This window comes from Staphylococcus sp. MSU001, assembly GCF_052976705.1.
In genome coordinates, this window is the sequence record NZ_JBRIKK010000010.1 from 1 (window position 1) to 57,671 (window position 57,671).

Below are 57,671 nucleotides of genomic sequence, written 5' to 3' on the forward strand. Positions count from 1 at the left end.
TTTATCAGTGCCCTTTTAGGGCTGGCCAGTAAGAAAGGCTTTTAGCCGTAGAACAAACCACCCGTTCATACGGGTGGTTTTGATTACAACGAGTAATAAATTTTAATTTTACTACTAAATACATATAAAATATTTTAGAGAGAAAGCCAACATCGAATATACAACACCGCATGGACATGTATATCGAACGGTTCACAGAAGTATATGCGTATGACCTATCACTTCAAGATGGCGGACGTAATTCATATGTGCAACGGACAGTAGGAAGAGAAGACCGATTGCCAGATGATGACATCTATCATTCAATTACTCAAACATTCGGAGGTTCTATATACTTTAACAGTCGTTTGCTATAAAGAAGTGTATTAATCGTATATTAATGGGAAGAGGAATATAAAAAAGGGAGATTGTATTTTCTCTCTTTCTTGCTTTATTATTAAAATATCATAATAGGTTATTATCATTTATTTTGGGAGGCATTGAAGAAAAGTTTATAAAATCAAAACAATATCGTAATTCTATAAACTGTTAGCCTTGTTAAATTAACCTCTTTCGCAATTTTACTAATTGCTTGGCCTTCTTCTAACATTTCTACAACACGATAATAAATAATACGTTTTTGAGAATCTTTACAATTCGGCGAATAAAGTAATGAACGGCCTTTATATAACCCTTTGTCTTTCGCGACTTTAATACATTGTGCTTGTCTACGTTTACTTCATTTCGTTCTTGTTCTGAAACCATTGCTCATATATGAATAAATAGATTTTTCATAAATTTATCTAATAATGAATTGCCAATCTCATCATTCATCGTAGGTATGCTAGTAATCATTAATTAAACTTATTTGTCTTTTAAATAATTAACTGTCTTGATCACTTCATCGTAATTAAGGCCTAAACGATCAAATGACTACACTGCTACCTCATCTGCCACTCTCACAAAACTAAGAAATTATTGAAATAACAATCTATTTTTAATAGATTCCCCAGACTGTTTTTCTGTAAATGTTTTTCGCACCAAACGTTTTCAAATTATCCAGTTGTCTTTTTAAATTTTGGTCCATGGATAATACCCTCGCATAGCCAACATTTATTTTCATACCATAATTAATATACACCCAAATCATACGTTTGAGTCATTATAAATTCAACTACTATATCAGTAGGATTAGGGTATATTATAAACACCATAAATTAGTAACTTGCAAAAATTTGCTTAATAATTTATAGTTAATACATCAAAAAAAGTTGATTTATTGTTTTTAGTGTTTTTATGAAGGAGTTCAATTTTATGAGAATAAATCATGCAGGTACATTATCTGTTAATTATTTTGTTGGTTATTTAAATCTCATTATGATATTAAGAGAAGTTTCTTTAAAAGAAGCTGTATCATATATGAAAAATGAATTCTTTAAAGGAAAAACTGACTTGTATGGTAAAGTAACTGAAACTCATTTTAATCAAGCAATACAAGAACTCAAATAAAAATAGAAATAACTATATATAAGAGAGGTGATTATTCAATGGAAGTTATTAAGTCCAGTCCTAATAGAACTGAGGAAGAACAATTAGAATTTTATGAACAGATGTTTAATGCGCTCGCTGATAAAATTAGACTTAAAATTCTACATTCAATACGTCAAAGCGATTCAAAAACTTTATGTGTTTGTGATCTAGAAGAATTATTAGCGTTAAAACAATCTAAACTTTCCTATCATTTAAAAAAATTAGTAGATGCCAATATACTTATTGCTGAAAAGCATGGCACATGGAATTATTATAAAATTAATGAGCAACAAATACAGGTGGTTTTAAATGAAGATACTTGCTGTAAGATACTTTAAGTATCTTCTTTTTAACATAGAATTAATCAAATTTTTTTGATTAATATATCAAAAAAAATTGATTAAATAAATTCGGAGGCGTTATACTAATGATAGATTCAATTATGGAATTTATAAAAACATTTCTAATGCTATTTTTTGAATTATTAATACTGTTTATAATCGTAAGCTTTATTGTAAGTCTAATCCAACAAGTAGTTTCGGAAGATAAAATCAAAAGCATGTTAAGTAAGCCTAACCAAGGAATCAATTATTTTTTTGGGATGATATTTGGTGCGATTACTCCCTTTTGTTCTTGTTCAACTATTCCAATACTTGCAGGACTATTAAATTCTAAAGTACCTTTTGGTCCAGCGATGAGTTTCTTAATTGCTTCACCATTAATGAATCCATTAATGGTGTTTATGCTATGGGTTTTATTGGGCTGGAAAGTTGCAATAGTTTATTTTGTTGTACTATCAATATTTAGTATCTTTACAGGTCTTGTGTTTTCAAAAATGAATTTGGCTGAAAGTTATAAAGGCGTAAATGTTAAAGGAGATGGATTTTTTGCCAATAAAGAAGGATCTCGTTTTAAGCAAGCATTAAATGATGCGTGGGCATTTTTATATCCAATGCTTCCTTACCTATTTATTGGTGTATTTATTGGAGCGTTCATATATGGATTTGTACCCGAAACATTTATTACAAAATACGCAAGTGGAGATGGCGTTATATCCGTATTCATTGCATCTGTTATAGGCGTTCCAATGTATATTAGACCTGAAACAATGTTACCTATAGCTGAGGCATTAGTATCAAAAGGGATGTCTTTAGGAACAGTGGTTGCGTTGATCATTGGTGGTGCCGGTGCAAGTATTCCTGAAGTTGTATTACTATCTAAATTATTTAAGAAAAAATTTGTAGTCTCATTTGTTATCGCAATTTTAGTTGTAGCTGTTGCTACTGGAATAATAATCAATTCGGTTGTTTAAGCTTAAGGAGGATAAATTAATTGAATCAAGAAACTTCAGTAATTAATAGATATGGAAATGCCGCTAAAAAATACGAAGAAAACTTATGTTGCCCAGTAGAATATGATACAAAGTATTTAAAGATTATACCTGAGGAAATCATAGAGAAAGATTATGGTTGCGGAGATCCTTTAGGTAAAATCAAAGAAGGTGATACAGTATTAGATTTAGGCTCCGGTGGCGGCAAAGTTCCTTATATAGTTTCTCAGATTGTTGGTGAAACAGGTAAAGTCATTGGCATAGACATGAATGATGATATGTTAGACCTTGCTAAAAAATATCAGAATCAAATGATTGAAAGAATTGGTTATGATAATGTTATTTTTCATAAAGGAAAAATTCAAAACTTAAAATTAAATTTAGAAGAACTCGATAAATATATACAAGAACATCCTGCTAATAATTTAGATACTTATCAATCTATTAATCAATATATTAATTACTTAGAAAATGAAATGACAATGATAAAAGATAATAGTATAGATGTTGTTATATCTAATTGTGTTTTAAATTTAGTTTCAACAGAGGAAAAAGAAGCATTATTCAAAGAAATCTACCGCGTTTTAAAAGAAGGTGGTAAAGCAGTTATCTCAGATATCGTTTCTAATGTAAAAGTACCAGAAAAACTGAGACAAGATGAAAATTTGTGGAGTGGTTGCTATTCAGGAGCAATTCAGGAAAAATCATTTATTGAGCATTTCGAAAATGTAGGTTTTTATGGTGTGAAAATTGATAAACGTGAAAAAACATGGACTACGATTGAAAATATTGATTTTAGGAGTATGACAATTATAGCTCATAAAGGGAAAGAAGGACCTTGTATTGATAAAGGGCAATCTGTTATATACAAAGGACCATTTAAACACATTGAAGATGATGATGATCATATTTTTGAGCGTGGAGAAAGAACCTTTGTATGTGAAAAGACCTTTAATATATTACAACAAAATCCTTATAAAGGTGTATTTGAATTTATCAATGAAAATGAAGAAGCAATTGATTTAGAAAAATGTTGCGATACATCATGTGGTTGCTAAATAACAATTAAAGGAGGTGTTATAATGGAAAAAAATGCATTTAAAAAAGCTATTTCTAAATTAAAACCTAAAGAACAAGCTTGTTGCTCTGTAGAAATTGAGGAAAAAGAAGAGAACAAAAAAGAAAATACAAATAAAGAGCAGAATAATAATAAAGGTTGCTGTTAATTCACTATTAAATACTAATTTTGCATTCCTCTACTAACCAGTGTTATAATATAGACAACAAGAATATCTGCATTTGATGCACCAAACCCCTCACTACTGAGAATAGTGAGGGGCTTTTTGGTGTGGCTTAGTCGCCTATTTTACTTATCATCACGTTTGCGAAGCCAATACGCAAAGAATGTGACAATGCAACCACTTGCTGCCGTGGTCATGATGTGAACAAGAATATCTGTCATTTTCTGCACCTCCTCTCTGCGTCTAAATATGACGCCTGAGAGATAGGCGACTCTAGTATTATACCATCTGTAAATATACAAGCATATCTACTTCCGATAAGTCATTTTGTGTAATGATAGTGAGGTTTATTTCTTTGATATTCAGAGACAAAAGAGATACTTTATAAGTATTCAAATCTCTGAGTCGCTATTTTTCTTAATATTAAGTACGCGTTAATAAAAACTCTATTTCCCTTTGACTTTACTTATAGCTCGAGCTGACACTCGAGTGAAACCCCAAATAGCCTTCATAATTTCCAAAATAGGTTCTACCCAATATTCTATGACTATAGTTTTTCATTTCTAGTTAAGAAAGGTTTTAATTAGTTTGAATTTTAAAGTATTCCTAATTATCATTTTTCATGATTTTCTTATTTGTTATGAACTCGGTTTTATGTATAGAGCTCTCAAAGAACATGCTGAACAATCATCACATTTTTTTATATTAAAATCACATTTAAAGCCATTTCTACCATTTCGATATACATATCATTAAAATCTATTCTTTTATTATTAAGATATATATTAGTTAAGATCACAATTGGGTTTCGTTCCAAAAATTTCATTAACATACCGCGAAATATTATTTTGAGCAGTTCTAACATAACTTCCCATTGATAGCGTAATTTTTAAGTTGAGGCTTGTTATAATTTTTATACGTAAGCACTCTGTTAATTTAATTTGGTGGTATTTATTAAATTATATGAAGGTGTCTTATTTTTTAAGTATTTAAAAGTGAAATTGCATGTTAATACGTAGTATTTATTCTAAGACTTCTAAGCAAGTAGTGCTAATTGTTGAAAGAGATTGAGATGGCACACTAGGAAAGTGAGTCATTCAATACGAAATATTTCATAAATAGAGAATGGTAGTAAGATAACGTTCAATTGAAAATATCTTATTGCTTTTCTAAGGATTTTTATCATAAACTCTTAGTTATTGTTTTAAAAAATTTCTTTAGTGAAAATATTTAGTAATATCAATATTTTAAAAATATTGATATGATAAAAAATATTCCGCAACTTAAAAAATATTGCTTTTTTGCACAAATAAGTTAGTATAATTTTTATATTAATAATTCATAAGGAGAATTGATATGAAAGTCAAAAGTATTTCACGGTTCTTTTCAATGAAGAAAGTGACGCTAAGTTTCGTTACCGTATTTATTGGAGTAGGGACAATAGGTTCATTTAATCAGTATGCTGATGCAAGTACGAAAACGCAACAAACACATGTAACTAAGACATCTCCAACTCAAAAGACGACGTCCAATTTTAAACGTTCAGTTAAAGATACGGCTGTTAAATCTAGAGCTACATCAACAAAAAGAGCTATATCACCCAAAACGTCATCAACTAAAAAAACTACAACAGCCAAAAAATCTACAACATTAAATAAAACGCGCACAACAACCAAGACTCAGCCTACCATTCGTAAGAGTTCAACAACTTCAACACGTTCAAAAACAATGCCTACTTCTGTGAAACGCACAACTTCTCATAAAGCAACTACTGTGTCGCCAACTTCTAAAGCTAAAATATCAACAAAAACACAACAATCAACTAAAAGTCATACAACTTCTGTTAAGAAAAACACTACACAACTAAGTAAAACAAAATCACCGTCAGTATCAACAAAATCTAAAACAGTTCAATCCTCTACGCCAAAGGCACAACCTACTTTAACGACTCAAGTTAGTACAACTACTAAAGCAAAGCAACTTTCAACGTCACCTACTTCTAAAATCAGTAGTAGTAAAGAATTAGTGGGAGTGGCACCTGCTGAACGTAAAACAGATAAATATCAATCGATGACACAGTTAGAAAAAGAAACAACTGAAGGTGTAGATTGGAGAAAAGATACAAAAAACACAGGGAATCAAGTACTCATTGTGGCTCCACATGGTGGAAGTATTGAATAAGGTACAACAGAATTAACTAAAGCATTAGCGGATAAAGGTAATTATGATTATTATTCATTTGAAGGCATTCGACCTAAAAATAACTCTGAATTACATGTTACGTCTACACATTATGATGATCCGACATTAAATCAAATGATAAAAAACCGTACTGCAACTGTTTCAATTCATGGCGCATCAGGTACTGAGGAGATTATCTATCTTGGCGGGCCTCGTTCAGATTTGAGAAATGCTATAGAGAAGCAACTTGTTGGACGTGGATTTACTGTTAAAGTTCCACCAGAGTATCTAGGCGGTCAAAATAATAAAAACTTCATTAATAGAGAAGACAATAACACTGGCGTTCAGTTAGAATTAACGACTGCTTTAAGAAAAGCATTCTTTAAAAATGGAGATACTAGTACAAAAAATCGTACCAACAAAGAAAATTGGACACCCACAATGCAAGAATTCGTTAATGCTTTATATGAAGCTATCAATCAAACTTATTCATAAAATATTTTTAATAAATGATAAACAACAATATCTTACTTAAAAAATCTTGATAAGAACGAGATGTTTTAAGATTATGTTATATTTTATAGTTCTTAATTTATGGTAAGAGTACAATTTGACTTAAAATAGTATTTTCTATGTTGATTACATTCAAATGATTATGCGGTATGTATTTACGATATATATAATTTGTAGTGAAATGGTATAAGCATAAATCGTAATTTAAGTTGTAAAATAAATCTATGTAGTTTCAAAATTAATAATGAATTTTAGAAAATAAGGGAAAAATTACGTTAATTTGAAATTCAAGTTTTTAAAAATAACTATAAAACGTGTATAATAGTAATTAACTATTGAACATTTTGTTTGTTCAAGAACCGCATCTTTGAAAGGAGTGTTATTAAGATGAAAAAATTAGCAGTTATTTTAGCATTAGCTGGTGTAGCGTTCTATGGTTTCAAAAAATACCAAAATCATGTAAACCAAGCTCCAAACATTGAATATTAAGATTCACTAATGATAATTATATGAAGACACGACTAGGTCGATTGCGACCATGTCGTGTCTTTTTTAATTTTAAAATTCAAAATTATTTTAATTATATATAAAGTAGATAAAATTCCAAATATTAAGTATAATATCTTTCGCGAGTTCTACATATTAAAGATGAAATAATTTAATGTATTTGGGAAGTGAGATATTAAATGAAGATTAACATATTTGGATATAATATCTTCGCTAAGGGTGGAACATCAAGAAGTAATATTAACTTAGTGAAAAGCTTATTAGAAATTGGACATGAGGTACACTACTTTAATTATAAGAACTATAATAAAAGTGATATCACAAAACTAATTATTTACGAAGGTTTGAGCACAAAGCATCTTCATATTCATCAATTTAATAGTGGAAAAGAACTTGCTCATGGAGACCTACTTATAATTACTAGAGAAACCTTTTTTAATCATGCATATCTAGTTAAAAAATTAAATAGCAAGATTAAGATTGTTGGTGAAATACATGGTCCATTGGAATATATTAATGAGAATATAGATTTAGCATTAGACTGTATTGATTGTGTTCGAGTGAGTACAGCTAGAATCAAAAATGAGTTTATAGCTAAATATGACTATCATCGGGTTTTTAATCAATACGTAAATGCACAACATATCGATTTAAAATCAGAGCCAATAAATACTAAAAGAAATTTTTTAATTAAAGCACGTTTTGAGGACGAAGTTAAAGATATTTCATATATTATTAAATTGTTTAATTACATCATTAAAAACCAAATTGTTGACGATGCTCAACTTTATTTAATAGGATATGGTCCTTCAGAAATGCTTTACAAAAATTTGATAAATTATTATCATCTTAATGATTATATTCATATTAATGAAAAAGAACCACAGAGTTATATTTATATATCTAGTTCACCATATGAAACGCTCGGCTATTCTATATTAGAAACGATTGCACAGGGGAATAAAGCGCTAGTTTACTATGGTGATGATAACGTGTTAAAGGATATCTATGCACCATATGAAGCGATACGTTTTTTAACCAAAGATATGATTAAAGATAGTAAAATAATTAAAGACTTTCTAGACTATAAATATAGTCACTGTGATCGACAAAAAGATTATCGACAGTTGGAAAGTACGTTTAAATGTATTAACTATGGACAGGAATTTTTAAATCATGTTGAAACTTTTTCTTCATCTCAACATGTAAAAGTGAAGAAAATTCATCAACATCTCTGTAGTGAAAAACAAATAGATATAGCAAGTCGTTTAAAAGAGAGTCGTTGGATGAATTTAATTAGAAAAAATAAATATTTATTTAATAAATGTAAAACGTACTATGAAAAAAGAAAGCATATGAGCTATATCAAAAATTTAAATCAAATACTTGTAGACGACGACTCAATATTTATAGAGTCTTTCCATGGTAAGAATTTCAGTGGAGATCCTAAATATATTGCTCTCGCTATTAAAAGACAGTATGCTCATAAAAAAATATATGTGAGTTCAACCAATTCACTTGTTGATATGGAAATCAAACGTTACGGTTTTACACCCGTTAGATTTGGAAGCGAGAAATATATTAAAACGTTTAGAAAGTGTAAGTATGTTTTTATCAATGGTAACTCATGGGATAAAGTGTACAAGTCTTCAGATCAGATATTTATTCAAACGTGGCACGGTTTTCCATTAAAGAAAATGGTTAATGATTTAAATGAACAACATGAAAGACAACAACAACTAGAGGCATTCATACCACGTATGAAAAAATGGGATTACATTTTGACATCATCAGATATTAATACGACATTGTTAGAATCAGCCTTTATGCTAAATAAAAATCCAAATCTTAAAGTTCTAGAATACGGTGCACCTAAGAATGAATATTTAATAAATAATAATAATTTACAAGAGCGCCAGCAGTTACAGCTTAAATATATGTATAAGATAGATGATGATAAAAAATATATATTATATTGTCCCACTTGGAGGGGAAATCAAAGAAAAGAAGTCACTCAGATTAATTTAAAAGATTTACTTAAATATTTACCAGAGAATTACGAGATTATTGTGAAACTTCATCCTAATGAAAGTCATTTAAGAACTAGATATAATCAAATAGATAATCGAATTCATTGTTATTTCAATGAACTTGTTGATATTCAAGAACTGTATATTCTGAGTGAATGTATGATTACAGATTACTCGTCGACCATTTTTGACTATATACATTTGAACAAGCCGGTGTTTATTCTTCAAGAAGACGAGCAACAATATAAACAAAGTGTTGGTTTTTATTTTGATTTGTTTGAAGTGGGTGATTTTCTTAAAGCCTCTTTAAATGAACGCATGTTAGCTAAACAAATTTGTAGCACTGATTATATAAATTATTCAAAAGTGGTTCATCGTTTGATGAGACAAGATAGTTCGAAAAGCAGTGAAAAGTTAATGACCAAAATTCTTGGGGAACCAGAATATCCAAGTTCATCAAACTGTAAACAACAGATTTCTTAAAGAAAGTTGTTATTTACTGGGAAATAATATAAGTATGGGTACTTTGAGACAAGAATCATGTGAATCTTGTCTCAGTTTCATATTTTTGAGTAAACATTTAACATATAGCAATGATAACCAATACAAATTTAATAAGTATACAATCTAACTATTTTTATAGAACATTAAAACACATTCTAGGGGGAGTATATGTCTAAAATTTTACTGACTGGTGCATCAGGTTATATTGGTAGCCATCTCAAGAATAAATTAAAAAAAGATCATGAAGTGATAGCTATATCCAGAAATACTCATAATAAAACGGATGAAGAAAATGTTACGTGGAAGTCAGCAGACTTATTTGATTTGGACGAAATTACAAAAGTAATGAAAGATGTAGATACAGCGATTTATTTAGTACACTCTATGATGCCATCAGCAAAATTAACGCAGGCTAGCTTTGAAGATATGGATGCATTGTTAGCGGATAATTTTGCGCGTGCGGCTCAAAAGCAGGGTGTTAAGCATATTGTCTACATGAGTGGTTTAATACCAGAAAATGATGAGCTGTCTGCGCATTTAAGAAATCGACTTGAATGTGAAAAAATTCTTGGTGATTACGGTATACCAGTTAGCACATTACGTGCAGGTTTAATTATTGGTGCAAAAGGAATTTCTTATCCAATTCTTAAAAGACTAGTTGAGAGATTACCAGCAATGGTTTTGCCTAGTTGGGCTTACAATAAAATTGCACCTGTTGCCATTGACGATGTGATAGATGGTTTAGCAGCATTGGTGAATCGAACACCCAAAGATAACGAAGCAATTGATATCACAGGTCCTGAAGTGATGAATTATAAAACGCTGATACAGCGCACAGCTAACGTACTTGATAAGCGACTACCTATGCTTGATTTACCTATTATACCCATTATCGTAAGTCGTTATTGGGTACAACTGATTTCAAATGTACCGAAAGAAATGGTATATCCATTAATGAATAGTTTGATTCACGATATGGTACCACATCGAAAACGCGTTGTGTCTAACTTGTCCGTAGGAAATATCACCTTTGAAGATAGTGTGAAAAGAGCACTAAGAGAAGAACAAAAGACTTCTCAGAAAAAGTCGGATTCGAAAAATTCTCAATCATTTGGACGTATGCATCAAGAAATTAAAGATGTACGAGCCATTACACGGTTTAAAATTCCGGAAGGTTATTCGATTAAAGATGTGACTAAAGAATATGCAAAATTCATTAATAATATCACACTACATCTCGTTAAAGGTACGATAAATGAACGAGAATTTAATATGAATTTGCCCTTCATTAATAAATTCATTTTAAAAATGGAACGTGATGAAGCTGACTCTACAGAAGATATGGTGGTATATAATATTGTGGGTGGCGATTTAGCACATTCAAATGATGGTGGAAATGCACGCTTTGAATTCCGAAGAATAAGAAACACCAATGAGGGTATTATTGCTTTACAAGAATATGAACCTACATTACCTTGGGTAGTATATAAACTAACTCAAGCTAAAGCACACAAGACTGTTATGAATATTTTTAAAAATAAGATGGCACGTTTAGCACAGCAAAAAAATGTGAAAGATGAAAAGAATATGTCTAATCGTGTAACTATTGGAGTAACAGTAGCATCAACGTTCGTTATTGGAAGCGCAGTAGGGTTCCAACTTTTTAAAAAGTATCAAATCAAAAAGAGCACAATGTCGAATGCAGAATTATAAGCGATTTATATTTAATAGTTATTACATCTTATGTGTATAAAATATATTATTTACTTGATAAAGGGACAGTGGTCATAACGACGACTGTCCCTTTCTTAATTATATTAAATTTAAACTTTATAACTAATTTTGATTTGATGTTACATTGTTTCCGAAAAAGTCAAATATGTTTTTAGCGCTTTGGGTATTTTCCATATTCCCTTTGAATTTATTAGAACCTGGCCCATATGCATATGTGTTAACATCTACACCTGTATGGCCATTGGTTGTCCAACCTGTGTGTGAAGCATCGTTAATTGGTTTTTGAATTGCATTTTGTAATTTTGTTGTTTGTTCTACAACTTTTTCGTCTTTATCATCTTTACCTTCTTTTTGTAGTTTGTGAAGGTCGTCTGCTGCTTTTTTGACTTTATCGAGTTGTTTGTTTGGAAAATCAATGCCGTATCCATCTTTAATTACTTTTTCAGGATCTTTTCCATCAGCAATTTGTTTTGTCATATACATTCCAGAATGTTTCATCTTGTGAATAGCCTCTGGATTCCATTTATAATCTTTACCTTTTGCGGTTGATAGACCACCAGTTGAGTGGTCTGCAGTTGCTACAACAAGTGTATCTTTATGTGTCTTTGCATAATTAATAGCATTATCAAAAGCTGTTTCGAAACCAGACATTTCAGACATCACACCAGTGATATCATTAGGGTGGGCAGCTTTATCAATTGAGGCACCCTCAACCATTAAAAAGAATCCCTTATTATTTTTACTTAATTTATTTAGTGCACTGTTTTGCATGTCTACTAGCAACGGATTAGATTGAGGTGCATCTATTTGTAATGGCATATCTTTTTCTGAGAAAGTACCTAAGACTTGCTTGCTTTGTGATTGATTTAATTCATCTTTATTAGAAACGATATCATAACCGTCTTTTTTGAATTTTTTCGCTAAATTTTTATTTTCTTTACCGAAGTATTTTGCTCCGCCACCTAACATCACATCGACTTTATGTTTGCCATTTATTTTATCATTATAAAATTGCTGTGCAATTTCATCTTTTTTGTCGCGTGAATCTATATGAGCAGCATATACAGCAGGTGTTGCATCAGTAAGTTCAGCAGTAGTTACTAAGCCAGTTGATTTTCCTTGTTCTTTAGCTTGTTCTAGCACAGATTTAATTGGTTTTTTATTTGTATCAACACTAATCGCACCGTTATATGTTTTGTGACCGGTACTAAAAGCTGTTCCTCCAGCAGCAGAGTCTGTAACATTTTCTTTAGGATCATTAGAATAAGTACGATTTGTTCCTTTTAGATATTTATCAAAAGCAGTTGGAGTCATTTTCTTAGCACCAGGTTTATTTTTATAATAACGATATGCAGTGTTAAAAGAAGGTCCCATACCATCGCCAACCATGAAGATGACATTTTTTGGATTTTTTGTGTTGCCGAAAGCAATGGCTTCGTTTTGTGTTTGCTTAGTTTGAGCACTTTGTTCTGAGCTACCTGAAGCATATGATACGTTCACTGTACTTAAAACGGATGCTGCTACGATTGATGAAGCAAGCGTCGTCTTGCCCATTTTATTCATAAATTTCATAAATAAATTGCCTCCCAATATGTATGATAATTTAAGTATAAAAGACAAACTTTGACTGAGAGTTAGTTTTTAGTAAATATAATGTAAAGTAATATTATTTTTACATATTATAAAATTTTATCACTTAAATAAAATGTATGGCTCTATATTTGATGCCCTTTTATATCTCTCAAAGTGATAATATTGTTAAAATAATACCATCATGTCAATGTATTTCTTAGTAATAAACATGTAAAATAATCTATAATAGGTATCATAATTATTAGGGGTTAGAGCCCCTAAGAGAAGGTGAGACAATGATATTTGTAATGTTATCTCCAATATTAATTATTTTGTTTATTGTACTAAGCGTATTAGAAGAAAAACGTAGAAAGAAAAATTCAAAAGAACAAAATTCGAATCATGTAGAACAGCAACAAGCTGATTATATCGACAAAGAACAACAGCAAAATAAAAATTTAGATGATGATAAATAAGAGTGAAAAGATAGTGAAAGGTGAACATATATGAAGATTTTCATTGTAGAAGACGATTTCGTGATTGCTGAAAGTTTAGCTAATGAGCTATCTAAATGGAATTATGAGGTGCATGTGGTTGATAATTTTGAAAGGATAATGGAAGATTTTCGCCGAGTAGAACCACAACTCGTATTATTAGATATCAATCTACCAACACTTAATGGCTTCCATTGGTGCCAAGAAATACGAAAAGTATCTCATGTGCCTATTATGTTTATTAGTTCAAGAACAGACAATATGGATCAAATTCTGGCTATCCAAATGGGTGGCGATGATTTTATCGAGAAACCATTTAACTTGTCTTTAACAGTAGCTAAAATTCAGGCACTATTGCGTCGCACTTATGATTTATCAATAGCTCGTGATGAAATAGCTGTTAAAGGTTGTAAACTAATTGTTGATGAGGCAAAGCTTAGCAAGGATAATGAACATGTTCAACTTTCCTTAACAGAGCTACAGATATTAAAGTTATTATTTCAAAATGAAAACAAATATGTAAGTCGTACAGCTTTAATTGAGAAATGTTGGGAATCTGAGAATTTTATTGATGACAATACACTCGCAGTAAATATGACGCGATTACGAAAAAAATTACTTTCTATCGGTGTCGATAATTTAATTGAGACAAAGAAAAATGTAGGATACAGGGTTTGAGACATATGAAGTTTGCATATATTCAATCGATTCGTAATGAGATTTCAATTATTTTAATAATTCTATTATTTTTTGCACTTATATTTTATGTATTTTCTTTACCATTTGATGCATACGTACTAGCAATCAGTATCATATTACTATTGATGTGTGTACGTTGGTGGATAAAGTATTTAAGTTTTAAAAAGAACGAACATCTTAAAGATAAAGTGGCATATTTAGAATATGAGTTAGCACATGTTAAGAATCAGCAAATTGAATATCGTAATGATGTTGAAAGTTATTTTTTAACATGGGTACATCAAATTAAAACACCTATCACTGCCTCACAATTACTTTTGGAGAGAAACGAGGAGAATGTAGTTAATCGTGTTAGACAAGAAATTGTGCACATTGATAATTATACAAGCCTCGCATTAAGTTATTTAAAATTATTAAATGAAGAGTCAGATATGACAATTACCAAAGTGACAGTTGATGATTTGATTCGGCCGTTGATTTTAAAATATAGAATTCAGTTTATTGAACAAAAGACGCAAATCCATTATGAAAAAAGTGAGGACATCATTTTAACCGATACACAATGGGCTTCTATAATGATAGAGCAACTTTTAAATAATGCTTTAAAATATGCTAAAGGTAAAGATATATGGATAGATTTTGATGTTGCCAATCAAACTCTACAGATTAAAGATAATGGTATTGGGATTAGTAAAGCAGATATTCCTAAAATTTTTGATAAAGGATACTCAGGATTTAACGGTAGATTGAATGAACAATCAACAGGTATAGGTTTATTTATAGTGCAACACATTGCAAATCATTTAAATATACAAGTAACTGTACAATCAGAGTTGAATCAGGGGACAGTATTTTTTATACATTTTACTAAAGAAAAATAATAAACTTTCAAAATTGTAAGTTTGCCAATGATATTTGTAAGATATTATGAATGTTATTGGCATTCTTTTTATTTTATGATGTAGTAGAAAGGGAGAAAGGAGTTTGCATAGTGTTATTAGAGGTTAAAAATGTAAAAAAAGTCTATGGCAGAGGTATGAACACGACAACGGCTTTAAATCAAATGAACCTTGAAATTGATGAAAATGAATTTGTAGCAATCATGGGCGAGTCAGGTTCAGGTAAATCTACATTACTCAATTTAATTGCTACTTTTGATCGTACAACTGAAGGATTAATAAAGTTAGACGGGTTGCCGCTTAATCAATTGAAGAATAAAGACATTGCACGCTTTCGCAGAGAAATGATGGGATTTGTGTTTCAAGATTTTAATGTGTTGAATACGATGTCGAACAAAGATAATATTTTGATGCCTCTTGTACTTGCAAATGAACGTCCGAAAATAATGCAAAAACGCTTAACGGAAATAAGTGAACAATTAGGAATTGAAGACTTGCTTGAAAAATATCCGTCTGAAATATCTGGGGGACAAAGACAACGGATAGCTATAGCCCGTGCGTTGATAGCACGACCTAAATTATTATTAGCTGATGAACCCACTGGTGCACTTGATTCAAAAACCTCTAAAAACCTTATGTGTTTATTTCGAAAAATTAATCAAAAGCATCAAACTATATTAATGGTCACACATTCAAATATTGACGCGTCATATGCGAACCGTGTCATCTTTATCAAAGATGGTCGTTTATATCATGAGATTTATCGTGGTGAAGAATCGCAAACAGATTATCAAAAGCGTATTGCTGATAATTTGGCCATATTGAATGGAGTAGGTGACTAATATGACTTTCAAGATTTTGTGGAAAATGATTAAACAAAATTTTGTTAATCAACGTCATATCATTGTTCCATTTATTAGCGTAATAAGTATTTTATTCGGTATTGAATACATATTGTTATCGTTAACAACTAACATTTACTTTAATGAGCATCATCCTGAATTGAAAATATCTGCGATGATTGGAATAGTGTTTATGACGATGTTATTATTCATATTTTTAATTTATGCAAATCACTTTGTTATGAATCGTAGGAAAAAGGAATTTGCCTTAAATATGGTTCTTGGCATGGAGAAAAAACATCTAAGACTCATCATCTTGATTGAACTTTTCATTCAATTTATTATATCTGCAATATTGAGCATTGTTGGAGGTTACTTATTTGGTGAGCTCTTTTTTATGTTATTTAACAAGCTAGTTAATACGCATCAACCTCAGTTGTCAGATTATCCATTTGATGTTTTGTCAATGAAAATCACATTAACCATGCTACTCAGTTTGATGATCATATTGTTTGTTATTAACAATTTTAAAATATCATTTAAAAATTCCTTACAGTTACTGCTTAAAAATAAAAGTAAGACACATGAAAAATCCCGTGTACTGTTAATAATATTTTTAATTTTAGGATTAATTTTTATAGGAATGGGCTATTATTTAGCTATAAAACCTAACACGGCTATCGGTTCCTTGGGGATTATATTTTTTGCGATTTTGTCAACGCTTATCGGTACCTATTTGCTTTTTGTTAGCTTAGGGTCAATAGTTTTAGAAATGTTACAAAAATTAGATCATTATTATTATAAACCCAATCATTTTTTCTTTATTGCAGGACTTAAATCACGCGTAAAATCTAGTGCGATTGGTTTAGCTACGATTTCATTTATGTGTACATTTCTGATTGTTACGTTAAGTATGACAGTCTCAACTTATAGAAATATGGATCACAGGTTTGAATTTGCATTTAAAAATGATTACGCAGGTTATTATATTGGTGATTTTCATAAAAATAGCAAAATTCAACGTAAGATAGAAAATTTAAAAAAAGATATTCGCCAAGAAGTTCCAACTGGTCAATTTAAAATTTATGCACGAGGTATGGTGGGAGCTGAATTGCAGGGAGGCTTAAAACATAAAAAGCTAAAAAGACAAACTGTATCGAGTGGTTTATTTAATTTTGGAAATAAGCGAAAATTCAACTCCTTTATTTCTATATATAATAAAAGTGATTACAATAAAAACAATAAAAAAATAAAATTAAATGATGATGAAATTGCAATTAGTACAAGTGTGTCATTATTTAAAAAAATGAAAACGCTCAATATATTCGGGAAAACATACAGAGTTAAATATATTGAGTCTACAAATATGGATAACTTACTCTATGCAGATGGTATAACTTTAATTGTGAATCAACAACAACTGATGGATCGTATTGTTAATGATTATCGTAATCATAATGATGAAAATTTAGTCATCACTCCTAATCAAGTCCAAACTGCCGTTGAATTTAATGTATTAAAAGAAAAGGATAAGTTGAATCATCGTATTAAGAAAATAGGGGTTCAACATGATATTGAATTTCAAGTGAAAAAACAAAATCTATTGATGTGGAAACAAGTCAACTCAAGTTTAGTTTTTGTTGGAAGTGTTGTATCTCTAGTTTTATTGATAGGTATATTTCTTATGATGTATTATAAACAAGTTTCAGAAGGACATGAAGATAGAGATGCATATATAACGATGAAACAACTTGGATTAGATGAAAATTTAATCAAAAAAACAATTAATAAACAAGTAATATGGGTATTTCTCATTCCTGTAATTGTTGCAATTATACATACGTTAGCTGCTTTTCGCATCATATACTCTGTATTAGGAATCGTTGGTCAATATGACTTGGGACTATATGCTACAAGTTATGTAGGTGTGATAGTTGTATTTATTATTTTTTATTCAATGATGTACTGGATTACTTCTAGAATTTATTATACGATGATAAACGGTAAGCATTAATATTTATATATTTTAAGAAAGATAAATTACAATATATCTAATTTAATGCATATGTTTAAAAAAATTAGGGAATTAAATGAATAGGTGAAAAGGAGGAACAAGAATGATACAACGTAAAGGTGAATTAATACTTTCATGGATTGGCAATGGATTACATCTGTTGTATGTATTTTTAATAGGCATATTTTTCATAATGACACAAACAAGTGATTTTAAAAATGGAATGATTCAAGGATTTATAGAAGAAAATCCAGGGGAATATGATTTAGCATACCAAACTTATAATATTATGTTAGGTTTAGGTGTCGTTTTAATTATTATACTTCTCATTTTATTAATTGTATCAATAGTTGCCGCTATTTTAATTGGTAAAAATGCAAAAGTATCAGGAATATTACTCGTTATTACAGGAATCATTGGTCTCTTTTTAAGTTTTATGGCTGGTGTCTTATGGTTAATAGCAGGTATCATGCTTTTAGTACGTAAACCACAAACACAAAATGACCAAATCAATTCTCAATACAGTAATGACATACATTCACATGTTGTGCCAGAAGAAAAGAAACGTGAACAACAACAATATAATATGAATGAACCACATATTGGTCAACCATCAACATCTCATCATGATCACGCCTTGAATGATCAAGATAAACGAGAAAACCATAATCATGATAATCAACCATACAAATAGTACAAACGATTTAAAGGTTGAATACCTATATCAAATGTTTTAATGTTTGAAACTTTTATTATAAATAAATGAATTGAAAAATGCTTGTTACTGACTGTTTCGAATCATAGTCAGTTGTACGGGAGCGAGACGACGAATCTGAAAAGAATCGGTCTCGCTTTTTTAGTATAAAAATTTAATTATTATTTTAAAATGATGAAGTGATTTCTATAGTTAAATTTAGTGCAAGGATACTTTAAAAAATATATTGGAAAAATGCCGCTATTAAAAAATGTTCTAAAGTGTACAATTCATTTTAAAAACAAAAAAGAAGTTTTAAAATTTATATTTCTGTCAATATATGAGTTGTATACGAAATGACAAACGCAATTCACATATGAAACATTTATCACTTTACAATAATATGTTGTTAAGTTGATGTAGATACATTCATTGTTTTACGTATAAGTCGCTATCGTTGTTTTTTAGGATTCATTTTAATTATATCCAATCAACAAAAGTGAAAAGGAGGAACATATTAAATGAATTGGATATCGATTATTTTATTTATTATGGTCGTAGGTGGCATTTCTTTTTATGCCTATTTGCAGTCAAGAAAAATTAAAACGAATAGTTCAGATGGTTATTTTATGGGAGGAAATAGCCTTACTGGATTTACAGTTGCCTCAACAATTATCATGACCAATTTGTCGACAGAACAAATTGTTGGGCAAAATGGTCAAAGCTATGCACAAGGAATGGAAGTAATGGCATGGGAGGTTACGGCTGCCATAGCAGTTGTATTGTTGGCATGGGTCTTTCTTCCTAAATATTTAAAATACGGTGTTAATACAATTTCTGAGTTTTTGGAATTACGTTATGATACATTTACTAAACGTTTTGTCTCCATTTTATTTATCTTCACATATGTCGTATCTTTCTTGCCTGTAGTATTGTACTCTGGTTCCCTAGTGTTCAATAAAATGTTTAAAGTTGATGAATATTTAGGTGTAAGTAGTTCAACAGCTGTCATCATTATTTCATCTATTATTGGTATAATTGGTATTATTTACTTATTTATAGGTGGTTTATCGTTAAGTGCTTTTAGTGATTCAATTTATGGCATGGCTTTAATCATAGGTGGACTTACGATTACAATATTAGGTCTAGGTCAATTAGGAGATGGCAACTTCCTACATGGCTTCGATAAAATCGTGCAAGACACACCTGAGAAATTGAATGGTTTTGGTAAGGTGGATTCGGATGTTGTGCCTTGGCCAACCCTATTCTTCGGTATGTTCTTTAACAATTTATTCTTCTGGTGCGCAAACCAGATGATAGTTCAAAAAGCATTCGCAGCTAAAAATTTAAAAGAATCTCAAAAAGGAGCAATATATTTAAGCTTATTTAAAGTGTTCGGACCATTATTTACAGTCTTACCAGGTGTAGTAGCATTTAACTATTTTAATGGTAGTCTTGATAAATCAGATAACGCTTACCCTGCACTTGTAACTTCAGTATTACCAGAATGGGCATTCGGCTTATTTGGTGCGGTTATTTTTGGTGCAATATTGAGCTCATTTGTTGGCTCATTGAATAGTACGACTACACTATTAACACTCGATTTCTATCAACCTATTTTTGGAAAAAATAAATCAGATAAACATATTGCTCGAGTGGGACACATTGCTACTGTAGTCATTGGAGTTATTGTTGTAGCACTTGCACCAGTCATCTCATTATTCCCTAGTGGTCTTTATGCAGTAGTTCAACAGTTTAATGGTGTGTATAGTATGCCTGTGCTAGCTTTGATTTTAGTCGCTTTCTTTTCTAAACGCACATCTAAATTGGGCGCTAAAGTGACACTCTTCACACATATAATTTTATATGCCATCATCAGCTTTGTATTTACAGAAATTAATTATCTATACACATTTAGTGTATTATTCTTTGTAGATTTAATTATAATTTTGATCTTTAACAAAGTTAAACCATCTAGTGAGTTTGATTTAAACACGCATCAACCGAAAGTAAATATGACGCCTTGGAAATATCGTTACGTTGCAGGTATTATTGTTCTTGCATTAGTAGTAGTAAGTTATATTATCTTCTCACCACTAGTGTTAGCAAAATAAATGTTACAATTAAAACTTAATGAGTAACAAAACAAAAGTGTACGTTAAGAACGTTTATCAGCGTGATCACGTGCACTTTTTAACTATGAATAAAGTTGATTTAAAAATTAGAAAGGAGGGACAACGACGATGCAAACAGTCGGAATTATACCTTCACCAGGTATAGCGCATCAACATGCAAAAAATATAATTCCAAATGTTAAACAGTTATTGTCAAAGCGGACTAAACATAATCGATGGAATTTCGAAATCAAAGTCGATCTCATGATAGGATCTGCAGAGGATGTACATGAAAGTGTTGAAAAAGCAGCACAAATTAAAGAGGCACATCAGTGGGATTACGTTGTTTGCCTGACAGATTTGCCAAGTATTTCAGATAATAAAGTGGTAGTCAGCGACTTTAATAGTGACAAACATGTTGCAATGCTATCATTACCGTCACTAGGTTTTATTGATTTAAAGCGCAAGCTAGTTAAAACGATGACTTCATTGATTGAACAATTATATTATAATCAACCGAAAAACAAAAATGCGCCACATCCTTTTGTACGCGTGAAGGCTGTAGAACCAGACGAAGACGCAACATCAAAGCAACGATATATTAATATTTTATTTATCATAAGTTGGATTCAGTTAATTGGTGGACTGACACGAGCAAATCAGCCTTGGAAAAACATCTTTAATTTTAAGAAAATCATTTCAGTTGCCTTTGCAACAGGAACTTATGTCTCCATATTTTCAATGCCATGGGAATTAAGCGTGATTTATTCACCGCTTCGACTTATCATATTGATGGTGATTGCCATACTTGGGATGGCCGGATGGCTATTCTATGCGCATCAATTGATTGAAAAGAAAACTGCTAAATCTCAGCGTGTATATCGATATATTTATAATTCAACCACACTTGTTACACTTAGTTTGATTACACTCATAAATTATGTCATTTTGTATTTATTGTTAATCATCAGTATCACACTCTTTGTCCCTGTGGAATTATTTAATAGTTGGACGAGTGCCCAAGCACAATTTACGTTCTCAAATTATATGAGATTGATTTGGTTTGTATCATCATTAGGGCTTTTAGCTGGGGCTATGGGATCAACTGTTGAAAATGAAGAGAAAATACGTCGTATTACTTATTCTTATAGACAATATCATCGTTATAAAAAAGCTGAGCAAGAACAAAAAGAACAAGAAACTTCTCGTGATGTATCACAACAAAATGTCGAACAACAAACTTCAAGTAAAGATGGAAATAATGAACAATATGAAGGTAAAAAACAAGGACATAGAGAGGAGGATGACGCATGACAAATCAAAAAACTGTGGGTCTAGTCGTCGCTCCAGGTGTTACTGAACATCTTGCAGAAAATCTTATACAAGAAATGCCTAAAATGTTATCTACGCATTATGATTATCAGCAAGAATGGATTTTTGATTTAGTTACTGATCCGCTTACTGGTTTTGCTGAATCTGTAGATGAAATTTTTGAGAAAGTAGCTGATTATCACGATAAGAGACAATGGGATTATGTGATAGCAATTACAGATTTGCCGATGTTTGCTGACAAGCAAGTGATGGCACTAGATATTAATATGGAAAATGGTGCAGCTATTTTCTCATATCCGGCATTTGGCTGGCGTCCAGTTAAAAAACGTTTCAAGCATGCGATTTATAATATTATTCAAGAATTAAATGAAGCTGAACAAGAAAGTCGTAATTATGATAATAATAATCAAATAGAAAATTCAGTGAAAAAGCAATTTCCGCTCTCTAAAATAGACAAAGAAACAATATATATGAAAGAAACAGACTCTTATCACTTAAGATATTTATCTAGTTCACGTTCTAGAGGCATGTTTCGTCTTGTTAGTGGAATGACCTTTGCGAATAATCCATTAAATATGATGGCAAGTTTAAGTAATATAGTAGCTATTGCATTTACTACAGGTGCTTTTGGACTTGTATTTACAACGATGTGGCAAATGGCTTATAACTTTTCAATGTGGCGCTTATTTGGAATTTCAATTATTGCGATTATTGGAATGTTAATATGGATAATGATGTCACATGATTTATGGGAACCAGTTAATAAAAGCAATCATAAGCGTATTACTTGGTTATACAATCTTACAACAATAATGACATTGATTTTTGCCATTATCATTTATTATATTATTCTATATTTACTCTTCTTAATTGCTGAAATCGTATTATTGCCATCAGGATTTTTAGGTCAGCAAGTTGGATTAAAAGGTCCTGCAGGCATTGATTTGTATTTAAGTATTCCATGGTTTGCAGCTTCAATTTCGACAGTTGCAGGTGCAATTGGAGCTGGTTTACTTAATGATGAACTCATTAAAGAGAGCACATATGGATATCGTCAACGTATAAGATACGAAGAGCAACGTCGATAAAAGCAGTCGCTTTTATCGACGTTTTATTTTGCAATACGAAAATTAACAGTTTATCTGTCATAGAATATAGCGATTTTATGAGAATTAATTTAAAATATTGATAACAACTTTTTTATAGAGATAACTTGAAAGTAGGGATTGAATTGATTTGTTCTAATTGTGGGGCACATTTAGAGAAGGATGATAAATTTTGTGTTAATTGTGGACAGAGTGTGTTAGATAATCCAAAGACAAAAATTGAACATTTTTTTAGTAGTCAAGAAAGACAATGTCCAAAGTGTCACAAAGTAGTAAATGTCGATGATAAGTTTTGTATCAATTGTGGTCATTTTCTTCAGCAAACATTATCAAATGCAAATGACAACATAGGGTCACATACATATTCAAACACAAAACCTGAAATTGAAAATGAAACTGCAGATCGCATTCGATTAACAGAAGAAGCCAAGCATCTATTTAATAACACAACGAAATCAATAGGTAGGCTAGCAGGGAATGATGAAAGTTTAAAATTGAATTTGCGTGATATGTTTTCCGAGGTGTTTAAATCTCACACCAAAGATGAAGCGGATGATGTATTTATTGCTGGAACAAAGCGTACGACGCCACATATTAATGAAGTTTCCGAAGAGTGGGGGAGACCTTGGGTATTCTCGCGTGTATTTTTAGCTTTAGGTATCACTTTCCTAGCGTTATGGATATTAACAAATGTATTTGGTAATGCCAATGCCATACCAGGAATGATATTTATTGGCGCACTATTAGTTCCTATTTCAGGGTTAATCTTCTTCTTCGAATCTAATGTATTTAAAAACATTAGTATCTTTGATGTAATGAGGATGTTTTTTATTGGTGGTGTATTGTCACTTATTAGTACAATGATTTTATATCAATTTGTTACATTTAGTACTGAATCGCAATATTATGGAATTATGACTATAACAGATGCATTCATAGTAGGATTTGTTGAAGAGGTTGGAAAAGCAACTGTTGTTATTTTGTTTATCAATTATTTAAAAACAAATAAAATACTCAATGGATTACTTATCGGTGCTGCTGTTGGTGCAGGGTTCGCGGTGTTTGAATCAGCCGGTTATATATTTAGGTTTGGATTTAATTTAGTTGATGGAGTTAATAATATTACTGAAATTACTATACAAAGAGGTTGGACAGCTTTAGGCGGTCACCTCGTTTGGGCAGCTATTGTTGGTGCTGCGGCAGTAATAGTGAAAGAAACAAACCATTTCGAATGGGCGAATATCATCGATAAACGTTTTATATTTTTCTTTTTTGTGGCAGTGACATTGCACGGAATATGGGATACGGAAATAACACTTTTAAGTAGTGGTTATTTAAAATATATTCTATTAATTATAATTGCATGGCTATTTATATTTATACTTATGAAAGCAGGGCTAACTCAGGTGAATCAGTTGCGTGAGGAATACAATCGTTTAGAGGAAAGGTGATATAAATGAAATTCTGCCCTCATTGTGGAAATCCGGTAAAAAAGGAACAGTCATTTTGTAATAAATGTGGAAAACATTTACAGACATCGACACAAAGAAAAAGTGAAAATCAAATTGAACATATGCGTGAACAGCAATCGTATATTTCTCGTGAGGAAAGACAAGATCATGATTTAACATTTTATAAAGGACAGAAACATACAGGTTGGTTGATTGTACTATCAATTATATTTGTCTTGTTGATAGCAGCACTATTGTATGGTGCGTACTATGCTTACAATCATTATATTAGTGATGAGCAAAGTCATCAAACAACACAGTCTCAACAATCAAATGAAAGTAATCAAAATAGCGACCAATCTACTGGTCCAAGCATTGATGTTTTTAGTAATGACTTTGATCAAGGTTATATGAAGTCAGCTTCAACAAGTGGATATAGAGGTGTTTATAATGGAATGACACGTGAAGAAGTTGAAGATAAATTTGGAACATCCAATGGTTCTGTAGAAAGTTTGAAGTGGAGTTATGAAACATATGGTGATTTAGCTGTAGCCTACGATGATAATGAAGTTGTTAGCGTAGGTGTAGCACCTAATCATATTTCAGAAGATCAATTTTTAAGTATGTATAATGAACCGGATGATAGAAATTCAAGCCAGCTCATTTATGATAGTAACAAAGATAATGACTTCTCTGTGTTAGTTAATGTTAAAAATGGAGACGTTACTGTCATTGAAAATGTAAATCAAATTTAAATATATCGCTTATGGAAAGCCTAAGAACTCAAAGAGTGTCTTGGGCTTTTTCTATGATTAGTGGTCAGGGTATCTTGAATATAGTATTATTCCAAGTCTTTTTAACTTTATAATTGATGTTTAAATAAGAAAATTTTATTTGTGAGCATAAATATTGTGAAAATGTGCGAGTCATTTTACACTATAATCAATCGCGCGCGATTGAAAAGAGGTGAATATGTGAAACAAGAACAAATGAGGTTAGCGAATCAGCTTTGTTTTTCAGCATATAATGTAAGTCGTTTATTTGCTCAATTTTATGAGAAAAAGTTAAAACAGTTTGGTATAACTTATTCTCAGTATTTAGTATTACTGACGTTATGGGAAGAGAATCCTCAAACATTAAATTCAATCGGTAGACATTTGGATTTATCCAGTAACACTTTAACTCCATTACTAAAAAGACTTGAGCAATCTGGATGGGTTAAAAGAGAACGTCAACAATCTGATAAACGACAGTTGATAATTACGTTAACTGACAATGGACAACAACAACAAGAAGCAGTTTTTGAAGCAATTTCAAGTTGCTTACCACAAGAATTTGATACAACGGAGTATGATGAAACGAAGTATGTGTTTGAAGAACTAGAGAAAACATTAAAACATCTCATAGAAAAATAAGAAAGGATGAGAGTTAATGAAACAATATGATGTAGTATTTTTAGGAAGTGGTCATGCAGCTTGGCATGCTGCGTTAACATTAAAGCAAAGTGGTAAGCAAGTAGCTATAGTTGAAAAAGATACCATCGCCGGTACATGTACTAACTATGGTTGTAATGCGAAAATTTTATTAGAGGGACCTTATGAAGTGCTTGAAGAAGCCAAACAATATCCTAATATTATTGATAGTCACAATTTAGAAGTGAATTGGAAGAATTTAATGCGTTACAAAGAGCAAGTCATTAATCCTATGTCTGAAACCCTCACATCTATGTTTGAACAACAGGGAATTGATGTAATCATGGGGAAAGGTAAAATTGTAGATGCTCATACAATAGAGGTAAATAATACAACATTACAATCAGATTATATTGTTATAGCAACTGGACAACATAGTCATCAATTAGATATCGAAGGTAAAGAATATACGCATGATAGTCGGGAATTTTTATCAATGCAATCTTTACCGAATAGTATAACTTTTATTGGAGCAGGTATTATCAGTATTGAATTCGCTTCTATCATGGTCAAATCTGGTGTAGAGGTCAATGTGATTCATCATACAAATCAGGCACTTGAAGGGTTTAACGAATTTCACGTCAATAAATTAATTCAAAAGTTAAAAGATGAAGGTGTTAAATTTTACTTTGGTGAGAATACCAAGTCAGTTAGACCGAATGCGCAACGTTTTATAGTAGAAACTGAGTCTGGAAAAATGATTGAAACAGATTATGTACTGGATGCAACAGGTAGAAAGCCTAATGTTGAGCAAATAGGTTTGGAAAAAGTGGGTATACAATTTAGTGATAGAGGTATTGAGGTTGACGATTATTTAAGAACAAATGTAAAAAATATATATGCAAGTGGGGACGTTATCGATAAAATGATTCCTAAGCTTACTCCTACAGCTACATTTGAGTCTAATTATATCGCTGCCCATATCCTTGGATTGAATACAGAGGCCATCCAGTATCCACCAATACCTTCAGTGCTTTATTCATTGCCTCGTTTATCTCAAATAGGTGTCACAGTAAGCGAGGCTAAGAAAGATGATACGTATATAATTAAAGATATACCATTCGGAAGACAAATGGTATTTGAGTATCAAAACGAAACAGAAGCTGAAATGTCAATTGTATTAGATAGTCAAAAACGTTTAGTGGGAGCAGAGATTTATGGGAATGACGCTGGTGATTTGGTTAATCTCCTAGTCTTTATCATTAATCAAAAACTTACTGCACACGATTTAAATCAAAATATTTTTGCATTTCCTGGAGCTTCCAGTGGCGTTATAGATTTATTGAAATTGGCGATGATGTAGAGGTGTAACTAAATGAGTATTTATGATATTGCGGTAGAGAATTATGATGGTTCTACCTATTTACTAAAAAAATATAAAGGGAAAGTGCTCATTATCGTAAATACTGCAACTAATTGTACTTTGAATGATCAATTTAATAAATTAGAAATGCTTTATAAAAAATATCATAAGTATGGTCTTGAGATTTTGAGCTTCCCCTGCAATGATTTTAATAATCAGGAGCCAGGATTAATCAAAGATATTTATCGCGTATATAAATATAAGTTTGGTATTACTTTCCCCATCCATGCTAAGATTAACGTTAATGGAGAGCATGAGCACCCTTTGTACACATTATTAAAATGTAAACAACCAGGATTATTTGGTTCGCAAATTAAGTGGAATTTTACTAAATTTGTAGTCGATCAACAGGGAAATATTGTTAAACGATTTTTACCTTGTGATAATCCTAACCAAATGGAGGAATTAATAAGACAATTATTAAAATAAATGCCTGTCTTTTACTTGAATTAAAGAATAAAATAATCTTGTTTCATTTGTAATATTTTGAATGAAGCCACTATAAACGAATGGAAAAGAAATTATTAAAGAGTCTGCCATATCATATGTGTAGGCTCTTTAAATTTTTTTATGAGCATATAGTACAAAAAATTTAAATTAATCTCATCTTTATTTCGATAATTTCTCGAGTTACCTTGACTTTCGTTATAAAAGTAGTTAAAGTATTAAACATAATTATTCTGACAATTCTGATATGTTTTATTGATTTGGATGGATTGATAAGGTGATAGGGGGGCTCCACAAATGTCTATAAAAAGAATTACTTATGACAATTTTCAAAACGATCCATTTATAAATGAATTAGATATTAATGATGAGACAAAAGGTGCTTATGAGATTTTAAAATGGGCATATCAAACTTATGAAAATGATATTGTTTATTCTTGCAGTTTTGGTGCTGAGAGTATGGTTTTGATTGACTTGATTTCTCAAATTAAACCCGACGCACAAATTGTATTTTTAGACACTGATTTACATTTTCAAGAAACATATGACTTAATAGATAGGGTGAAAGATAAATATCCACAATTACGCATTAAAATGAAAAAACCGGAACTTACGTTAGAGGAACAAGGTGAGAAATATAATCCTGCTTTATGGAAGAATGATCCTAATCAATGTTGCTACATACGCAAGATTAAACCTCTAGAAGACGTATTATCTGGTGCTGTAGCTTGGATATCAGGTCTTAGACGAGCACAATCACCAACACGAGCACATACAAATTTCATTAACAAAGATGAAAGATTTAAATCGATTAAAGTGTGTCCCTTAATCTATTGGACAGAAGAAGAAGTATGGTCTTATATACGTGATAAGGACTTACCTTATAATGAATTACATGATCAAAATTATCCAAGTATTGGTTGCATTCCATGTACATCACCCGTATTTAATTCTAATGATTCACGTGCTGGTCGTTGGTCAAATTCTAGTAAGACTGAATGCGGATTACATGTAGCTGATAAACCATAAGAGATAGTCAAAAAATTTTAATTTCAAAACATAGTATTCCGATAAGAAATAAGGGGTTGTTTATTAAAAGCTGATACAGCTTTATTTATAAGCGATTATTTTGAGTAATCAATGTTTGTATTGCACTTTGATATTATGAATTGTCTTTTCGATTTTAGTTATCATTTGAGTATTACATTTACTGAAAATAATAAATGGTACATACTAGAATTGAAGATATAATTAATAATTTTCAAATATAGACATATATAAGCTAATGACAAATATCGGAATAACAAAGTATAAGAGGTGGATAAGATTGAACTTAAGTGTTACTAATAGTCCTTTTACGGAAGGGCAAGCTAAACAAATTAATGAATTGCTTCACACTTTATCACCTAACCAACAAGTATGGTTAAGTGGCTATCTGATGGCAAATCAACAATCAAATACATCTACAGATTCTGTAGACCAACATAACTTAGATGACAATACAGAAGCGATGCTACATGAAAAGGAACCTTCAGTTGAGCCGGAAGCGAGATCGATAACGATTTTATATGGATCTGAGTCTGGTAATGCGCAAGGACTTGCAGAAATATTTGAACAACGTTTATCTGATATTGGAAATGACGTTACGCTCAAATCAATGGATGACTTTAAACCTAAGAATTTAAAGAAAGTAGAAGATTTATTTATTATCACATCTACACATGGCGAAGGAGATCCACCAGATAATGCTATTGAATTACATGAATACATCCACGGACGTAAAGCGCCAAAATTGGATGGGGTGAGATTTTCAGTATTAGCATTAGGAGATCAAACCTATGAATTCTTCTGTCAAACTGGTAAAGATTTTGATAATCGTTTGGCTGAATTAGGGGCAGAAAGACTTTATCAACGTACTGATTGCGATGTTGATTATGAAGAAGACGCTGAAAAGTGGATGGCCAATGTTATTAATACGATTGATTCAACACCAGCTGGTACTGAAAGTGAACAAGTTGTTAGCGAATCTATAAAATCAGCAAAGGAAAAGAAATATAGTAAGTCTAATCCTTACGATGCTGAAGTATTGACCAACATTAATTTGAATGGTAGAGGTTCAGACAAAGAGACAAGACATATTGAGTTATTACTTGATAATTTCGGTGAAGAATATGAACCGGGGGATTGTGTAGTTGTCTTGCCTCAAAACGATCCAGCTATCGTAGACTTACTTATTAGCACATTAGGTTGGAGTCCAGAAACACAAGTTTTAATTAACGAGGATGGAGATACTTTAAATCTTGAAGAGGCATTAACATCGCATTTCGAAATTACTAAATTAACAAAACCGCTAATAGAAAATGCTGCGATATTTTTTGATAATGAAGAGCTTTCTGAAAAAATTCAAGATAAAGAATGGATTCAAAACTACGTTGAGGGACGGGATTTGATTGATTTATTAAATGACTTCGCAACGACAGAACTACAACCTGAAAATTTACATCAATTATTAAGAAAGTTACCACCTAGAGAGTACTCAATATCTAGTAGTTATAAAGCAACACCAGATGAAGTTCACATTACTGTTGGGGCAGTTAGATATCAAGCACACGGTCGCGAACGTTCAGGAGTTTGTTCAGTTCAATTTGCAGAGAGAATACAAGAGGGCGATACAATTCCTATCTATTTAAAACGAAATCCGAATTTTAAGTTTCCGCAAGATGAATCAACACCTGTGATTATGATAGGTCCTGGGACAGGTGTTGCACCGTTTAGATCCTATATGCAAGAACGAGAGGAACTAGGTTTTGAAGGAAATACATGGTTATTCTTTGGAGATCAACACTTCACTACAGATTTTCTGTATCAAACGGAATGGCAAGAATGGCTTGAAGATGGAACTTTATCAAAATTAGATATTGCTTTTTCTAGAGATACTGATAAAAAAGTGTATGTGCAACATAAAATTGCAGAAAATAGTGAACAATTTAATCGATGGATTGAAAATGGCGCTACTATTTATGTATGTGGTGATGAAAGTAAAATGGCAAAGGATGTTCATCAAGCGATTAAAAATGTGTTAATCAAAGAGCAAAACCTATCTGAAACAGATGCAGAAGAATACTTAAAACAAATGAAAAGAGATAAAAGATATCAAAGAGATGTGTATTAATAGAAGGGACGGGGGATACATGGTTAATACAAATAATCATATTTCGGAAGAATTAGATAAAAATCTTGATGAAATGGAATTTTTAAAAGCAAATAGTGACTTTTTGCGTGGAACTATTGAACAAAGTTTAGCTAATCCAATCACTGGATCCATTACACAAGATGATGCAAAACTGCTAAAGTTTCACGGAAGTTATATGCAAGATGACAGGGATTTAAGAGATGAGCGTCGTAAACAAAAACTTGAGCCTGCATATAGTTTTATGATTCGAGTTCGTGTACCCGGGGGGAAAGCGACTCCTGAACAGTGGATTGCTATGGATGATATTTCTAATCAATATGCCAATCATACGATTAAATTAACAACACGCCAAGCATTTCAATTTCATGGCATTCTTAAACGTAATTTGAAACAATCAATGAAAAATATCAATCATGCAGTACTTGATTCTATTGCTGCATGTGGAGATGTTAATCGTAATACAATGTGCAATCCTAATCCTTATCAATCTCAAGTACATAAGGAGATTAATGATTATGCAACGCGTATAAGTAATCACTTACTTCCAAGAACAAATGCATATCATGAAATTTGGCTTGATGGTGAAAAGGTTTTAGATTCTAGTGAGGAAAAGGAACCTATTTATGGGAATACGTATTTACCACGTAAATTCAAAATAGGTATTGCGGTACCACCATCTAATGATATTGACGTCTATTCTCAAGATATTGGTTTAATCGCTATCGTTGAACAAGATGAGTTAATTGGATTTAATGTGACTATCGGTGGCGGTATGGGTATGACTCATGGTAATACAGAAACATATCCTCAACTTGGACGTCTCATAGGTTTTATACCTAAGGAAAAGGTTGTAGATGTATGTGAGAAAATACTTACAATACAACGTGATTACGGTAATCGTGAAAATCGAAAAAATGCACGTTTTAAATATACAGTGGACCGTCTAGGAGAAACTTGGGTGACTGAAGAATTAAACCGACGATTAGGTTGGGAAATTAAAGCGCCACGTGATTTCGAATTTGAACATAATGGTGATCGATTAGGTTGGATTGAAGGTGTTAATAATTGGAACTTCACTTTATTTATACAAAATGGGCGTGTGAAAGATACTGAAGACTATTTGTTAAAAACAGCCTTAAGAGAAATCGCAGAAATCCATACTGGAGATTTCAGATTATCACCTAATCAGAACTTAGTTATTGCAAATGTTTCTCCCGAGAAAAAGGAAGAAATACAAGCTATTATTGATAAATATAAGTTAACAGATGGCAAAAATTATACAGGACTTAGAAGAAATTCTATGGCTTGTGTTGCTTTCCCAACGTGTGGTTTAGCTATGGCAGAATCTGAAAGATATCTTCCTTCATTAATTACAAAAATTGAAGATTTATTAGATGAGTCTGGTTTAAGAGAGGAAGAAATAACGATTCGTATGACAGGTTGTCCTAATGGATGTGCAAGACCAGCGCTAGCAGAAATAGCCTTTATCGGTAAAGCACCTGGTAAATATAATATGTACTTAGGTGGTAGTTTTAAAGGCGAACGTCTAAATAAAATATATAAAGAGAATATCGACGAAAATGAAATATTAGAAAGTCTACGTCCATTGTTATTGCGTTATAGTAAAGAGCGTCTTGACGGAGAACACTTTGGGGACTTTGTAATTCGTGCCGGTGTGATAGCCAAAGTTCATGATGGTCGCGATTTTCATAGCTAAACGAGAGGGGTAGTGGTTCATATGGGGAAAGTATATTTAGTTGGAGCTGGACCTGGCGATCCAGAATTAATAACATTAAAAGGTTTAAAAGCCATTAAAGAAGCCGATGTCATTCTTTATGACCGACTTGTAAATAAAGAAATACTTAATTATGCTTCTCCTTCTACTAAGTTCTTCTATTGTGGTAAGGATCCTCACAGGCACTCCTTACCGCAGGAAGAAACAAATAAAATGATGGTAACCTTAGTCAAAAAAGGGCACACAGTTACACGTTTAAAGGGTGGCGATCCATTTGTTTTTGGACGTGGCGGAGAAGAAGCAGAGGAATTAGCATGTCATAATATCCACTTTGAAATTATACCTGGAATTACATCGGGAATTGCAGCACCAGCATATGCTGGAATTCCAGTAACACATCGTGATTATAGTTCTTCTGTAGCATTTGTAACTGCAGTGAATAAACCTGGTATGGATAAAGGCAAATACTGGCAACATTTGGCCAATGGTCCTGAAACTTTATGCATATATATGGGGGTTAAGAGACTCAGTGAAATTTGTGAGTTGTTAATACAATATGGCCGTTCGTCAGAAACACCAGTAGCTCTCGTGCATATGGGAACGTCAAAACAGCAAATGACGGTGACTGGGACACTGGATACAATTCAAGAACGAGCACATCATATTCAGAATCCAGCAATGATTATTGTAGGCGAAGTGGTTAAGATGAGAGAAAAAATTAATTGGTTTGTAGAACAAGCAACTGTTCAAAATGAAACGTTAACGGAAATGTCATCAACTTAGCGTATACATTTAACGCAGCATTAAAAATCATGGATAAATATCATGTTTATAATGAGTATTAATAAAAGTGTATAGGAGGAAATCATCATGAATATGCCCTTAATGATTGATTTAAGTAACAAGAAAGTCGTCATTGTAGGTGGAGGTAAAGTTGCAACACGTCGTACCACAAGTTTATTAGCTTATACTAACCATATTCATGTTGTAAGTCCAACAATTACTGATACATTACAAAAATATCTAGAAACGAAGCAAATCACTTATGAAAAGAAACTCTTCGAACCACAAGATGTTGAGAATGCTGATATGGTCATAGCGGCTACTAATCAATCTGATGTTAACAACGATGTGGGGGCAGCTTTGTCTAAGAACGTATTGTTTAATCATGCAGGACAAGCAGACCTAGGTAATATAACGTTCCCTAATTTCTTAAAAAGAGATAAATTAACAATAAGTGTGTCAACTGATGGTGCAAGTCCTAAATTAGGTCAACGAATTATTAAAGATTTAAAAGATACATACAACGAAGACTATTCAATGTATATTCAGTTTTTATATGAATGTAGACAATATATTAAATCACTTAAAATTGAGCCATCTGATAAACAAGCGTTACTCGAGCAAATTTTGTCAGACAAATATTTAGATGAGAAGAAGCAACAAGATTTCATCCGATGGCTAAAATCACAAGTCAAATGAAGAATGGGGGCATATGATATATGCGCAAAGTATTAATTTTCGCAATTGCGGGATTTTTAGCACAACTTGTTGATGGATCATTAGGCATGGGATTTGGCGCTTCATCGTCATCAATATTATTAACTTATGGTATAGCACCGGCAGTAGTGTCAGCAACCGTTCATTTTTCTGAAATTGCAACAACAGCTGCATCTGGGACATCACATTGGAGATTTGATAATGTTCATAAACCAACAATGTTGAAGTTAGCTATACCTGGGTCAATAAGCGCCTTTATCGGGGCGGGTGTTTTGACATTTATTCATGGTGATTATATTAAACCGTTCATTGCTTTATTCTTGTTAAGTATGGGATTTTATATTTTGTATCAATTTCTATTTAAACGTGCACATGAACATCATCATCATGTGGGAGATTTGAGTAGTTTTAAAGTAATTCCACAAGGTTTTGTGGCGGGATTTTTAGACGCAATCGGTGGTGGTGGTTGGGGACCAGTTAATACACCACTCCTGCTCTCAAGTAAAAAAATTCAACCACGATATGCGATTGGAACAGTCTCAGCAAGTGAATTTTTTGTTACGTCATCTGCTGCTTTAAGTTTCATCATCTTTTTAGGAGTCACTCAAATTAATTGGTTTGCTGTAATTGCTTTGAGTCTCGGTGGAATGGTAGCGGCACCTATTTCAGCGTATTTAGTTAAAGTGTTACCTATTAACATTCTTGCAATTTGTGTCGGAGGTTTAATCATTTTTACAAATAGTAATGCATTATTAAGCTATTTTGTAAAAGATAGCACTATTTCAAATACAGTTCGATTCATTATTATTCTTGCAATCATTATTTTGCTTGTTTTTCAAGTCGTTCGAAACAAGAAATTATCTTTTTCTTACAAGAAAAGCCGAGTAAACAAATATAATTAATTAGAAAAGGAGATTTGATTATAATGTCTAACAATGAAACAATAACCAATTATACAATTAAACCTCATGGAGGAGAACTTATCAATCGTGTTGTTGAAGGAAACGAACGTGAACGTTTGATTGAGGAAGCATTAAAATTTAAACCGATTACTTTAAATCCTTGGGGAATATCGGATCTAGAGCTCATAGGTATTGGCGGATTTAGTCCCCTTACAGGATTTATGAACAAAGAAGACTACACTAAGGTTATAGAGGAAACGCATTTAAGCAATGGCTTGGTCTGGAGTATTCCTATCACTTTACCTGTAACAGAATCTGAAGCAGATAAACTTGATATAGGTGATGATATCGCTTTATATGGTGAAGATGGACAGTTATATGGAACGCTTAAATTAGAAGAAAAGTACACATATGATAAAGAAAAAGAAGCGCGTTTGGTATACGGAACAACTGAAGAAGCTCATCCTGGAGTTAAAAAGGTTTATGAAAAAGGTAATATTTATTTAGGTGGTCCTATTAAACTATTAAATCGTCCGAAACATGATGCGTTTTCAAATTATCATTTGGATCCTTCAGAGACGAGACAATTATTTCATGATTTAGGTTGGAAAACTGTCGTAGGTTTTCAAACGAGAAATCCAGTGCACCGAGCACATGAATATATTCAAAAATCAGCACTAGAAATTGTTGATGGTCTACTTTTAAATCCACTAGTTGGTGAAACAAAGTCAGACGATATTCCAGCGGATGTACGTATGGAAAGTTATGAAGTGATATTAAAAAACTATTATCCTGAAGATAGAGCACGTCTAGTTATTTATCCTGCTGCAATGCGCTATGCCGGACCACGTGAAGCGATACTTCATGCAACCGTTCGTAAAAATTATGGTTGTACACATTTTATTGTGGGAAGAGATCACGCTGGTGTAGGCGATTATTATGGTACTTATGAAGCGCAAGAACTGATTACTCAATTTGAAGATGAGTTAGGCATTCAAATTTTAAAATTTGAACATGCTTTTTATTGTGAAGCTTGTGGTAATATGGCAACTGCTAAAACATGTCCGCATGACGCTTCTCAACATTTACATTTAAGTGGTACTAAAGTAAGAGAAAAACTGCGTAATGGTGAATCATTGCCAACTAAATTTTCAAGACCAGAAGTTGCCGAAGTTCTAATTAAAGGTTTGCGAGAAAAATAAATCAGGAGTGTTAAAATGAGTGAATCAAATCATATTACATGGCATGACTCAGAAGTTACGAAGAAACAAAGACAGCATAGAAATGGGCACAAAAGTGCTGTAATTTGGTTTACAGGGCTATCTGGGTCAGGGAAATCAACGGTCTCTGTTGCCTTAGAGAAAGAATTATTTAATGAAGGAAAACAAACATACCGTTTAGATGGTGATAATGTGCGTCACGGTCTTAATAAAAATTTAGGATTTAGTCCTGAAGATCGTTCAGAAAATATTCGACGTATTGGAGAAGTAGCAAAATTAATGGTAGACGCTGGAGCTTTAACAGTTACTGCTTTTATCTCCCCATATAAAGAAGACAGAGAAGGTGTTAGAGCATTACTAGAGGATAATGAGTTTATAGAAGTATATACAAAATGTAGTGTTGAGGAATGTGAAAAGAGAGATCCGAAAGGATTGTATAAAAAAGCACGATCTGGGGAAATACCTGAATTTACAGGTATAAGTGCACCTTATCAAGCACCTGAAAATCCTGAAATCACTATAGATACTGAACACGACACTATTGAACAATCAGTGGAACAAATTATACGTTATCTTAAAGAACACCAATATATTTAAATTGATATTTCGTTATATAGAGTAGGAGAGAATTAAAGATTCTTAATCCTACTCTTTTTAATTTTAAAAGTATACTGGAAAGTTTTGAACGTATCATAAGTTTTTAAAGAAAAGCACTTGGTCAGGTATACTTACTTCTAATTAAGTAAGAAGATGTTATTTTTAAATGACATCAATAGTATACTTATGAGTCATGATTTATGCTTAGTTTGTGATTATCTAAATACAAATATAATTTAAATTTATAAAAAGCTAATTATTGATGTGTGATTAAAGTGAAATAAAAAGGGAAAATATTTTTAAAGAGATATTGAGTGATTTATCATAGAAAATAAGAGGATGGTGATATAACATGGCATTTAATATTTGGATGTGGATTTTACTTGTATTATTTATTGTGGGGACAATAGCTGTAATTCTCATTTTAACAGTTGGCTCAGTGTTAGAAGAGCGCTCATATGACCGTCGATCAGAGGATGAAAAACGCAAAAATTTAGAAAAAAATCTTGAGATGTCAAAAGGACATACGGATGAATTGCAAGAGTCGAGCAACAGGGAAGAACAAGTAGCACAAGAGCATTCTCGTCATGTCGTTCGAGATCATCAACAAACACATCAAAATATAAATCAATCAACACAAGATAATAAAAATAATTAGATAAAAGGGAAAGGTAAATGCTTTTTCGATTATTTATTCCCAATTTATACGAAGATAATTACTAGAATTACAAAAAATGAAAATATTATAAATTTTAACTGAATCAATAACTAACTGTATGTTATAGAAGCCTGAGAACATTGACGTCTCAGGTTTTTATATTGATTACAAAACTATCTTTATCTCACATAGAGTTCACTAAACGTTAATAATCTTTATGACATTTTAGTTAACGACTTAGTAATCGATTGTAATACTATATATAGTGTTTTATTTTATTGATATACACTATATATAGCAAAGGGTGACAAAATGACTACTCTAGAAACATCATTAACTCGATTAATCACAAAAGATCCAACTATATTAAATGAAAATGCAAATAAAGATAGTAATACATTCTCAACAATGCGAGATTTAACAGCTGGAACGGTATCAAAGTCTTATGCACTCGATCATTTACTTCCGAAGCATGTTGCTCATGCACATCAATCGGGAGATATTCATTTTCACGACTTAGATTACCATCCATTTCAACCATTAACCAATTGTTGTCTCATAGATGCAAAAGATATGTTAGAGAATGGCTTTGAGATAGGTAATGCTAATGTTACAACACCTCAATCAATACAAACCGCTTCAGCACAACTTGTACAAATCATTGCAAACGTTTCAAGCAGTCAATACGGAGGTTGTACTGTCGATCGTGTTGACGAATTACTAAGTAAATATGCACAAATGAACGCACAACATCATAGGGAAGTAGCGAATGATTTCGTTCAACCTGACAAAATTGAGAATTATGTGGACACGCAAGTAACTAAAGATATTGGTGATGCGATTGAAAGTTTAGAATATGAGATCAACACACTATATACTTCCAATGGACAAACGCCATTCGTTACTTTGGGATTTGGTTTAGGAACAGATCAATTAAGTCGAAAGATTCAACAAGCAATTTTACATACTCGTATTAAAGGTCTCGGTAAAGATAGAGTCACTGCAATTTTCCCTAAACTTGTATTTTCGATAAAAAAGGGTATTAACTTTGGTCCAGAAGATCCTAACTATGATATTAAGCAACTTGCATTGGAATGTTCAACAAAACGCATGTATCCCGATATTTTAAATTACGATAAACTAGTGGAACTGCTTGGTGATTTTAAAGCACCGATGGGATGTCGTTCATTTTTACCAAGTTGGAAGAATGATGAAGGTCAATTGGAAAATAATGGACGGTGTAACTTAGGTGTAGTGACGCTGAACGTGCCGAGAATTGCAATCGAGGCAGATGGTGACATGCAACAGTTTTGGGATATCTTTGAAAAACGCATGCAATTGTTACATGATGCACTTGTGTATCGAATTGAAAGACTACAAGATGCTATTCCGGATAACGCGCCTATTTTATATAAAAGTGGTGCATTTAAAAATAAACTCACTTCAGAAGATACTGTCGAATCATTATTTACAAATCAACGCGCTACAATTTCAATGGGGTATATCGGTTTATACGAAGCAGCAACATTATTTTATGGACCGAATTGGGAACATAATCCTGAGGCTAAAACATTCACATTAGACATATTAAGAGAAATGAAACGTTATCAAGTAGAGTGGACGAAACAATATGATATTTGGTTCAGTATATACAGCACACCTAGTGAATCACTCACAGATAGATTTTGCCGATTGGACAAAGATAAATTTGGATCTATTCCAGATGTTACTGACAAAGGATATTACCAAAATTCATTCCACTATGATGTTCGTAAAGATGTAACGCCATTTGAAAAACTAGATTTTGAAAAGGACTATCCTTACTACGCAAGTGGTGGATTCATTCATTATTGTGAATATCCAAAGTTAAATCATAATCTTAAAGCTTTAGAAGCAGTATGGGATTATGCTTATGATAAGGTAGGTTATTTAGGTACGAATATTCCTATTGATCACTGTTATCGTTGTGGCTATGATGGAGATTTTGAAACTACTGCTAACGGATATAAATGCCCACATTGTGGCAACAATGATCCTAAAACAGTTGACGTTGTAAAAAGAACATGTGGTTATTTAGGAAATCCAGTTCAAAGACCAGTTATTGAAGGACGACAAAAAGAGATATGTGCGAGAGTGAAACACATGAAGGAACCTCGTTCATGAATATTTTAAACATTAAAGAAGGTCAACACTATATAGCTAAAATAGAAAGTCATAGCTTTGTAGATGGTGAAGGTGTTCGATGCAGTGTATATGTTTCCGGATGTCCTTTTCAATGTAAAGGTTGTTATAACGTTCAAGCCCAAAATTTTAAATACGGAGAACCTTTCGAACTAGAAATGCTTGAAGAGATTTTAGATTATTGTGCGCCTTCTTATATCGAAGGCTTAAGCATACTTGGTGGAGAACCATTTTGTAATTTGTCTATCACACTCCAACTCGTTGAAGCTTTTAGACAACGATTCGGTCATACAAAAACAATTTGGGTGTGGACTGGCTTTTTATTTGAATATTTGAAACAGCAAAACGATGCGCGCAAGTCATTACTCGAACATATTGATGTATTAGTTGATGGTATGTTTATTCAACATTTATATCGTCCGAATCTTCCATATAAAGGATCACTTAATCAACGTGTGATTGATGTTCAAGCTTCCTTACAAAAAGAACAGGTCATTGAATATCTAACTAAATAGTTTATGATAATAATTGTAATTAATTTTTAAGATATCTCTTAGAAAAATAGCCCAAAATAAATGTTATGGTTCATTTGTTTTGGGCAATCTTTGTTATAAGTTATCAATGAGATGAACAGGAATGTTATCACATGTATAACGACAGTTTTAAAGAGTATAGTTAATTTTATTTTTAAAGTAAATTTTTATCACTTTTTATTAGGTGGATGTGATTTGTTGCAATTTATAGACTGAAAAGTGACAAACATTAAACATCTAAAAAGTAAAAGAAATAATATTATACTTATATATATACTAATTACATATTAAAGTGATAAAATATTGAAGTGAAAATTGTTCGGCATAAGTTAGGAGATTCTTCCATGTTATTGTTTATCATAGAAATCATAATCATGATTCTAGCGATATTATTAGGATTAAGAACTGCTGGTGCACTGGGATGTGGCATCTTTGCTATAGTAGCGCAACTTATTATGATATTTGGATTCCAGTTACCTCCAGGTTCAGCACCAGTGACGGCAGTCTTGATCATATTATCTATTGGTATAGCAGGTGGTACGTTACAAGCTACTGGTGGTATTGACTATTTAGTTTACATTGCTTCACGTGTGATTGAACGCTTTCCAAAATCAATTATATTTATAGCACCAATGATTGTCTTTGTCTTTGTTTTTGGAATTGGTACTGCAAATATAGCTCTTTCACTTGAACCTATCATCGCTAAAACTGCACAAAAAGCACGAATTCAGCCTAAACGCGCATTAACTGCTTCGGTACTAACCGCCAATTTAGCCCTACTTTGTAGCCCGGCAGCTTCTGCTACAGCTTATATTATCTCAGTATTAGCAGGGTATGAAATATCGATGGGCAAGTATTTAAGTATTGTTTTACCTACAGCTTTAATTAGTATGTTAATGCTTAGTACATTTTGTACATTTGTAGGACGAAAAGAACACGTGCGTGATGAGTCAGAACGTTTAGTTCAGATGCCAGAAGTCGAAATCAAAAATGACTTTTCATTAAAAGTAAAAATAGGTGTTATCTCATTCCTATTATGTGTCATGGGTATATTAACGTTTGGCATATTTCCTAATCTCATGCCGCAATTCAATGTGAATGGAGATGTAGTTAAAGTTGAGATGACTGAAATTGTTCAGTTCTTTATGTATCTCAGCGCTACAATTAATTTATTATTAATAAAAATCAATACTTCTGATATTCTGTCATCGAATATTACTCAGTCTGCAATGGGAGCACTCTTTGCAGTTCTTGGCCCAGGTTGGTTAGGTGCAACAATATTTAATGCTCCACATAACTTAAAAATATTGAAAAATGATATTGGGTCAATTATTAGTGAAGTACCTTGGCTTGTTATCATACTTGTTTCTGTAGTTGCAATGATTGTCATTTCTCAAACAGCTACAGCATCAATTATGGTACCGATAGTTATGAGTTTAGGTATACCCCCCATCTATTTTGTTGCGATGGTACAAACATTAAATGTGAATTTCGTTATTCCAGCTCAACCGACACTATTATTTGCTGTAGAACTAGATGAAACTGGTAGAACAAGACCAACGAGCTTTATGATACCAGGATTTTTTGTTATAACAGTATCCGTCATTACTGGATTTGTTATTAAAACCATTTTAGGATATTAATCAATTTTTATAAGTTGGAATTTAATCGCTATATATATAGTTCTTTAGATACTTCATCTCATAGAGTAAGGTATTTGAATGACTAAATATTGGCGATTTTTTTATTTATAGATTAAGAGTGAGTATAAGTGGAGAAAAAAATTTAAAATAAATATATATACGTTAAAAGTGTATAAAAATACAATATGAAATATTGTAAAGTTCGTTCATTTTGTTAAATTTTAACTTAACACTATTGTCATAGCAATTTAAGATGAATGTTTGAGAGGCGTAAATTATATAATTATTCAAATGAGATTTTGATGATCCATGTATGTAATTTGCATTATTATTAAAAATTCGTTATTGTCTTTTTTGTGAATCACTATCCATTGAACGTAATTTAAAGTAAAGATTCATAAATTAATATTAGGGGGATCACATTTGAAAAAGGAAAAAGTTATGGACTGGACGACCTTCATAGGCGTAGTCATTGTGTTACTTTTTGCTGTTATACCTATGATGGTTTTTCCGAAAGCAAGTGAAATAATCATTACCGATATCAATAGTGCCATTTCTAATTCAATTGGATCGGTATATCTCTTTATGGGACTGGCTATATTTTGTTTTGTTTTATACATAGCATTTGGTAAGTACGGGAATGTCACGTTAGGAAAAGCGACTGACAAACCTGAATTTAATAATTTCACATGGGCAGCCATGTTATTCTGTGCCGGTATTGGTTCGGATATTTTATATTGGGGTGTTATTGAGTGGGCATTTTATTATCAAGTACCTCCTAACGGTGCAAAATCAATGTCTGATCAAGCTCTTCAATATGCAACTCAGTATGGTATGTTTCACTGGGGACCTATAGCCTGGGCAATATATGTGCTACCAGCATTGCCAATTGGATATTTAGTTTTCGTTAAGAAGAAACCCGTCTATAAAATTAGTCAAGCTTGTCGACCAATTTTAAAAGGACATACGGATAAATTATTAGGAAAAATCGTAGATATTTTATTTATTTTCGGTTTGCTCGGTGGTGCTGCAACATCACTCGCTCTAGGCGTGCCAATGATCTCAGCTGGTATTGAACGATTGACTGGTTTAGATGGATCTAATATGATTTTACGTTCAATCATCTTACTAACTATTACAGTTATTTTCGCAATCAGTTCTTACACAGGTTTGAAAAAAGGTATTCAAAAATTAAGTGATGTTAACGTTTGGTTATCATTTTTATTATTAGCATTTGTATTCATTGTAGGTCCAACTGTGTTTATTATGGAAACTACAGTTACAGGGTTCGGTAATATGATAAAAGATTTCTTCCATATGGCGACATGGATGGAACCATTTGGTGGCATAAAAGGTCGTAAAGAGACGAATTTCCCTCAAGATTGGACAATATTCTACTGGTCATGGTGGCTCGTTTATGCACCGTTTATTGGATTATTTATCGCGCGTATCTCAAAAGGACGTACACTTAAAGAAGTTGTATTAGGAACAATATGCTATGGAACATTAGGTTGTGTATTATTTTTCGGTATTTTTGGTAACTATGCTGTATATCTACAAATTTCTGAGCAATTTAATGTAATAAGCTATTTAAACAATCATGGTACAGAGGCAACAATCATAGAAGTAATGCATCAACTACCATTCTCGACAATTACTATTATCTTATTCTTAATATCAGCTTTCTTATTCTTAGCAACAACATTCGATTCTGGTTCATATATTTTAGCAGCAGCGTCACAGAAAAAAGTGATAGGAGAACCGTTACGTGCTAATCGTTTATTCTGGGCGTTTGCGTTATGTTTACTACCGTTCTCTTTAATGCTAGTTGGAGGAGAACGTGCATTAGAAGTATTGAAAACAGCATCATTACTTGCTAGTGTACCTTTAATTGTTATATTTACGCTTATGATGATTTCGTTCTTAATTATACTCGGACGAGATCGTATCAAGTTAGAAAGACGTGCAGATAAGCATAAAGAAATTGAAAGACGTTCTCTAAGAATAGTTCAGGTCAAAGATAAACCTGAAGATGATAACTTATAAAAAATAGCCAAGCAATAATGTTAAGTCATTATCGCTTGGCTTTTTATTTTTAATCATGATGATGTTGTTCATCTGGAATTGGAAAATAGTTAAAGATTTCTCCTGACTCTAAAGCTTCACTTAATTGAGCGAGCCACTTGTAATAAATTTTAGAGTGGTCTAACTGCGCTTTTACATTTATTGCTTGGTTTTTAACTTCCTCGTCTATATCATTCTTTTCAAGAATTGGGTAAATGATATTTTCTGCATCTTTAATAGCTTCCATATTAGTGTCAATTTCACGTTCCCATTTTTTAGTGAAAAAGTTGCGGAAGAAAGTGAAGAAATCTTTCTCTGCAATAAAATGTTGCTTTCGGCTACCACGCGTGAATTGTTGTTTGACGATATCGTATTCTTGTAGTTTTTTTACACCTGTACTCATACTAGGTTTACTCATTTGCAGTTGTTGTCGCATTTCATCAAGTGTCATACTTCCTTCAAAAACCATAATGCCATACAAGTTACCTACACTACGGTTGATACCATACAAATCCATGGTTTCACCGATTGAGTTGATAACTAAATCTTTAGCTTCTTCGATATGTTGACTGTCATTGTTATTATAATCCATCACTGCACCTCCATTTTAATCCATTATTCAGCTTAGGTGGGACGCACTAGATACTATGAATTTTATGATGATTTACCTGTAAATGATACATCTATTACTTTGTGTTGTAGCTCGCTCATAAATATAAAGCATAGTTACGTTGAAAGTTTATAATCAACATAATCAAATGTTAGTTATCGATTTGAAGTGTTAATGTCTATACTACTTTTGACTATCTTCAATGTCGTAATCTATAAATGGCTATAAAAACCTATACGATATGTCCCATTTCTAATAAATACACACGAGAATCATTATAAAGCCTTTTATGAAAAAAAGAAAAGTAATTTTCTGAACAAAAATTATTTCTTAAACATAGATAAGTTTGATTGTAAAATACAAACATTTTTAAAGAAATTGACACTTTTTCATCAATTATGATAACATAACTCTGTAAAATTCGTTAAATAAAAATTTAACAAACTTAACGGAGGTCGTTTGATGGAACTTGTAGATAAATTATCAAATCGTCAATATATTGATGGAGAATGGGTTGAAAGTTCAAATAAAAACACAAGAGATATTATAAATCCTTACAATCAAGAAACAATCTTCACTGTAGCTGAAGGAACTAAAGAAGATGTTGAAAGAGCAATTTTAGCTGCTAGAAGATCTTTCGAAGACGGTGAATGGTCACTTGAAACAAGTGAAGTCAGAGGTAAAAAAGTGAGAGCCGTTGCTGATAAAATTAAAGAAAATAGAGAAGAGTTAGCTAAATTAGAAACATTAGACACTGGTAAAACTTTAGAAGAATCCTACGCTGATATGGATGATATTCACAATGTGTTTATGTACTTTGCTGGTTTAGCTGATAAAGATGGCGGTGAAATGATTAACTCACCAATTCCTAATACAGAAAGTAAAATAGTTAAAGAACCTGTAGGTGTTGTTACTCAAATTACACCTTGGAACTATCCATTACTTCAAGCATCTTGGAAAATTGCGCCAGCTTTAGCAACAGGTTGCTCATTAGTTATGAAACCAAGTGAAATTACTCCGTTAACAACAATTCGTGTATTTGAATTGATGGAGGAAGTTGGTTTCCCAAAAGGAACAATTAATTTAGTACTTGGTGCTGGATCAGAAGTGGGCGACGTGATGTCAGGTCATGAAGAAGTCGATTTAGTTTCATTTACAGGTGGTATTGAAACAGGAAAACACATTATGAAACAAGCAGCTAATCACGTAACCGACGTTGCATTAGAATTAGGCGGCAAAAATCCTAATATTATTTTTGATGACGCTGATTTCGAATTAGCTGTAGACCAAGCACTTAATGGTGGATATTTCCACGCTGGTCAAGTGTGTTCTGCTGGTTCTAGAATCTTAGTTCACAATGATATTAAAGATAAATTTGAAAAAGCTCTTATTGATCGCGTAAGCAAAATCAAATTAGGTAACGGTTTTGATCAAGATACTGAAATGGGACCAGTTATCTCAACAGCACACCGCGATAAAATTGAAGGTTATATGAAAGTTGCGAAAAAAGATGGAGCAACAATTGCTATTGGTGGTAAACGTCCTGAACGTGAAGACTTACAAGCGGGATTATTCTTTGAACCTACTGTAATTACAGATTGTGATACATCAATGCGTATTGTTCAAGAGGAAGTCTTTGGACCAGTTGTGACTGTAGAAGGATTTGCTGACGAAGAAGAAGCTATTCGCTTAGCAAATGATTCAATTTACGGTTTAGCAGGTGCTGTATTTACTAAAGATATTGGTAAAGCACAACGTGTTGCGAATAAATTGAAACTTGGTACGGTTTGGATTAACGATTTCCATCCATACTTTGCGCAAGCGCCATGGGGCGGTTACAAACAATCAGGTATTGGTAGAGAATTAGGTAAAGAAGGATTAGAGGAATATTTAGTAAGTAAACATATTCTTACAAATACTAATCCAGAACCAGTGGATTGGTTTAGTAAATAATAATACATTGCTTATATACAGTAAATGACTTATAAATACAAAATGCTACATGAAGTGAGTACTTACAAAGGTATGGTGCTCACTTCAATAAATGAAACCTTTTAAGAAAGAGATGTTAACAAACAAAGAAAACAAATCAATTTTTGGAGGTCTTTAACGATGAGAAGAAAACGCGATTCATACGATTATGTCATTATTGGTGGTGGTAGTGCAGGTTCAGTTCTTGGTGCACGCCTTTCAGAAGATAAAGATAAAAATGTTTTGGTATTAGAAGCTGGACGTAGTGACTATTTCTGGGATTTATTTATTCAAATGCCAGCAGCATTGATGTTCCCATCAGGTAATCGTTTTTATGACTGGGAATATCAAACTGACGAAGAACCACATATGGGACGTAGAGTTGATCATGCGAGAGGTAAAGTATTAGGTGGCTCAAGTTCTATTAACGGTATGATTTATCAACGAGGTAACCCAATGGACTATGAAGGATGGGCAGAACCTGAAGGAATGGACACATGGGACTTTGCGCATTGTCTACCATACTTCAAAAAGTTAGAAACAACATATGGTGCAGCGCCATATGATAAAGTTAGAGGTCATGATGGTCCAATCAAATTAAAACGTGGACCAGCTACTAATCCATTATTTAAATCATTCTTTAACGCAGGTGTTGAAGCGGGCTATCATAAAACTGCAGACGTTAATGGTTACAGACAAGAAGGATTTGGCCCATTTGATAGCCAAGTACATCATGGACGTCGTATGTCTGCTTCAAGAGCGTATCTACGCCCAGCATTAAGACGTAGAAACTTAGATGTTGAAACACGTGCGTTCGTAACAAAATTAATATTTGATGAAAATAATAGTAAAAAAGTAACAGGCGTGACTTTCAAGAAAAATGGTAAAGAACATACTGTTCATGCAAACGAAGTCATTTTATCTGGCGGTGCTTTCAATACGCCACAACTATTACAATTATCAGGTATTGGTGACTCAGAATTCTTAAAATCAAAAGGTATTGAACCACGTATGCATTTACCAGGTGTTGGTGAGAACTTCGAAGATCACTTAGAAGTATATATTCAACATAAATGTAAACAACCGGTTTCACTACAACCTAGCCTTGATGTTAAACGTATGCCGTTCATCGGTTTACAATGGATTTTTGCACGTAAAGGTGCAGCGGCGTCTAACCACTTTGAAGGTGGCGGCTTCGTAAGATCAAATGATGATGTTGATTATCCAAACCTCATGTTCCACTTCTTACCAATTGCTGTAAGATATGATGGTCAAAAAGCACCAGTAGCACATGGTTACCAAGTACATGTTGGACCAATGTACTCCAACTCAAGAGGTAGTTTGAAAATCAAATCTAAGGATCCATTTGAAAAACCAAGTATCGTGTTTAATTACTTATCTACGAAAGAAGACGAAAGAGAATGGGTTGAAGCAATTAGAGTAGCAAGAAATATATTAAAACAAAAAGCTATGGATCCATTTAATGGTGGCGAAATTTCACCAGGACCACAAGTTCAAACGGATGAAGAAATTTTAGATTGGGTACGAAAAGATGGAGAAACTGCATTACATCCATCTTGTAGCGCGAAAATGGGACCTGCATCTGACCCAATGGCAGTAGTCGATCCATTAACTATGAAAGTACATGGTATGGAAAATTTACGTGTCGTTGATGCCTCAGCAATGCCTAGAACAACAAATGGTAATATTCATGCGCCTGTATTGATGTTAGCTGAGAAAGCAGCGGATATTATTCGTGGTAGAAAACCGCTCGAACCTCAATATGTTGACTATTATAAACATGGTATTGATGATGAAAAAGCAGGTGCAATGGAAGATGATCCATTCTACCAATATTAAAATGGTTGATGAAAAGTTAAATTAAAAATTTAATTACATGTGTATTTTTAGCTCATTTATTTGTTATTTATAAAATGACCTGAGACAAATCGTTGTCTCAGGTTTTTACATATATAACAGTATTTATAAATGAAATTTCATTGAGCTTTCAAAGTGAGTATTTAGATGCATCAAACATTAGTTCAAAGTTATCTTGAAAAAACAGAGAAAAGTAGAAATCAGACGTTATTTACACAAGACTCTGTACTTATTATTCAAGAGAAATGAAATACTACTATTACTTACTTTTATGAAGGCAAGTATTGTTTGATTGAGGTGCGTATACGAGCTAATAAAATTACATCTATAATCATAAGACACCATCTTTGTTAAAACATAGTTATATGTAACGTCTTTGTCGCTCTATCAATATTAAAGAATTAGCCTTATTTTATCCTTCTGAAAATGAGGTGATTATGCATACTTGGGGTCATAATTTATAAATAGTATATATGCATATATTTAGAAAAGTAATAATTGAATAGTAAATGTTGCTTCAGATATTTACAAGATAATCAAGTCGCACATTTTGGGTGCCATAGAGATAATTATGTTTACTTCTATATGTAGTAGGTTTGATATTCTGTTTAATTAATTAGAGAAAATAAGAGCAATGAAAAGTTTATGTTTTTTATGTGTCAATAACACTTTTCAGCTACTATATCACTTAGTTTCTCTTACTTTGATAAGTTACTAAGAATATATATGTATAAGTTAAGTACATAGAGTGTCGGTTTAGATTTAATGTTTTATATAATAAATCATGGTAGTATGTATTTATATCATATTGAAGAGGTGATAAGGTGAGTTTTTATCATTTTATACAAAATTTCGTTGGTGATGAAACACCTTTAGGTAAACTAGCCGCATGGATTAACCAAGATGAAGATTTCCCTATGGAGGAAACAACAGCACATAATATATTAAACTATTTTAATCAGTTAAATTATTTTGATGACGATTGTATTGAAACTGTAAAACGCTCACTATCACTATATGAACAAAGTAAAGTAGCCCTATAATATTAAATTGAAATGAAGGGATGTCTTATGTTAGTTAGCGATACAAATAAAACATATATAATAGAAGAAACTCGTAATTCATTCATAATTGAAAGGAATAATAATCAACAGCACTACGAAGTATTAGAATCAATTAACAGCTTATCTAATGATTCATTTTGTGTGTTAAATCACTTATTCGTCAATGAAGGTAATGAAGAGGTTTTTGAGTCACGGTTTTTAAAGAGAAATCAACATTTGCAAGATGTGCCTGGTTTTAAAGCGTTAAGATTTCTTAGACCGGTAGTCAAAGGGAGACATTACATTATCATCACGCTATGGAACAGTAGACAAGCTTTCTATGATTGGCAAAATTCAAAAGCATATGCGCAAACTCATAAAAAACGTGGAACTCAAAAAGGTGTCGATCATCGTATAGTCAATAGAGATTTATCCTATAATATAAGAATAGAGTTAGAAAGTCTTAATAACTAAATTTGTGTTGAATGTATGAATGAAAAAATATAAAACGATATAATATGTTATCAAATTTATTAAGAATAAAAATTTGAGGATACTTTTAATGAATTGTACGCACGTAAAAGTCTATTTGACTTGCCCAAATAATATAAGATAAATGAATGTATGTAACAAAAAGTTATTGTCAACAATCAAAAAGTTAATGATAAACCTGTACATTATTTTATGTTTCAGGTTTTTCTTATTTGAAAATTTGTTAGTTGATGATGTATGATATGAATGTTTTTAATAGGTTTGATAGATTATAAACCTTTGGTAGTTTTTAGATGAAAGTATATTGAAAGGAAGTACACTTATGAATAAATCAAATTTACTAGCACCTGAGAAATATAATATTGTTTCAGAAATAGAAAAATATGCTTCAGAAGATCATAAAAAAGCCATTATTTACAAGGATAACGAGCATGAAAATATTTCTGTAAGTTATAAAGAACTTATCAGTAATGCTAATAAAGTAGGGAATGTATTCCTCAATCATGGGCTGAAAAAGGGAGATAAAGTTCTCATCATGATGCCACGTGCAATCGTTACATATGAATTATATATTGCAGCATTGAAACTGGGGATAGCGATTGTTCCAAGTTCAGAAATGTTACGAACAAAAGATTTACAATATCGAATTACTCACGGTGAGATTGATGCAGTTATTTCATTTGATTCTCTAACTAAAGAATTCGAAAACGTTAAAGAATATGACCAATTAAAGAAATTTATAGTAGCTGGTCACAAAGAAGATTGGGTTTCAATAGAAGATGAAAAAGAAAAAGTAAGTGATGACCTTAAAGGCGCAGATACAACACGAGATGATTTGGCGATTCTTTCTTATACATCAGGTACAACAGGTAATCCAAAAGCAGTAACGCATTCACATGGATGGGGGTATGCCCATTTGCAAATGGCACCAAAACATTGGTTATGCATACAAGAGAATGATCTTGTATGGGCAACTGCAGCACCAGGGTGGCAAAAGTGGGTGTGGAGTCCATTCTTATCTGTTTTAGGGATGGGAGCAACAGCATTTGTCTATAACGGTCGTTTCCACCCTGAAACATATCTCGAGTTACTTCAAAATTATCAAATCAATGTTCTATGTTGTACACCAACAGAATATCGTATGATGGCTAAACTTAGTCATTTAGAACAGTATAATTTAGAACATTTACACAGTGCGGTGTCTGCGGGTGAACCTTTAAATCGAGAAGTTGTTGAACAATTTAAACGTCATTTTAATATTACTGTTCGAGATGGATATGGACAAACGGAAAGTACATTGTTGATTGGATTTCTAAAAGATACTGAACCACGTATGGGTTCAATGGGTAAAGGTATACCTGGTAGTTTTGTTACTGTCATTGATGATGATGGTAAAGAGGTTGGCCCAAATGTAAAAGGTAATATTGCCGTGCCTTTAGACTTACCAGCCTTATTTAAAGGTTATTTTAAAGATGAAGCACGCACAAAAGCAGCTTCAACAGGTGATTATTATGTTACTGGAGACCAAGCTCATATTGATAATGATGGTTATTTCTGGTTCGAAGGTCGCCGTGACGATATTATTATTAGTTCAGGATATACCATTGGACCTTTTGAAGTAGAAGATGCATTAACAAATCATGCAGCTGTTAAAGAATGTGCTGTTGTAGCAAGTCCGCATGACATTCGTGGAAATATTGTTAAAGCATTTATCATCTTGCAAGATGATTATGAAGCAAGTGATGAGTTAATCCAAGAATTACAAGTATTCTGTAAAAATGAAGTAGCACCGTATAAATATCCAAGAGCAATTGAATTTGTTGAAAATCTACCAAAAACAAATTCAGGTAAGATACGTCGCGTTGAATTACGTGATGCAGAAATTAAAAAATATAAACAATAGTATTCATCGCATTAAGTATGAATGAAAATATTTCCTGGGACACTTATACAATGTCTCAGGTTTTTTATTTTGACTATCAGAGACTAATATTAGAAATATGCATTAGTATAATTTAGTTAATGTCATGCGATAGGGAATTCAATATGAATTTTGTCCTGCTTTTTACGATTACATGAGTATAATCTCATCAATGATGAATTGAAAAATAGAATCATGAATAAAAAAGCATTAAATTAATACTTTTGACATATTTAGAACAAATTTAATGAAAGCCTTTTCTTAAAAGTGTTGTAATTCCTTTTCTATTATGACATACTTGTAAATAAATAGTATGACATAATAAAAATAAGAGGTGGTCAAGAATGACACAATTCGTTTATGCATTTAATGAAGGAAATATAGCTATGAAAGACTTACTTGGTGGTAAAGGTGCCAATCTTTCAGAGATGAAGAGACTCGGACTACCAGTACCTGATGGTTTTACAATTACGACTGAAGCTTGTATTACCTATTTAAAACAAAATGAAGAACTACCTACAGAAGTAAAGACACAATTAATTGATCATTTAGCAGCTTTTTCTAAACGAACAGGAAAGTCCTTTTCTTCTGATGACAACTTGTTATTAGTATCAGTACGTAGTGGTGCAAAAATTTCCATGCCAGGAATGATGGATACAATTCTTAACTTGGGACTTAATGATGATAATGTGAAAAAACTTGCTGACAAAACAAATGATGCGCGCTTTGCATATGATTGTTACCGTCGTTTACTACAAATGTTTGGAGAGGTTGTTTACGGTATTCCAATGACAGCTTTCGATACATATTTTAATGATTTTAAAACGAAGCATCGTTATCAAAATGATGCTGAAATTCCGGCAGAAGGACTACAAACTATATGTGAAAGATATAAAGAAATTTATGTAGAAGAGGCATATAAACCTTTTCCACAAGAACCGTTAAAGCAATTAGAAGAAGCAATTGAAGCAGTATTTAAATCTTGGGACAATGATCGTGCACGTGTATATAGAGATTTAAATGATATTCCACATGATATTGGTACAGCTGTAAATATTCAGGAAATGGTATTTGGTAATAGTGGTGCAAATAGTGGTACGGGTGTAGCATTTACAAGAAATCCAGTTACCGGAGAAAATCATTTATTCGGGGAGTACTTACTTAATGCTCAAGGTGAAGATGTTGTTGCAGGTATTCGTACCCCTAAGGATATTGACACTTTAAAACAACAAATGCCAGACGTGCATCAAGAGTTCGTTGATGTAACCAAACAACTTGAAAAGCATTACAAAGATATGCAAGATATAGAATTTACAATTGAAAATGGGAAACTTTATTTATTACAAACACGTAACGGAAAGCGTACTGCTAAAGCAGCAATAAAAATTGCTGTGGATTTAGTTCACGAGCAATTAATTACACGTGAAGAAGCAGTATCAAAAGTAGAAGTAAAATCAATAGACCAATTATTACATCCTAATTTTAATGAAGAGTCATTAAAGCAAGCGACAGTGGTTTCTAAAATGGGCTTACCAGCTAGTCCCGGTGCAGCAACAGGAAAAGTAGTCTTCTCTGCTGAAGAAGCAAAACTTCAAGCTGAAAATGGTAATAAAGTAGTGTTAATGCGACCGGAAACATCACCTGAAGATATTGAGGGGATGGTAGCAAGTGAAGCAATCGTAACAACTCATGGTGGTATGACATCACATGCTGCTGTTGTAGCAAGAGGAATGGGTAAATGTTGTGTGACAGGATGTTCGAATGTAGAGATAGATACAGTGAACAAAACAGTATATTATCCTGAAGGTGAATTACATGAAGGGGATATCGTTTCTGTAGATGGTTCAGCTGGTGATTTATATTTAGGAGCAATTGAAACAGTCAATGCTGAACATAGTGAAGAGTTCGATCAATTTATGACTTGGTCTGAAGAGATTGCAAGACTGCAAGTTAGAATGAATGCTGAAACACCACAAGATATAAAAGCTGGATATAATTTTGGCTCTAAAGGAATAGGTTTAGTTCGTACTGAGCACATGTTCTTTGGACCTGAACGTTTAATAGAAATGCGCCGTTTTATTTTAGCTTCAAATCATGACGAACGTGTACAAGCTTTAGAAAAAATTAAAACATATCAAGTAGAAGATTTTGAAACAATTTTCAGATTATCTCAAGATAGACCTACGATTGTTCGTTTACTTGATCCACCGTTACATGAGTTCTTGCCATCATCTGAAGAAGATATAAACAATGTTTCTCAACAGCTGAATGTATCTTCAGAGTTCTTACGCAAGCGAATCGTTGACTTAAATGAGGTCAATCCAATGCTTGGTCATCGTGGTTGTCGTTTGGCTGTGACTTATCCAGAGTTATATGAGATGCAAGTTGAAGCTATCATTGAAAGTGTTATTAAGCTTCAAAAAGAGGGGATAACGTGCCTGCCAGAAATTATGATTCCTCTCGTGTCAACAGTAGAAGAATTTACAACTTTAAAAGAACGATTAGTTAATACAATTACACATTTAGAAAAAGAATCTCAACAAGATATACAATATATGATAGGTACTATGATTGAAACGCCTAGAGCATGCTTGATTGCGAATGACCTTGCGAAACATTGTGATTTCTTCAGTTTTGGTACTAATGATTTAACACAATTGACATTTGGTTTCTCTAGAGATGATGCAGGAAAATTCATAAATGTGTATACTGAAAATAACATTTTACAGCTTGACCCATTCCAAACTTTAGATAGAGAAGGTGTAGGACGACTAATTCAATTAGCGGTTGAACAAGCTAAAAATACCAATCCAGAGATTAAAATTGGTGTATGTGGTGAGCTTGGTGGCGATGCAAAATCAATTCGTCAATTTAACCAATGGGGAATTGATTATGTTTCATGTTCACCATTTAGAGTTCCGGGTGCAATTTTAGCTACAGCTCAGAGTCAAGCGGAGGAAAGCGAGCGATAAGGTGAAGGATAATAATGAAGTATTAAAGTTATTTATAGTTTCAGATTCAATAGGAGAAACAGCGCAACGGATGATTCATGCAACGTTGACACAGTTTCCAGATTTAACTCAAGTAGAAATTAAGAAATTTCCGTATATTAAGGACGAACAAGAATTTTTAAATGTCTTACAATTAGCTAAAGAACAGAATGCAATTGTTGCAACAACATTAGTGAGTGAGTCATTTAATGCATTAGGTCATCAGTTTGCAAATGAACATCAAATTCCCTATGTAGATTACATGTCTGAGTTAATTAGTATAATTAAAAAACATACACACGCTAAACCATTAATGGAAAGTGGTGCGTTGCGTAAGCTTAATGATGAGTATTTTAAGCGTATAGAAGCAATTGAGTATTCAGTGAAATATGATGATGGTAAGCATTTTACAGATATTGGAGAAGCGGATGCTTTAATAGTAGGTGTATCACGTACCTCTAAAACGCCATTAAGTATGTACTTAGCTAATAAAGGATATAAGATTGCAAATATTCCTTTAGTCCCTGAAGTGGCTATTCCAGATAATGTATTTCAACAAAAGAATTTAAAGGTATTTGGATTAACAGCAAGTCCCAATTATATCGCAAATATACGACGTAATCGTGCAGAAACATTAGGACTATCTTCAGAATCTAATTACAATAGTTTAGAGCGTATCAAAAAAGAATTATCTTATGCTGAAGAAGTTTTTAGAAAATTAAATGCAACGGTAATTAATACAGAATATAAATCGATAGAGGAATCGGCATTTTATATTGAAAAGTTTTTAGCTAAACGTTAAATTTTCATAAAAATATATATCATAAAATTGTCATAAATTTACTATTAACAATTTACTTTTCAAAGTGCTTGCTTTAACATATATATGTAAAAGCTATTAGATTTGATTCTTTTCTAAGGTTTTGAGGTTATAAAGTAATATAACAAGAATGATGACGTCTAATTAGCTGGAAAGCAATTTGATAACTACTACACAAGAGGTGAACATTATGGCTATGTCTGACAAAAAAGACGTCGTGTTAATCGGTGCCGGTGTACTAAGTACTACATTTGGTTCTATGTTGAAAACGATTGCACCTGATTGGGACATTCATTTATATGAACGTCTAGATCGTCCTGGTATTGAAAGTTCAAATGAACGTAACAATGCAGGAACAGGGCATGCAGCTTTATGTGAATTGAACTATACTGTACAACAACCTGATGGTTCAATTGATATTGAAAAAGCTAAAGAAATTAATGAACAATTTGAAATTTCTAAACAATTTTGGGGTCATTTAGTTAAATCAGGAGAAATTCAAAATCCTAAAGAATTTATTAATCCATTACCTCATATTAGTTTTGTTCGTGGTAAAAATAACGTTAAATTCTTAAAAGATCGTTATGAAGCGATGAAGCAATTCCCTATGTTCGATAATATCGAATATACTGAAGATATTGAAGAAATGAGAAAATGGATTCCATTAATGATGAAAGGCCGTGAAGATAAGGGCTACATGGCAGCGAGTAAAATAGACGAAGGCACTGACGTAAACTACGGTGAATTAACTCGTAAAATGGCTCAAAATCTTAAAAACTCACCAAACGTTGAAGTGCAATACAAACATGAAGTTGTTGATTTTGAACGTTTGTCTAATGGTAAATGGTCAGTTAAAATTAAAAATCTAAATAATGGACAAGTATTCGAACATCAAACTGATTATGTGTTTATCGGTGCTGGTGGTGGCGCAATTCCACTATTACAAAAAACTGGCATTCCAGAAAGTAAACATTTAGGTGGATTCCCAATCAGTGGACAATTTATTGCTTGTACAAATCCACAAGTTATTGAACAGCACGATGCCAAAGTTTATGGTAAAGAACCACCTGGTACACCACCAATGACAGTACCTCACTTAGATACACGTTACATTGATGGTGAAAGAACATTATTATTTGGGCCATTTGCAAACGTGGGGCCTAAGTTCCTAAAACATGGTTCTAACTTGGATTTATTCAAATCAATTAAACCATATAACATTACGACTTTACTTGCTTCTGCAGTTAAAAACTTACCATTAATTAAGTATTCATTTGACCAAGTCATTATGACAAAAGAAGGTTGTATGAACCATTTACGTACGTTCTATCCTGAAGCACGTGATGAAGATTGGCAAGTTTACACAGCTGGTAAACGTGTACAAGTTATTAAAGATACTGAAGAGAATGGTAAAGGATTTATCCAATTTGGTACTGAAGTGGTTAATTCTGAAGACCACTCAGTTATTGCATTACTAGGCGAATCACCAGGAGCATCAACTTCAGTATCAGTAGCACTAGAAGTTTTAGAGAAAAACTTCCCTGAATATGCGAAAGACTGGGAACCTAAAATCAAGAAAATGATTCCTTCATATGGTGAATCACTTATTGATGATGTTCAATTAATGAGAAAAATACGTAAACAAACATCTAAAGATCTTGAATTAGGATTC

46 protein-coding genes and 4 pseudogenes (1 of these 50 running past the window's edge) are annotated in these 57,671 nt (G+C 32.4%); 45 read left to right on the plus strand and 5 right to left on the minus strand.

The window, feature by feature from the left end; all coding sequences use genetic code 11:
• Window positions 1–142: 142 nt before the first annotated feature.
• Window positions 143–329, plus strand: a pseudogene (locus ACVBFA_RS05975) (DNA/RNA non-specific endonuclease); the annotation flags it as partial.
• Window positions 330–499: 170 nt separating this feature from the next.
• Here the strand turns inward: ACVBFA_RS05975 and ACVBFA_RS05980 are convergent.
• Window positions 500–1,096: pseudogene (locus tag ACVBFA_RS05980) on the minus strand (recombinase family protein).
• Between the two features lie 197 nt (window positions 1,097–1,293).
• Between ACVBFA_RS05980 and ACVBFA_RS05985 the strand changes: the two are divergent.
• The 5 genes from ACVBFA_RS05985 to ACVBFA_RS06005 all read left to right on the plus strand — a co-directional run bounded on the left by ACVBFA_RS05985 (window position 1,294) and on the right by ACVBFA_RS06005 (window position 4,065).
• Window positions 1,294–1,488 carry a hypothetical protein gene (locus tag ACVBFA_RS05985; RefSeq protein ID WP_002486892.1) on the plus strand — a complete coding sequence of 65 codons (195 nt, stop codon included), beginning with the start codon at window positions 1,294–1,296 and terminating at the stop codon, window positions 1,486–1,488.
• Window positions 1,489–1,526: 38 nt separating this feature from the next.
• Window positions 1,527–1,847, plus strand: coding sequence for an ArsR/SmtB family transcription factor (locus tag ACVBFA_RS05990; protein WP_002486904.1), 321 nt, complete (start codon window positions 1,527–1,529; stop codon window positions 1,845–1,847).
• Between the two features lie 89 nt (window positions 1,848–1,936).
• On the plus strand, window positions 1,937–2,821 hold the full coding sequence (locus tag ACVBFA_RS05995; RefSeq protein ID WP_002490466.1) for a permease: 885 nt from the start codon (window positions 1,937–1,939) through the stop codon (window positions 2,819–2,821).
• A 20-nt stretch (window positions 2,822–2,841) separates the two neighbouring features.
• A complete protein-coding gene (locus tag ACVBFA_RS06000; protein ID WP_002486886.1) occupies window positions 2,842–3,897 on the plus strand; it encodes a methyltransferase domain-containing protein in 1,056 nt (351 codons plus the stop codon).
• A gap of 24 nt (window positions 3,898–3,921) precedes the next feature.
• On the plus strand, window positions 3,922–4,065 hold the full coding sequence (locus ACVBFA_RS06005) for a hypothetical protein (RefSeq protein WP_002486856.1): 144 nt from the start codon (window positions 3,922–3,924) through the stop codon (window positions 4,063–4,065).
• A 140-nt stretch (window positions 4,066–4,205) separates the two neighbouring features.
• On the opposite strand, the gene ACVBFA_RS06010 is transcribed toward ACVBFA_RS06005, so the two are convergent.
• Together ACVBFA_RS06010 and ACVBFA_RS06015 are read right to left on the minus strand one after the other, a co-directional pair.
• Window positions 4,206–4,301: a type I toxin-antitoxin system Fst family toxin gene (locus ACVBFA_RS06010; protein ID WP_002495983.1), complete on the minus strand. Its 96-nt coding sequence runs from the start codon at window positions 4,299–4,301 to the stop codon at window positions 4,206–4,208.
• Between the two features lie 234 nt (window positions 4,302–4,535).
• Window positions 4,536–4,855: pseudogene (locus tag ACVBFA_RS06015) on the minus strand (IS5/IS1182 family transposase); the annotation flags it as partial.
• 581 nt (window positions 4,856–5,436) lie between these two features.
• On the opposite strand from ACVBFA_RS06015, the pseudogene ACVBFA_RS06020 reads away from it, so the two are divergent.
• The 4 genes and pseudogenes from ACVBFA_RS06020 (at window position 5,437) to ACVBFA_RS06035 (ending at window position 11,528) form a co-directional block, all read left to right on the plus strand.
• A pseudogene (locus ACVBFA_RS06020) lies at window positions 5,437–6,756 on the plus strand (poly-gamma-glutamate hydrolase family protein).
• Window positions 6,757–7,161: 405 nt separating this feature from the next.
• Window positions 7,162–7,263, plus strand: coding sequence for an SE2200 family small protein (locus tag ACVBFA_RS06025; protein WP_020365670.1), 102 nt, complete (start codon window positions 7,162–7,164; stop codon window positions 7,261–7,263).
• Window positions 7,264–7,460: 197 nt separating this feature from the next.
• The gene (locus ACVBFA_RS06030) at window positions 7,461–9,794 is read left to right on the plus strand and encodes a CDP-glycerol glycerophosphotransferase family protein (protein WP_002486876.1); all 2,334 of its coding nucleotides are present in this window, start codon (window positions 7,461–7,463) and stop codon (window positions 9,792–9,794) included.
• A 189-nt stretch (window positions 9,795–9,983) separates the two neighbouring features.
• A complete protein-coding gene (locus ACVBFA_RS06035) occupies window positions 9,984–11,528 on the plus strand; it encodes an NAD(P)H-binding protein (protein WP_046044160.1) in 1,545 nt (514 codons plus the stop codon).
• A gap of 123 nt (window positions 11,529–11,651) precedes the next feature.
• Here the strand turns inward: ACVBFA_RS06035 and ACVBFA_RS06040 are convergent, their stop codons facing one another.
• Window positions 11,652–13,121: an alkaline phosphatase gene (locus ACVBFA_RS06040; protein WP_002501359.1), complete on the minus strand. Its 1,470-nt coding sequence runs from the start codon at window positions 13,119–13,121 to the stop codon at window positions 11,652–11,654.
• Window positions 13,122–13,417: 296 nt separating this feature from the next.
• On the opposite strand from ACVBFA_RS06040, the gene ACVBFA_RS06045 reads away from it, so the two are divergent.
• From ACVBFA_RS06045 to ACVBFA_RS06175, 27 genes are all read left to right on the plus strand, one after another.
• Entirely contained in the window at window positions 13,418–13,597 is a 180-nt protein-coding gene (locus ACVBFA_RS06045; protein WP_002486853.1) for a hypothetical protein, read from the plus strand.
• A 30-nt stretch (window positions 13,598–13,627) separates the two neighbouring features.
• Entirely contained in the window at window positions 13,628–14,293 is a 666-nt protein-coding gene (locus ACVBFA_RS06050; protein ID WP_126122209.1) for a response regulator transcription factor, read from the plus strand.
• 5 nt (window positions 14,294–14,298) lie between these two features.
• A complete protein-coding gene (locus tag ACVBFA_RS06055) occupies window positions 14,299–15,195 on the plus strand; it encodes a sensor histidine kinase (protein WP_002458293.1) in 897 nt (298 codons plus the stop codon).
• Between the two features lie 110 nt (window positions 15,196–15,305).
• Window positions 15,306–16,055, plus strand: coding sequence for an ABC transporter ATP-binding protein (locus tag ACVBFA_RS06060; RefSeq protein ID WP_002490898.1), 750 nt, complete (start codon window positions 15,306–15,308; stop codon window positions 16,053–16,055).
• 1 nt (window position 16,056) lies between these two features.
• The gene (locus tag ACVBFA_RS06065) at window positions 16,057–18,069 is read left to right on the plus strand and encodes an FtsX-like permease family protein (RefSeq protein WP_002486874.1); all 2,013 of its coding nucleotides are present in this window, start codon (window positions 16,057–16,059) and stop codon (window positions 18,067–18,069) included.
• Window positions 18,070–18,172: 103 nt separating this feature from the next.
• On the plus strand, window positions 18,173–18,763 hold the full coding sequence (locus ACVBFA_RS06070; RefSeq protein WP_002486844.1) for a DUF4064 domain-containing protein: 591 nt from the start codon (window positions 18,173–18,175) through the stop codon (window positions 18,761–18,763).
• Window positions 18,764–19,284: 521 nt separating this feature from the next.
• Window positions 19,285–20,877: a solute:sodium symporter family transporter gene (locus tag ACVBFA_RS06075; protein WP_126122211.1), complete on the plus strand. Its 1,593-nt coding sequence runs from the start codon at window positions 19,285–19,287 to the stop codon at window positions 20,875–20,877.
• A gap of 129 nt (window positions 20,878–21,006) precedes the next feature.
• Entirely contained in the window at window positions 21,007–22,191 is a 1,185-nt protein-coding gene (locus ACVBFA_RS06080; RefSeq protein ID WP_002447019.1) for a hypothetical protein, read from the plus strand.
• Window positions 22,188–23,297 (plus strand): hypothetical protein, encoded by a 1,110-nt coding sequence (locus ACVBFA_RS06085; protein WP_002475657.1) that lies wholly within the window; start codon window positions 22,188–22,190, stop codon window positions 23,295–23,297. The genes ACVBFA_RS06080 and ACVBFA_RS06085 overlap by 4 nt, the downstream gene beginning before the upstream one ends.
• A gap of 143 nt (window positions 23,298–23,440) precedes the next feature.
• Window positions 23,441–24,766: a PrsW family glutamic-type intramembrane protease gene (locus ACVBFA_RS06090; RefSeq protein WP_002486881.1), complete on the plus strand. Its 1,326-nt coding sequence runs from the start codon at window positions 23,441–23,443 to the stop codon at window positions 24,764–24,766.
• 5 nt (window positions 24,767–24,771) lie between these two features.
• Window positions 24,772–25,521: a zinc-ribbon domain-containing protein gene (locus ACVBFA_RS06095; protein WP_002486909.1), complete on the plus strand. Its 750-nt coding sequence runs from the start codon at window positions 24,772–24,774 to the stop codon at window positions 25,519–25,521.
• A 219-nt stretch (window positions 25,522–25,740) separates the two neighbouring features.
• Entirely contained in the window at window positions 25,741–26,181 is a 441-nt protein-coding gene (locus ACVBFA_RS06100) for a MarR family winged helix-turn-helix transcriptional regulator (protein WP_002475659.1), read from the plus strand.
• Between the two features lie 16 nt (window positions 26,182–26,197).
• Window positions 26,198–27,541, plus strand: coding sequence for a dihydrolipoyl dehydrogenase family protein (locus ACVBFA_RS06105; protein ID WP_002486906.1), 1,344 nt, complete (start codon window positions 26,198–26,200; stop codon window positions 27,539–27,541).
• A gap of 12 nt (window positions 27,542–27,553) precedes the next feature.
• On the plus strand, window positions 27,554–28,030 hold the full coding sequence (locus ACVBFA_RS06110; RefSeq protein ID WP_002447025.1) for a glutathione peroxidase: 477 nt from the start codon (window positions 27,554–27,556) through the stop codon (window positions 28,028–28,030).
• A gap of 315 nt (window positions 28,031–28,345) precedes the next feature.
• Window positions 28,346–29,077, plus strand: coding sequence for a phosphoadenylyl-sulfate reductase (locus tag ACVBFA_RS06115; RefSeq protein WP_002458282.1), 732 nt, complete (start codon window positions 28,346–28,348; stop codon window positions 29,075–29,077).
• Window positions 29,078–29,375: 298 nt separating this feature from the next.
• Window positions 29,376–31,220 carry an assimilatory sulfite reductase (NADPH) flavoprotein subunit gene (locus ACVBFA_RS06120; RefSeq protein ID WP_002486924.1) on the plus strand — a complete coding sequence of 615 codons (1,845 nt, stop codon included), beginning with the start codon at window positions 29,376–29,378 and terminating at the stop codon, window positions 31,218–31,220.
• A 19-nt stretch (window positions 31,221–31,239) separates the two neighbouring features.
• Entirely contained in the window at window positions 31,240–32,958 is a 1,719-nt protein-coding gene (gene cysI, locus ACVBFA_RS06125) for an assimilatory sulfite reductase (NADPH) hemoprotein subunit (protein ID WP_002458280.1), read from the plus strand.
• 21 nt (window positions 32,959–32,979) lie between these two features.
• On the plus strand, window positions 32,980–33,759 hold the full coding sequence (gene cobA / locus ACVBFA_RS06130) for a uroporphyrinogen-III C-methyltransferase (RefSeq protein ID WP_002486912.1): 780 nt from the start codon (window positions 32,980–32,982) through the stop codon (window positions 33,757–33,759).
• 87 nt (window positions 33,760–33,846) lie between these two features.
• Complete coding sequence (locus ACVBFA_RS06135; protein WP_002486880.1) at window positions 33,847–34,458, plus strand: NAD(P)-binding protein; 612 nt, start codon at window positions 33,847–33,849, stop codon at window positions 34,456–34,458.
• Between the two features lie 20 nt (window positions 34,459–34,478).
• On the plus strand, window positions 34,479–35,378 hold the full coding sequence (locus tag ACVBFA_RS06140) for a sulfite exporter TauE/SafE family protein (RefSeq protein ID WP_002486925.1): 900 nt from the start codon (window positions 34,479–34,481) through the stop codon (window positions 35,376–35,378).
• Window positions 35,379–35,401: 23 nt separating this feature from the next.
• Complete coding sequence (gene sat, locus ACVBFA_RS06145; protein ID WP_002447030.1) at window positions 35,402–36,580, plus strand: sulfate adenylyltransferase; 1,179 nt, start codon at window positions 35,402–35,404, stop codon at window positions 36,578–36,580.
• 15 nt (window positions 36,581–36,595) lie between these two features.
• The gene (cysC, locus tag ACVBFA_RS06150) at window positions 36,596–37,195 is read left to right on the plus strand and encodes an adenylyl-sulfate kinase (RefSeq protein WP_001830609.1); all 600 of its coding nucleotides are present in this window, start codon (window positions 36,596–36,598) and stop codon (window positions 37,193–37,195) included.
• Window positions 37,196–37,547: 352 nt separating this feature from the next.
• The gene (locus tag ACVBFA_RS06155; RefSeq protein WP_002447031.1) at window positions 37,548–37,853 is read left to right on the plus strand and encodes a hypothetical protein; all 306 of its coding nucleotides are present in this window, start codon (window positions 37,548–37,550) and stop codon (window positions 37,851–37,853) included.
• Window positions 37,854–38,165: 312 nt separating this feature from the next.
• The gene (gene nrdD / locus ACVBFA_RS06160) at window positions 38,166–40,016 is read left to right on the plus strand and encodes an anaerobic ribonucleoside-triphosphate reductase (RefSeq protein ID WP_070853627.1); all 1,851 of its coding nucleotides are present in this window, start codon (window positions 38,166–38,168) and stop codon (window positions 40,014–40,016) included.
• Window positions 40,013–40,549, plus strand: coding sequence for an anaerobic ribonucleoside-triphosphate reductase activating protein (gene nrdG, locus ACVBFA_RS06165; RefSeq protein ID WP_002447033.1), 537 nt, complete (start codon window positions 40,013–40,015; stop codon window positions 40,547–40,549). Before nrdD ends, nrdG begins: the two co-directional genes overlap by 4 nt.
• A gap of 362 nt (window positions 40,550–40,911) precedes the next feature.
• Entirely contained in the window at window positions 40,912–42,210 is a 1,299-nt protein-coding gene (locus ACVBFA_RS06170; RefSeq protein ID WP_001830664.1) for an anaerobic C4-dicarboxylate transporter, read from the plus strand.
• Window positions 42,211–42,633: 423 nt separating this feature from the next.
• Window positions 42,634–44,256 (plus strand): BCCT family transporter, encoded by a 1,623-nt coding sequence (locus ACVBFA_RS06175; protein ID WP_002447035.1) that lies wholly within the window; start codon window positions 42,634–42,636, stop codon window positions 44,254–44,256.
• A 49-nt stretch (window positions 44,257–44,305) separates the two neighbouring features.
• On the opposite strand, the gene cudC is transcribed toward ACVBFA_RS06175, so the two are convergent.
• Window positions 44,306–44,866 (minus strand): choline uptake/conversion transcriptional regulator CudC, encoded by a 561-nt coding sequence (gene cudC / locus ACVBFA_RS06180; RefSeq protein ID WP_002447036.1) that lies wholly within the window; start codon window positions 44,864–44,866, stop codon window positions 44,306–44,308.
• A gap of 480 nt (window positions 44,867–45,346) precedes the next feature.
• Between cudC and betB the strand changes: the two genes are divergently transcribed.
• The 8 genes from betB to lqo form a co-directional block, all read left to right on the plus strand.
• Window positions 45,347–46,837 carry a betaine-aldehyde dehydrogenase gene (gene betB, locus ACVBFA_RS06185; RefSeq protein ID WP_002475647.1) on the plus strand — a complete coding sequence of 497 codons (1,491 nt, stop codon included), beginning with the start codon at window positions 45,347–45,349 and terminating at the stop codon, window positions 46,835–46,837.
• Between the two features lie 159 nt (window positions 46,838–46,996).
• Window positions 46,997–48,715, plus strand: coding sequence for a choline dehydrogenase (gene betA, locus ACVBFA_RS06190; RefSeq protein ID WP_001830593.1), 1,719 nt, complete (start codon window positions 46,997–46,999; stop codon window positions 48,713–48,715).
• 842 nt (window positions 48,716–49,557) lie between these two features.
• Entirely contained in the window at window positions 49,558–49,776 is a 219-nt protein-coding gene (locus ACVBFA_RS06195) for a sterile alpha motif-like domain-containing protein (protein ID WP_002447038.1), read from the plus strand.
• A 27-nt stretch (window positions 49,777–49,803) separates the two neighbouring features.
• Window positions 49,804–50,250: an antibiotic biosynthesis monooxygenase family protein gene (locus ACVBFA_RS06200; protein ID WP_002490420.1), complete on the plus strand. Its 447-nt coding sequence runs from the start codon at window positions 49,804–49,806 to the stop codon at window positions 50,248–50,250.
• Between the two features lie 340 nt (window positions 50,251–50,590).
• Complete coding sequence (mbcS, locus tag ACVBFA_RS06205) at window positions 50,591–52,171, plus strand: acyl-CoA synthetase MbcS (protein WP_002447040.1); 1,581 nt, start codon at window positions 50,591–50,593, stop codon at window positions 52,169–52,171.
• A 362-nt stretch (window positions 52,172–52,533) separates the two neighbouring features.
• Window positions 52,534–55,161 (plus strand): pyruvate, phosphate dikinase, encoded by a 2,628-nt coding sequence (ppdK, locus tag ACVBFA_RS06210; RefSeq protein WP_070592522.1) that lies wholly within the window; start codon window positions 52,534–52,536, stop codon window positions 55,159–55,161.
• Between the two features lies 1 nt (window position 55,162).
• Window positions 55,163–55,981 carry a pyruvate, water dikinase regulatory protein gene (locus ACVBFA_RS06215; protein ID WP_002447042.1) on the plus strand — a complete coding sequence of 273 codons (819 nt, stop codon included), beginning with the start codon at window positions 55,163–55,165 and terminating at the stop codon, window positions 55,979–55,981.
• A gap of 208 nt (window positions 55,982–56,189) precedes the next feature.
• Window positions 56,190–57,671, plus strand: the 5' portion of a protein-coding gene (gene lqo / locus ACVBFA_RS06220; protein ID WP_001830651.1) for an L-lactate dehydrogenase (quinone). The gene runs 18 nt beyond the window's last position; only the first 1,482 of its 1,500 coding nucleotides appear in the window; its start codon is at window positions 56,190–56,192; the stop codon falls past the right edge of the window.

Coding starts and splice junctions, on each gene's coding strand:
- ACVBFA_RS06055 (WP_002458293.1), top strand. CDS start 14,299: ATGAAGTTTGCATATATTCAATCGATTCGTAATGAGATTTCAATTATT.
- ACVBFA_RS06085 (WP_002475657.1), top strand. CDS start 22,188: ATGACAAATCAAAAAACTGTGGGTCTAGTCGTCGCTCCAGGTGTTACT.
- nrdG (WP_002447033.1), top strand. CDS start 40,013: ATGAATATTTTAAACATTAAAGAAGGTCAACACTATATAGCTAAAATA.
- ACVBFA_RS06040 (WP_002501359.1), bottom strand. CDS start 13,121: ATGAAATTTATGAATAAAATGGGCAAGACGACGCTTGCTTCATCAATC.
- ACVBFA_RS05990 (WP_002486904.1), top strand. CDS start 1,527: ATGGAAGTTATTAAGTCCAGTCCTAATAGAACTGAGGAAGAACAATTA.
- cysI (WP_002458280.1), top strand. CDS start 31,240: ATGGTTAATACAAATAATCATATTTCGGAAGAATTAGATAAAAATCTT.
- ACVBFA_RS06025 (WP_020365670.1), top strand. CDS start 7,162: ATGAAAAAATTAGCAGTTATTTTAGCATTAGCTGGTGTAGCGTTCTAT.
- ACVBFA_RS06170 (WP_001830664.1), top strand. CDS start 40,912: ATGTTATTGTTTATCATAGAAATCATAATCATGATTCTAGCGATATTA.
- ACVBFA_RS06050 (WP_126122209.1), top strand. CDS start 13,628: ATGAAGATTTTCATTGTAGAAGACGATTTCGTGATTGCTGAAAGTTTA.
- ACVBFA_RS06065 (WP_002486874.1), top strand. CDS start 16,057: ATGACTTTCAAGATTTTGTGGAAAATGATTAAACAAAATTTTGTTAAT.
- mbcS (WP_002447040.1), top strand. CDS start 50,591: ATGAATAAATCAAATTTACTAGCACCTGAGAAATATAATATTGTTTCA.
- ACVBFA_RS06115 (WP_002458282.1), top strand. CDS start 28,346: ATGTCTATAAAAAGAATTACTTATGACAATTTTCAAAACGATCCATTT.
- betA (WP_001830593.1), top strand. CDS start 46,997: ATGAGAAGAAAACGCGATTCATACGATTATGTCATTATTGGTGGTGGT.
- cobA (WP_002486912.1), top strand. CDS start 32,980: ATGGGGAAAGTATATTTAGTTGGAGCTGGACCTGGCGATCCAGAATTA.
- ACVBFA_RS05985 (WP_002486892.1), top strand. CDS start 1,294: ATGAGAATAAATCATGCAGGTACATTATCTGTTAATTATTTTGTTGGT.
- ACVBFA_RS06005 (WP_002486856.1), top strand. CDS start 3,922: ATGGAAAAAAATGCATTTAAAAAAGCTATTTCTAAATTAAAACCTAAA.
- ACVBFA_RS06030 (WP_002486876.1), top strand. CDS start 7,461: ATGAAGATTAACATATTTGGATATAATATCTTCGCTAAGGGTGGAACA.
- ACVBFA_RS06010 (WP_002495983.1), bottom strand. CDS start 4,301: ATGACAGATATTCTTGTTCACATCATGACCACGGCAGCAAGTGGTTGC.
- ACVBFA_RS06155 (WP_002447031.1), top strand. CDS start 37,548: ATGGCATTTAATATTTGGATGTGGATTTTACTTGTATTATTTATTGTG.
- ACVBFA_RS06135 (WP_002486880.1), top strand. CDS start 33,847: ATGAATATGCCCTTAATGATTGATTTAAGTAACAAGAAAGTCGTCATT.
- cysC (WP_001830609.1), top strand. CDS start 36,596: ATGAGTGAATCAAATCATATTACATGGCATGACTCAGAAGTTACGAAG.
- cudC (WP_002447036.1), bottom strand. CDS start 44,866: ATGGATTATAATAACAATGACAGTCAACATATCGAAGAAGCTAAAGAT.
- nrdD (WP_070853627.1), top strand. CDS start 38,166: ATGACTACTCTAGAAACATCATTAACTCGATTAATCACAAAAGATCCA.
- ACVBFA_RS05995 (WP_002490466.1), top strand. CDS start 1,937: ATGATAGATTCAATTATGGAATTTATAAAAACATTTCTAATGCTATTT.
- ACVBFA_RS06075 (WP_126122211.1), top strand. CDS start 19,285: ATGAATTGGATATCGATTATTTTATTTATTATGGTCGTAGGTGGCATT.
- ACVBFA_RS06095 (WP_002486909.1), top strand. CDS start 24,772: ATGAAATTCTGCCCTCATTGTGGAAATCCGGTAAAAAAGGAACAGTCA.
- ACVBFA_RS06200 (WP_002490420.1), top strand. CDS start 49,804: ATGTTAGTTAGCGATACAAATAAAACATATATAATAGAAGAAACTCGT.
- ACVBFA_RS06105 (WP_002486906.1), top strand. CDS start 26,198: ATGAAACAATATGATGTAGTATTTTTAGGAAGTGGTCATGCAGCTTGG.
- betB (WP_002475647.1), top strand. CDS start 45,347: ATGGAACTTGTAGATAAATTATCAAATCGTCAATATATTGATGGAGAA.
- ACVBFA_RS06080 (WP_002447019.1), top strand. CDS start 21,007: ATGCAAACAGTCGGAATTATACCTTCACCAGGTATAGCGCATCAACAT.
- ACVBFA_RS06070 (WP_002486844.1), top strand. CDS start 18,173: ATGATACAACGTAAAGGTGAATTAATACTTTCATGGATTGGCAATGGA.
- ACVBFA_RS06110 (WP_002447025.1), top strand. CDS start 27,554: ATGAGTATTTATGATATTGCGGTAGAGAATTATGATGGTTCTACCTAT.
- ACVBFA_RS06140 (WP_002486925.1), top strand. CDS start 34,479: ATGCGCAAAGTATTAATTTTCGCAATTGCGGGATTTTTAGCACAACTT.
- ACVBFA_RS06035 (WP_046044160.1), top strand. CDS start 9,984: ATGTCTAAAATTTTACTGACTGGTGCATCAGGTTATATTGGTAGCCAT.
- sat (WP_002447030.1), top strand. CDS start 35,402: ATGTCTAACAATGAAACAATAACCAATTATACAATTAAACCTCATGGA.
- ppdK (WP_070592522.1), top strand. CDS start 52,534: ATGACACAATTCGTTTATGCATTTAATGAAGGAAATATAGCTATGAAA.
- ACVBFA_RS06045 (WP_002486853.1), top strand. CDS start 13,418: ATGATATTTGTAATGTTATCTCCAATATTAATTATTTTGTTTATTGTA.